Consider the following 57,099-nt stretch of genomic DNA (forward strand, 5'->3'; position numbering starts at 1 on the left):
AAATTAAGGGTACATCGTGCCGCTGAAAACAAACGATAATTTTAAAGGCAATTCTGATTAATGAGGGTACAGTGACAGCTCAACCACCGGCCAAGCCTAACGCAATAGTCGGAACATTCCGGGGCGGACAGGGCATCAAAGCGACACAGAGATTTGCAGGAGGGTTGCCCGCATGGCGACCGTGACAGGGAGGACAAAATCATGAACACAGGTCTCGAGATTCAGACCGGCGCAGAGCAGCAAAGGGCACGCAGCCAGCAGCTGGGCGATCTACTGCGGCGAAGCGCGGCCCGGTATCCAGACCGGCTCGCCCTCGCCTTCCGCGAGCACCGGGACACGTTCGCCGATCTGAACGACGTGGTGAACCGGACTGCGAATGCACTGATATCGCTTGGCATATCGAAGGGGGAAAGGGTTGCCATCCTGTCACGCAACAGCCGTGCGTTCGTCATCGTCCGCTTTGCGCTCGCAAAGATCGGGGCCATCGCAACGCCCGTCAACTTCATGCTGAACGCCGAGGATGTCGCCTACATTCTGGATCACTCTGGGGCCCGTGGCCTGATCTGCCAAGATACGCTCTGCCCGGTCGCGGAGGAGGCGCTGGACCGGATCGGGGGCGGCCCCGACATTCTGCTCTCTATCGCGCATGGGGGCGGAGCGGTGTCCGACCGGTGGAGCCCGGTCGAAGACCTTTTTGCCTGTGCCGATGCCTCCGAGCCTTGGACCGATGTCCAGCCCGACGACCCGATCCAGATGATGTACACCAGCGGCACCGAATCCCGGCCTAAGGGCGCTATGATGAGCACTTCCGCGCTGCTCGATCAGTACGTCACCGTCATCGTGGATGGAGAGATGCAGCCGGACACTGTCGAACTTCACTGCCTTCCGCTCTTTCATTGCGCCCAACTGGATTGCTTCCTGACCCCCGACCTCTACCTCGGCGCGACCAGCATCCTGCATGATGGGGCTGACCCGGCGGCCATGTTCGCCGCTATCGAGGCGGAAAAGGTGACCAAGCTTTTCTGTCCGCCCACGGTCTGGATCCTGCTGCTGCGCCATCCCGACTTTAACAAGCACGACCTGTCGAGCCTGCGTCAGGGCTATTACGGCGCCTCTATCATGCCGACCGCCATCATTGAGGAATTGTCGGCGCGACTGCCGAACATGCGACTCTACAATTTCTATGGCCAGACCGAAATGGCGCCCTGCGCGACAATCCTCAGACCGGAGGAACAGCTGACCAAACTGGGATCCGCGGGCCGTCCGGGCCTGAATGTCGAGACGCGTGTGGTCAACGATCAGGACGATGAGGTCCCGGTCGGGGAAGTTGGCGAGATCGTGCACAGAAGCCCCCACCTTACGCTTTGCTACTACAACGACCCCGATCAGACGGCAGAGGCGTTCCGCAACGGCTGGTTCCACAGTGGCGACCTCGGACGGTTCGACGAGGATGGGTATCTTTACGTCGTCGACCGCAAGAAGGACATGATCAAGACCGGCGGAGAGAACGTCGCGAGCCGCGAGGTCGAGGAGACCATATTTCGACATCCCAAGGCTGCAGAGGTTGCTGTCTTCGGCGTTCCGCATCCGAAGTGGATCGAAGCCGTCGTCGCCGTCGTGGTGCCAAAACCAGGGCAGGATGTGACCGCCGAAGAGGTTACCGATTACTGCCGCGGCGCGCTCAGCGTATTCAAGACACCCAAGCACATCGCCCTGCGGGACAGCCTTCCGAAGAATGCGAGCGGGAAGATCCTGAAGCGTGAGCTGCGAGAGGAGTTCGCCGTATTATTCGAAGGGTAGAGTAAACATAAACGCTGATTAATCAAAGAGATCAGCGTCGCGACTTTTCAGCTGTTCCGCTTTGGCAACGGCCCTGAAATCTTGTGTCTGACGTCCGGACCCGATCAGCAGTTGTGCATCGGCGCAATTTCGAAAAACGATTTGACCTTACGTAAATATGAACTTGACACTCATAAATTTAGCCATCTACGTTTATTGACAGGATGGCGGGACGAGAGGAGCTCTGCGCCATCTAAAACACAACCTGGAGGAGAACCATGTTTCGATTTTCATATCGGGCGGGGCAGAAGATGCTTTGCCTAGCGCTTGCGGCCAGCCTTGCAGCCCCTGTCTCGGCACAGGACAAAACCCCATTCCGCGAGCATAGTGGCGTTCTGCCCGACGGCACTTCCTGGCTCATCCGCGTCCCGGAGAACTGGAACGGCCGCCTGTTGCGCGATCTCGATTTCGCCAGCTTCATCCATGTCCCGGGCTACGCGCCCCGTTATGAAGACCTGCTGGCGCGCGGCTATGCCTTTGCCGGTCTGGCGCGCCATCCCCTCCGGCTCTGGCAATACGATCCGCAGCGCGAGATCCTGAACCTCCAGACCGTTCAGGACACCTTCACCCAGCTCGAAAGCGAGCCCGACATGGTGATGCAATACGGATGCTCCGGCGGCGGTCTGGACAGCCTCGCCTCGGCCGAAGATTACCCTGACAAGATTGACGGCTCGGTGGTGCTTGCGGCCCATACACCGGTCTGGATCATGAACAGCTTTCTGGACGGTTGGTTTGCGATGCGGGCGCTGCTGGCGGAAGATTTCGTGGCACAGGGCCTGGGCCAGGCCTCGGATCTGACGGTCGCCGGTCTGCCGAACGCAGGCGCGGGCGGCGATCGTAACCTTGACGCAATCCGAGCGTCGTGGAAAAGCGCTATCGAAAACGCGGGCAAGACGCCCGAAGGTCGCGCCCGTCTGGCGCTCGCCTTTGCCATTGGCCAGTGGTCGCCCTGGATGGTCGAGGGAACCGACCTCCCCGACACGTCCGATACCGCCGCGATGGCTGACATGGTGGTAAAATCGGCGATGCGTAATGCCGGCAATGTCGGCGGCACCGCGCGGCTGCTCTTCGAAAATGCGGCGTCGGGTCAGCAGTTGTCCGGAAACGAAGGCGTCGACTACGCCGCGTTCTACGCCAACGCCGCACCGGCGATGAAACAGCTGGTCGAGGCGCTATATGCCGAAGCCGGGCTGGACCTTCAGGCCGATCTTGCGACGATTGAGGCTGAACCCCGGATCGCGGCGTCGAACTATGCGCTCGACTTCTGGGCCGGGGACGGACGCACCACGACCGGAGAGCTCGAAGTTCCCGCCATCCGGATCCACATGCTGGGAGACTGGGCCATCCCCTATTCGCTGATGCAGGGGTACGAGGCGCTGGTCGAACAAACCGGCACCACCGACCTCTATCGGCAGGCCCTCGTTCAGGGGACCGGGCACTGCGAATTCATGGCCGCAGAAAGCAGCGTGATCGTTGAAATTCTGGCCGAACGGATCGAAACCGGCACCTGGCCGGAGGTCACGCCCGAGGCACTCAACACGGCCGCGGCCGCGCTGGAGACGGGATCCGATCCTCGCTTCGTCGAATTTGGCGACTGGCGCGTGGGGGCGTACAACCGTCCCTGGACGCCGAGCCAATGACCCCTCGCGGGGTCTGCCCACGTGGGTGGACCCCGCCCCTAGCCTGACAGGAGCTCGGCGTTGCGCGTCAGCAAGACTGACTACCGGATCCGCATCGCCAGCAGGAATACAGGCGACCGACAGACACATCGGATGACGACCGGCGCGAGACCTCCCCGCGCCGGCTTTTTCGTAATCTAAGGCACGCTTGGAATGCCTATCGTGTCATTATGTGGAGACGAAGGGATTGATCTCGAAATCGTAGGGCAAGCCGACGAGGTCCCAACCACGTTTGAGGTCCGCGACGTGCCGCGCCATCCAAAGCTCGGCCTCGTCCGGATCCTGCCGCTCGATGGCGTCGAAGATCTTTTCATGCGCTGCCATCTCGCGCGGCCGGGCCTGCTCGAGCACCGGTTTGAGGTGCCGCGAGGCCGGAAAAAGCAACTGCCCGATCGGGAAACGGGTCAGTAGAAGAGCGACATTGTTGCTCGCCTCCGCAATCAATGCGTGAAACGCGAGGTCGATCTCGTAATCCGCCCGTCCTGTTTCCATCGCATCCCGGAATTCGATCAGGTTTGCCCGCAGCGGAACCAATTGATCTTCTGTCCGGTGGATTGCCGCCAGTCTCGCCGAAAGCGGTTCGACCTCACGACACACCTCCCAGAGTTCGAGGAACGTAATGCGTGACAGGACCATGGCATCGGTGGCGCGCGGCGCGATCTGCGACGTGTCCGGGATCGACACGAAAAGTCGCCGGCGCCCCGAGCGCCGGACCAGCCCGTCGGCTTCGAGCTGACGGATCCCCTCGCGCACGGTCGACCTGTTGACCCCAAGTTTCTCGGCAAGACTGAGCTCCGACGGAAAGGGCTCACCCGGTTGGAGACTCCCCGACAGGATTAGTTTGCGGATCTCGCGCGACACGACCTGATAGGCCGGCGGCGCCGACAACGCCTCGATTTTTAGGTCTTGAACCATTGTGCTCCCATAGTTCCGCGCACCGCACCGACCTTGATCACCGCAAGGTGTCAGGCCGTCTTGATGTCCCGCAGCACGTTCTTCAAGACCTTGCCGTTCGCATTGCGCGGCAATGGCCCATCCAGAAAGGTCACGAGGTCGGGAACCTTATAGTCGGATAGTCGGGCAGAACAATAATTTTTGATCTCGTCCGCGTCCACCTGATTTCCATCCAGGAAAATGTAGGCTTGCACCCGCTCGCCCAACACGTCGTCAGGGACGCCCACCACTGCCGCTTCAACGACCAAGGAATGCGACGCCAGCACGTCCTCGACCTCGATACAGTAGACCTTGAAGCCCGCGCGGTTGATCATGTCCTTCTTGCGGTCGAAGACGCGGACGAAGCCATTCTCGTCTTTCGAACCGATGTCGCCCGACACCCAGTATCCGCCGGTGAACCCCTTGGCATTGCCTTCCGGGTTCTCCCAGTATCCCGGCACCACCATCGGTCCTCCGATCAGAAGCTCTCCGCTTTCGCCAGGGGCCACTTCACGACCGGCGTCGTCGACCACGATGATGTCAGCAAGGGGCAGCACCTGTCCCACAGTATCGGCATGTTCTGCGATCTGGCCGCCCGGCATGATGGTGACCGGCGATGTGGTTTCGGTCGACCCGTAGACATTGTGCAGCACCATGTTCGGCAGGTCCCTTGCCAGCGCCGCAATTGTGGATTGCGGCATAGGCGCGCCGCCGAAACCGGCCACCCTCCAGCAGTCCAGATCAAAGGAACGGAAATCGGGGTCGAGCAGGCACAGATTGTACATCGCGGGAACCATCAGCGAATAGTTGATCTGTTCCTTCGCGGCCATTTCAAGGAATCGGCGCGCCTTGAACTCGCGCACGATGACTGTCGTGCCGCCGACGTGAATAGCCGACAGAATGATGGCGATCAGGCCGGTAACATGACTCGCCGGGACTGAAAGGAAAGCCACGTCGCCCTCCTGCAATTTGAAGGCCCAGGCGTAGTGCATCACCGAATGGATGCTCGACACGTGGGTCAGCATTGCGCCCTTCGGCTTGCCCGTGGTGCCCGAAGTATAAAGTAGGCAGAGCGTATCCTCTTCCTTCACCTGAGGAAATTCAGTTCCCGCTTTCGCGGCTGCCGGAATGGCGGACAAAGGTTCGGACTCCGGATAGCCTCCGTCCTCGCCGACCAGATAGACAGCCCGCAACTGAGGCACATCTGACCTAGGCGGGATGTTCTCGGCATGTTTCGCGTCAGCAATGAGCGCCGAGGAGGTGTTCTGGTTCAACACGAACTCGATTTCCGGCATCCGCTGCCGGGTGTTGAGCGGGACCGAGATCAGCCCGGCCCGCGCAATGGCCAAGACCGCCACGACAAACTCCAGCTCGTTGCCCATCAGCAGAGCGATCCGTTCACCGGGTTGGAAGCCGAGTGCCATCAGGCCCGACGCCATCGCCTCGACCTGACGGTCGAGGTCCGCGTAGGTGACACGCCGCTCTTCGTCTATGACGGCGACGCGGTCGGCGAACTCGGCCACTGCCGTGCGAAACATCGCGTCGACGTTCCGCGGACGGTCGGCAAAGCATCGCACCACCCGATCTCCATATAGCACCTCGTGTCTGATCCGGGGCAGATCGTTCATGTCATCCTCCATCACGTCGTACTCTGTTCGGCCCGGCCAGCCGCGTCGCGGGCTACTTCCGGGGTGTCGTTTGGCTCCGCGGCAAAGCGGATTTCTCCGTTGTCGATTACGACGCGGCCACGGCTATGGGCGCGGAACGCGACCCCCCCGGGCTGGTCCCAGACTTCCAGCACTATCATGTCGCCAGGAAAGACCGGTGCGGTGAACCGACAGTCCATCGCCCGAATCGAAACTCCAGGGCGTTGCTCCATGATGGCCCGGCAAAGGTGGCCATAGCTGGACAGCCCGTGCAGGATCGGGCGGTCGAACCCGGCATCCCTGGCAAAAGCGGGATCCACATGCAGCGGATTGTCGTCACCCAGAAGCCGATAGATCAGCGCGGCATTCACTGCCGTGGGGACATGCAGCACTATATCGGCTGCGCGAGAGGGTAGAGGCGCGGGCGCGGGCGGGCGGCCGCCCGGGCCACCGACCCCACCATCACCACGGCACAGGGCGCGTTGCGTCACGGTCGCCAGATGCCGACCGGTGGCGGCATCGCGCACCTCGCGTTGACTGATCACCAGCGCCCCGCGCCCCTCGCCTTTATCGTGTATGGCGACGATGCGCGGCGTTGCGATGACATAACCCGCCACGGGCAGATCACCGAACAACTCGAAGCGCTCCGATCCGTGCACCGTGAACCGGTCGTCCAGATCGATCTCGGGGCGTGCGTACCAGTTTCCCGGATAGGCCGTCACGGTGGCCATCGACGCAATCGCCCGAAGGTCCCGCTCGTAGACGAGATCCAGGGCATCCGGGCCGGCGCCGACCCCGAGCGCGTACAATATGGTGTCGCGATGGTCGTAGCGATGCTCAACCGGCGCGAAATCATGGGACATCAGCCTGTCATAGCGCGACATGATCGGTCTCCTGTCTTACGGGAACGCCTTCGATCCATGTGCTCAGCACCTCCGGGACCGTACCGGCGCCAGGTCTTTTGTCGAGGATCGCGAAGTCGGCGTAGAACCCCGGCCGAAGCATTCCGCAAATATCGCCGACCCCTGCCCGCCGCGCCGCGTGGACTGTCAGCGCTGGCAGTCGGTCCGCAGACAGAGGCCTGGCACAAGCAGCACCGGAGACTGAGGTTTCTTGGTCCAGCGATTGTATCGCCGTGTCAAAGGATGTGTCTGTGGTAATCCGGCTGGCCAGTCGGATTCCTTCGCCCATGCGGTCTGCTTGATTGGCAAGAGTGTGGGGATCCATGCCTGAACCCGACGTAACGTCGTCCAGAACGACGGCCCAGCCTGCGCGATGCAGGCGCGCTGCTTCGGCTAGCGCCGCCTCAACCCCGCTGCCCGCTACGGATGGCAGAGGCACGCGCATGGTGTCGTACCGGATCAAATCGTGACCCATCCCCGGCGCCAGCGGCTCGCCTTGCCAGTCGGCCCGCAGCGCCGGCCCGATGCCGCCCCGCAGCCTGAGACGATGCCGCCGCAAAAGCAGCTCTGCCAAACGGTCATGATCCGCCCAGTCCGCGCCGAGGTCCAAGAGCTCCACGGTCGTGATCCCCTGACGGACCAGCCCTGAAATCCACAGATCAAGGCTCAGCGCATCTCGGTCGGGCGGCAGGCGCTGTCCCGTGGCGATGAGCCCGGGCACCACAACGCGCCCTTCCAGATCGGTGACGCGAGTCATACGTCCGCGCGCAGGGATCAGCTTGTCCGCCGCGCCGACATGCTGAATCACCCCTTCACGGATCGCGATGGCGCCGACCACCGGACGTAGCGGATCCATCGTCAGGATGGGTCCGCCATGAAGGATCAGGTCTGCCGGCAGATTCGCGCCCGGCGCCAGCCCCCCGCGACCAAGCTGGGGATCGTAGGGGACGGACGGCCCGAATGCGGCCTGCTCGCAAAAACGGCACATGACTGTCCCTGCCTTACTTCACCGCGAGAACGTTCAGCGGGGCGCCCGTTGCTTCTCGGACCTTCAGCGGAGAGGCCATAAAGAGGAAATCCCATTGTCCGTCGGCATGGCAGTCCTCGGCCAGCTTCTCGAAGTTGCAGATCTCGGTGAAGATTATCCCGAGGTTCCGCATCAAAGCGCAATGGAGCGGGATCTGCACGCCTACCTCGGGGTCCAGTTCCGTTTCGTTCGAGATGGTGTCCGTGGCAAAGCAGGGGATCTCCATCTCGTGGAACCAGTCGACCAGTTCGGGGGAATAGGTCAGCCCGGGCTCATTGAAATCAGCGTAGAACTTTTCGGGTCCCTGCTTGTAGAGCAGCTGGAGGAAACCGATCCGCAGGCACAGGATATCGTGCTTTTGGATTGTCACACCCTGTTTCTCGGCGCAGCCGAGGATGTCATCGAGCCCAAGGAAGTCCCCCTTGTCGAGAGCGAACTTACCCTTGTATGCGGCCAGGTCCAGCAGAACGCCGCGCCCGACGATCCCACGCTCGGCAATCGGCAGGATCGAGGCCTTGCGCATGCCGCCCACGGTCTCCTGCGCGGAAAAACCGTTCCAGATTTTGTCATCGTACCAGACGTGCCCAAGCGCATCGACCTGGGTCGAGCCCTGCAGGAACATCGAGATCTTGTCGTCTGCGAATTCGACGCCGCCAGGGAACGGTTCGACCTCGCCCTTATCGTAATTGCCTTTGTCGCGAACGTTTTCGCGCACCGTGGGAAGACGGCCGGGCCACATCGGATCGCCCTCGGGATTGCCGATCAGTTCGCCGCAGGTGATGACCTTGCCCTGCTTGGCCGCTGCGATACCGCGCAGGACCTGATCCGGTGTCAGGAAGTTCAGCGACCCGATTTCGTCATCATTGCCCCAACGGCCCCAGTTTGACGGCGCGTTTGCAAGCACCTGGCTCATCCGCAGATCCTGCGATTTCGAGAACCCTTTTTCCATTGTACTCCTCCTTCGATTTGGCGCGGCACGGCGGGTGGTCCGCCTGGGCCGCTGTGGTTGGTGGTCAGTGGCGTTCGCGCAGCGTCAGGATCGCAAAGATCACGACGAGCCCGAAGATGATGTCGCGGAAGGCGAACGGCAGGGTGGTCCCGGCCAGCAAGGTCTGCAATGCGGTCAGCAGGAGCGCTCCGCCCAGCATCCCCGCATAGTGACCCCGCCCGCCAGTGATCGCGGTGCCGCCGATGATGATGATCGCGATGGAGGGCAGCAGGTAGACATCGCCCATCCCGAGGCTGGCCTGACCGCCGAAACCTGTCAGCAGAAGGCCAACCAGTGCTGAACAGACGCCGGACAGCATGAAAACCAGCACTGTCACGTCTCCGGTGTTCACGCCGGACAGATAGGCCGCCCGCCGGTTGGTCCCGACCGCGACAACACGACGGCCGAACGTGGTGCGCCCCAGAAGCACAAGCGCCATAGCAACGAAAATTGTCATGAAAACCAGCATCGGTGCGACACCCCAAAGCTTACCCGTCATCAGCCAGCGCAGCGCGGGGGCCGTGGCGCCCGACGGCGTGCCGTCAGAATAGATAAGCGCGGCACCCTGCAGCAGTCCGTTCATCGCAAGGGTCATCACGATCGGCGGCAGGCCGATGGCAGCGACACCCAGGCCGTTCAGCAGCCCGATGCCCGCACCGACCGCGAGAACCATCGGGATCGCCCAGATCGCGGCCTCATTCGAGCCCTGCATCAGCCCCGCCCCCAGAACCCCGCAGAAGGCGATCGTCCATGGCACCGACAGGTCAAGCCCGCCGGACATGACCACCACGCCCTGACCAAGCGCCAGAATGGCGAGGAACGATACCAGAGGTGCCAGAGAGTTGTAGAAGCGCAGCGAAAAGATCGTGTTTCCGCCATAGACCAGCTGCGTTGCGATCAACACCAGCACAAGCACGATGTACGCCGGAAGGACGGTGGCCAGCGTTTCACGCCGGCGCGCGTTCAGCCACCGTGGCGGTGTGTCGTCTGTGGCCGGTGCAGAGCGGTTCGTTGGCTGCGGCGCCCCTGCGATACCGGCCCTCCGAACCGACAATCTGCGTCCGACCTGCGCGAAGGCCATACGTAGCGGCCCCCTCGCACCCATCAGGCCCGCCGCGGCGGCGATCAGCAGAGCGGCAGCTTCGACCACGGTCGAATAATAAGCCGACACGTCGAGCGCCAGAAGGATGTTGACCAGCAACATGAGCGTGTAGGCCCCGATCACCGTGCCGAGTGCGCCGCCCCTGCCGCCGGCAAGCGAGGTACCGCCAAGAACCACCGCGGCGAAGATTTGCAACAGCATCGGATCGCCGACCAAGGGGTCTGCCGCTCCGGTCTGGGCAGAGATAAAGACCCCTGCGGCCCCATAGAACATGCCGCCGATCACGAACGCGAGGAACCGCGTGCGCATAACCGGAAGACCGATTGATCGCGCGCTTTCCGGATCGCTGCCGACCGCATAAAGCGAAATGCCGAACCGGCTAGAGCGCAGCAGGTACCAGATCGCCAGTGCCGCCCCAATGACAAGCACCGACGACGGCAGGATCTCCGGGATCGCCGATCCGGTCAGGACCATCGACATCTCGAACCCGACGCTACCGCCAGGGTTGGGCATGATCAGCAGCGTGATGCCCCGGACCAGGAACATCGTCGCCAGCGTCACCACGATCGACTGCAACCGAAAGAAGGCGACAAAAAACCCGTTGAACGCCCCGATCGCCGCACCGATGCCGATCCCGACCGCCACGGCCGCGATCTGGCCGCCAACTGTCTCCTGCGGGATCGAGGCGACGACGACATTGACCAGACTGATTGCGGCACCGGCCGACAGGTCGAACCCGCGGGTCAGGATGATGATCGTCTGGCCGATGGCCGCCAACGCAAGTGTGGCGCCGCCATTGGCCATCGAGTTGAAGTCGAAATAGCTGAAACTTCCCGGCGAGATCACCTGCAGGAAGGTGAACAGCAGGACGAAGATGATCCCTATGGTCAGCGGACCGCCAAGGCGACTCCAGTTGATCGGATCGCGGGGTCTCAGGTCCGGAGTTCTGATCGTCTGGTCAGTCATGCCGCGCTCCCCAGGACCGGATGGCCGCCAAGGGCCAGATGCATGATCGTCTCTTCCGTCAGGTCCTCGGGGCCGACGTCGCCGGCGATGCGGTGGTCGTAGACAACCAGCGCCCGGTCACAGACGTTCACGATCTCGGGTATTTCCGAAGAGAACATCAGGACGGCACCGCCACGCCGCGCGAAGTCTCGGATCAGCGTATAGATCTCGTGCTTGGTGCCGACGTCGACGCCCCGTGTGGGATCGAGCAAGAGCAGGGTATGCGCATCGGTCAACAGCCACTTGGCAAGGACCATCTTCTGCTGGTTGCCTCCCGAGAAGCTGTCAGCCCGATCGGTTACCGCGCGGGTATGAAGCTGGATGTCGCGGAATGCCTGCCGGACACGGGCGGCTTCCTCGGTCGTCTGCATCAGACCGAAGCGGCTGACGGCACGAAGATTTGGAAGCGATGCGTTCTGCGTGCCGTCGAGGTCAAGAAAAAGCCCTTCGGTTTTTCTGTCCTCGGGCACCAGGCCGATGCCGCTTGCGATCGCGTCGGCCGGTCCGGCGAACGACACCGGCTGGCCCCGGACCTCAAGCGTTCCTTCGTCCACCGGCAGTGCGCCGAAGCAGGCCAGGAACAATTCGTTCTGGCCCATGCCCTGAAGGCCAGCAACCCCAAGGACTTCGCCCTGTGCCAATTGGAACGATGCATCGCGCATCCGATGACCCACGCGGAGCCCGCGTGCTTCCAGCGCCGGCGGCGCCGGTTCCCGCTTGTGGCTGACGCGCACCGGATAGGTCGCATCAAGCGACCGGCCGATGATCATACTGACGACTTCCGCATCGCTCAGGTCCGCAACGCGGGCAGTCCCGGCATTGCGACCATTTCGTAAAACCGTCATCGTTTCGCAAAATTCACGCACTTCCGGCAGATGGTGCGAGATGAAGATGATCGAAGTGCCCTGCGCCTTGCACCTTTCGACGATGCGTCCCAGCCATGTGATATCCGGACCCGACAGGGTCGAGGTCGGTTCGTCCAGTAGCAGCACACGCGGGGTGCGGAAGATTGCCCGCGCGATTTCGAGCTTCTGGCGCTGTGCAAGGTCCAGTGTCCGCATCTCCGCCCGCAGCGGAATGTCCGACAGACCGAGCGTCTCAAGATGAGCGGCAACCTTGTTCTCTCCGGAACGCCGCCGGATCTGGCCGAGAAACCCGAGGGGTTCGTTAAGTAGAAGCATGTTCTCGGCGACGGTCAGGTCGGGGATCTGGGTCATTTCCTGAAAGGCGGTCTGAATACCGTGCTTATGCGCGTCCCGCACCGATCCCAGCCGGACCTCCTCGCCATGGATTCGCAGCTCTCCCCGGTCCGGGCGGACCAGGCCGCTCAGCACCTTAACGAAAGTCGATTTGCCGGCGCCGTTTTCACCCAGAAGCGCATGGACCGTCCCCGCCCCGACCTCGACGCTCGCATCGTCGAGCGCCACGGTCGGACCGTATTCCTTGCGGATGGATCGCGCAGAAACCGCGGGAACGTCGGACATGGTAATCCCCTGGATCAAAGAATGTGCGGATGCCTTCGAATGCCCCGGCGGTCGTCGCGCCAGGGCATTGCTGGTCAGTCCGGGGTACCCGTCAGTGCGGCGTTGAAGCCAAGCTGCGGCAGTTCTGTCGAAAAGATCGACGCGAACCAGCCCGGGTTGGGAACGACTTCAGGGCTGAAGGCATTGCAGCCCGCGTTCATCTCTTCCCACGTGCCTTCGATGCAAAGCTGCACCTCGTCGTTGGTGATGGGATGCGGTGACAGCAGAGTCGTCTGCTCCACATCCTTTCCGTCCAGCGAATCCACGACCACTTTCAGCGCCATCGCGCCGGGATAGACCTGAGAGCTGGCCGAGATCGACGGCGTTCCCATGGGTCTGTAGGTCCCGTTCGCTCCGGCCACTTCGGTGTCTGCAGGCAGCATCTGGATTCGGTGCCCGTTCGACCCTTCGCCGGCGCAGGGAATAATGTCTGCGTCGGCAACCCCGGCTTCGGCCTGCATCGACGCAGCGGTGTAGCAGCCCACCTGCATCCACAGACCGTCGATGCTGTCCCACGTTTGGGTGGCGGTGATGCGGGAGAGTTCAGTACGCGCGACGGCCTGGCTCCACATCCCGTTGGCCTCGGCGATGACCTTGATGTCCGGATACTTCGAGAAGACCTCGCGCGCGGCTTCGTTGCGCAGCGTGTCCACCGAAGTGCCGGTCACCCCGGTGATCATCACCAGGTTTCCCTTGCCGCCCATCTCCTCGGCCAGCCATTCGGCGGTCACCCGCCCCCATTCAGCCTGGTCGATATGGACGTTATATGCGCAGGGCTCCTCAATGACGCCGTCATAGGCAATGACCTTGACGCCCTTGTTGCAGGCATTCCGTACGACCGAGTTCAGCGCCGTCGGAGAGATCGGATAGACGATGATCGCATCAGCACCAGCCTGAACCATGGCGTTGATCTGCTGTATCTGCTTTTGCGCGTTCGGCCCGGCGACCTGCACCTTGAGGTCAACCCTGTCGGCATAGTCCTCAGACGCCGCCAACGCCTTGATCATGTTGGCGGCTTCGGCCTGCCAATCATTCCCGATGTAGCTCATTGAAAGATAGATTTTGTAGGGGTCCGCAGTTGCTGCGGTTGCGGCAGCGCAGCCGAACGCGGCGCCAAGGGTCATCGCCCTCAGAATAGTCTTCATGATGTCCTCCCGATGGTGCCTGGGCACCTTTTTCAAGTCAGGCAAGCTGACAGTTATGGACCAAATGCCTCCCATTATGTCCATATGTCCGACAGTCCATCATACCGGCAATCAGGCTGTCAAAGGAAAATATTGGCGACCGATGAAAAAGCTGCGGTACGCAACTTAACACACTGATAAATATTGGAATAATTTTTCGATACGCGGCCGGATGACCAAATGGGGCGTTCGCAATACTTTTGTATCCGGCCCCCTGAAGGTCAGAGGCCGGACCATGTCTTTCCCAATCTCCCCGGATGCCCGGCATCCGCAGGTGTCCCGAACGAAGCGCGTCAGGCAGTCCGTGTCAGAGAGCCACGAGCACCTTTCCCAGCACCCCGCGGCCGGACAGAGAAGAGATAGCAGCGCCCCCCTGCGCTAGCGGATAGGCCGCATGGATGCGTGGCTGGAGCTTACCAGCGACGCAGAGGTCGAGAAGTCGCGCCATCGCCCGCCGGTTCGCCTCGGGATCTCGCTGAATCGCCGCCCCCCAGAAGACGCCACGGATGTCGCAGGATTTCAGCAACGGCAGGTTTGCCGGGATGCGCGCGATTCCTGCTGGGAACCCGATGATCAGAAAGCGCCCACCCCATGCACAGCAGCGGAGCGCAGGCTCGGTGTAATCGCCGCCCACGATGTCCAGCACGATATCCGCTCCGTTCTCGCCCAGTTTCTCGCGGAACGCCCCACTCAACGCCTTCTGCGCGGCCCGGTCCAGCGGCCCGCCGGGATAGACGACACCGTCATCGGCCCCATGTGCCCGGGCAATCTCCACCTTTTCCGCAGTGCTGGCGGCCGCCACCACACGCGCACCCATGACCTTGGCTAATTCGACTGCCGCAAGGCCGACTCCCCCGGCAGCGCCAAGGACAAGGACCGTATCGCCCGGCGTGATCGCGCCCCGCTCCTCAAGAGCATAGAGAGCCGTTCCATAAGTCATCTGAAGTGATGCTGCGTCCTCGTCGCTGACCGGGTCGGGGACAAGATGGCACTGTTCGGCCGGAACACAGACTTTCTCGGCCATAGCACCCCACATCGGAAGGGCCATGACCCGGTCTCCGGCTACGAGGTCCTTAACGCCTTCCCCAACCGCCTCGACAACACCCGACAGTTCCGCACCGGGGGCAAACGGCCGGTCCGGCTTGAATTGATAGCGATCCTCGATGATCAGCGTGTCGGGATAGTTCACACCAACACAACGCACGGCGATCAGTACCTCGCCCCTGCCCGGCACGGGATCCGGAACGTCCTTCAGGGTCAGGCTGTCGGGTCCGCCCGCCATTTCGCTCAGTAGTATCTTCATATACCTTTTCCGTTCTCGAGATGGCATGGGGCCGACCTACAACCCCTGCAAAATGTCAGTGAGGTGTCACGAAATGCGCCGCATTCTGGCCGCGCGTCGTCTTGGAGCGTTTCAGTTCTTCACGCGCAATGACCCGCATGTGCACCTCGTCCGGACCATCGAGGAACCGCATCGCCCGGCCCCAGGTCCACAGATAGGACAGCGGCGTGTCCGGGGTCATGCCCGCGGCCCCAAAGACCTGCATCGCCCGGTCGACCACTTGTGTCTGCAAGCGCGCGGCCGTTACCTTGATCATCGACACGTCGACCTGCGCGCTCTTGGCTCCCTCACGGTCCATTTTCCACGCGGTCTTAAGCATCAGCAGGCGGGCCGCGTCGATCTCTATTCTGGACTGTGCGATCCAGTCTTGGATGTTGGCGTTGTCGGCAAGCATTTTGCCGTAAGTCTTCCGCTCAATCGCCCGTTCGCAAAGAAGTTCCAAAGCAAGTTCGCATTGGCCGATGGTGCGCATGCAGTGGTGAATGCGCCCGGGCCCCAAACGCGCCTGCGCTAGCATGAATCCGTCGCCGGGCTGTCCCAGGATCGCATCACGGGGCACGCGGACGTCACGATAGACGATCTCGCAATGTCCCTCGGGCGCGTGATGATGCATGATCGGCACGTCCCGCACGACCTCAACCCCCGGCGTGTCCATGGGCACGAGTACAAAGGAATGTTTCCGGTGCGGGTCCGCTTCCTCGCGCGGGTCCGAGACGCCAAAGACGATCGAGAGCTTCGCGTTCGGATGTCTCCCCCCGGTCGAGAACCACTTGCGGCCGTTGATGACAAAATGGTCTCCGTCCTCGCGGATAGAGGTCTGCAGGTTGGTCAGGTCCGAGGACGCGGTGTCAGGCTCGGTCAGTCCGACGATTGACCGGATCTCGCCAAGCATCAGCGGATCAAGCCAGCGCTCCTTCTGCTCGGGGGTGGCAAACCGCTTGAGGATCTCCATGTTCCCCGTATCCGGCGCCGAACAGTTGAAGACCTCCGAGCTCCAGGGCACACGCCCCATGACCTCGGCCATCGGCGCATATTCTAGGTTGCTCATCCGGGTGCCGGGGTCCTCCTCCTCCAGCTCGGGCATGAACAGGTTCCAGAGCCCGTCGCTGAAGGCCTTCGATTTGAGCGGTTCTAACACCTCGAGCGGATACCGTCCCGTGCTGGCGATCTCATGGAAACTCTGGTTGGCCGGCAAGACATGCGACGTCATGAACTCCGTTAGCCGCCCCACATAGTCCCGTGTCCGGGCCGAATACTCAAAATCCATCACTGTCTCCTCCTCTGGCCGGCCGGCGTGGAGGCGGATCCCCGGCCGGAACGGCGAATGTAAACTCAGGCGATCCTCCTGGGGTGGCGTGATCCGGCCGCTGAGACCCGCGCCTCAATGTCCGGCCCAGACCGGCGCACGCTTCTCCGCGAAGGACCGGGCCCCCTCAAGCGCGTCGTCGGACGCGAATATGTCCGCGAAAAGCGCATCGTTCCGCACCCATGCCCGTCCCTCATCGTCAAGTTCGGTGTAGCGTGACAACGCAAGACCCGCCGCGACCGAGCGCGGGGCGCTTTCAACGATGTCGTCGGCCAATACCATCGCGGCGTCGAAAGCACCGCCGTCCTCGGTGATGCGATTCAACAAGCCGAGGCGGTCCGCCTCCTCGGCGAGAAATGTCCTGCCGGTCAGGGCCAGCTCTCGCGCTTTAACCACAGGGATACGCGCGGCGAGGCGAACGACGCCCCCTGCCCCGGCCAGCAATCCCAGTTTCGCTTCGGGCAGCCCGAATTTGGTCGATCGGTCGGCAATGACCATGTCGCAAGCCAGCATGATCTCGAGGCCGCCGGCCAGCGCTGCACCATGGACGGCCGCAATCACCGGTTTGGTGCGGTCGAGACGCACGAAGCCGGCGAACCCGCCTTCCCCGTCCAGCACGCCTTCGATCTCACGACTGGCAAAAGCCTTGAGATCCATGCCCGCGCAAAAAACCCGCCCTGCCCCGCGCAGGACCGTAACCCGCAGCGCAGGGTCGACTTCGACTGCCTTAACAGCCGCGCGGAGGGCGTCCGAGAGTGCGCGGTTCACGCTGTTGCGCTGTTCGGGCCGGTTCAGGGTGATGACGCCGATGGCGCCCCGCCGTTCAAGCGTTACGACATCTTGCATCTGCGGCTGGTCGGTCATGTCAAAACTCCTGTCTCCGGATTTCCTGGACGGCATCCCGGTCTCGCCGACGAACCGGATGATCTTCGTGTCCAGCTTGCGCGCGGTCCTTTTCGCGCTGCTTGCTGATCTCAGCGATCCGTCCCCCGGCGACCTTCATAGCGCCGGAACCGCCCTGTCGGACGAAAGGATGCGGTGCGCATGCGCCGCACAGATTGGCGCCAATGACCCGACAGCGGCCGCGTCCTCGCTCACCGCCTGTCCAGATCTGGCACGCGCCGCGATGCCGGCGAAGATCACAGCCATCCGGTAATGAGCGAAAGCCAGGTGGAACGGCCTGAGCGGTTGGGTGCAGCCGCCCGCCGCGCGGTAGACATCGAGAAAGGCGGTCGGCTCCGGGATGCCCAGCTGCCTTAGGTCGAGTCCTGCCAGCCCGCCAAGCTGATCTGGGGCGAGGTCGTAAAACAACATCCAGTGCGACAGGTCCGCCAGCGGATCGCCAAGCGTCGAAAGCTCCCAGTCGAGGACCGCCGCAATCTTGTCGCTGTCGGCGTCGTGGATCAGGTTGCCGACGCGGAAGTCACCATGCACGATGGTGGTAGGCGAGGCTGCGGGGATGTTCGCGGCAAACCAGCTCTGAAGCTCATCGATCATCGGGTCCGACCCGACGCCGGCGTCTTCCCACTGCCGCGTCCACCGGCGCACCTGACGCTCGTAATAATCGCCGACCCGTCCATAGCCACCCAGACCGCAGGCAGCCCAATCAATGCGGTGAAGGGCCGCCATTACCTGTGCGGCGGCGGCGTAGAAACTGCCCCGCGACACGGGCGCAAGGTCAGGCATAGCGCACTGGTCATGCACCTGTCCGGCGACCATCTCCATCAGATAGAACGGCGTGCCGATAACTTCAGGATCCTCCTCGAGAAGGATCATACGCGGCACAGGAACGTCGCTGCCATGAAGCGCCTCCATGATCTGGTATTCCCGTTCGATCGCATGAGCGGCGGACAGGGTCTGGCCCGCAGGTTTTTTGCGCAACACCATTCGCTCATCGCCGCGGGTCACGAACCATGTCGGGTTGGACTGACCAGAGGCGACGGGCGCCAAAGCAAGTGGCCCGCCGATCGCCGCCTCTAGCCGGTCGAGGTCGAAATCGAGGTCTCTGCTCATCCCGCAACCCCCGCTGGATCACGCACCATTGCCACTCCTCCCGAATCTAACTTGTCCCATTGTCGGACAATCAGGCTAAACTGAACGCACCACTGTCGCAAGCCCTCACGAAGCGACGTTGGTGGTGGTCTTCGTTTCAGTCAGACAAATTCGCGGGTGCGCCAAGAAGACGGACACCTTGCATTTGGCGTGGCAAATCCCGTGTTGAGCGTCCGGAGGGGCATCGTCAGGTTGTTTGCACCAGCGGGTGAGGCCGGGGGCGTGCGTCGGTCTCACGCGGTCAACTTGCGTGTATATCCGGTCAGCATTGCCAACTTGCCGTGTCCAGCGGTGGAGTTCAGGCGGTCGTTTTGAAGAAACCAGCTAAGATGCTCTGCCTGAAAGGTTACAGATTCCCGCGCGAGGCATAACCGTGCGCCGGGAGACCGTTCGGGAATGGGTGAACCGGTTCAGCCCGCATGTCTCACATTGCATTAGGCGTGAACGGGCAGCTACAGCAGGTAAATGGCACCTCGATGAAGCTGATTTGCCAATCAACGGTGCGAATGTGTGGCTGTGTTGGTTTTCTGAGTCTCGTTGATAAGAACAGCGATCAAATCAAGGATCTGATCGCTGTTCTGTTCGAGCATCATCATGTGCCCATTTCCGGTGATGTCATGTTCGGGTAAGTATACAAAGCGGCTGATCATCCCTTGTTCCGTCAGGAAGTCGCCGATAGCGGAGTCCGCAGCGGGGGGATGATCGGGGTCGCTGTCGCCGGTGACAATCAAAACCCGGGTCCCGGCCAGTGCATTTGGGGTCGACATCCGCAATTGCTGACCTTCGAAATTGATGCGCTCCAGAAAAAGTTGTCGAGGGACTGCCTGTAGTCCGGCAAGGTAGCTTTCGGTATGTTGACGGGGAAACTGCGTGCTCGAGCCGATGAGTTTGGCGCGGGCTGCCTCATGGCTGAGCACAACCGGTGCGTTCGGGTGTACATCAAGTGGAACGCCGGCTAATTCCAAGGTCAATCGATCTGGGCCTTGAGACAGCAGTTTGGCGGTTGGCTGGATGTTACCAGGCGGGCCAGGCGCGATCGCGATTAAATGGCTGAGCCGGTCGGCCAGCAATTCGGCAATCCGCCATCCTATGGCGCCGCCCATCGAATGGGTCCAGAGGATGATTTCGCCTTCGAGAGTTTCTACCGCCGCGGCTATCTGGTCGGCGACAAGTTGTCCCGTCAACTTTTCGGGCGGGACATAGCCACTGCGGCCGCACCCCGGCCAATCGACGCATATGACGCGATCACCGCCGCGAGCGAGCCGTATCGCCCAACCTTCCCGGTTATCCGGCGTCCGCAACCAGCAGACGCCAGAATGCATGCCGCCGTGTACCATAACGTGGGTTTTAGCGAAATCAGTGTCAGACGGGGCAATGATGTCAGCGTAAACGCCATCCCGCCCAAAAGGGCCGGATGTTTTGGACAGGCATGCGGTCTCAATCATCGGATGCCATTGCCTTCGAACAACCGAAAGCCGGACCCTCCAACGTTCAAATCGGTGGGACGCATCAGAGGACCCCGTCGATGGCGTCGGCCAATTCGCGGGGGCGTGTCATCATCGCCTGATGGCTTCCGGGACTTTCGGCGGTTTTGGGATTGTCCAGGCGGGACGCCATATTGCGATAGACCTCAGGAGGCATCGCCATATCATCTTTGAGGAAGACGTAGGCAGATGGGTGATTTTTCGCCCAGAAGTTGTTGAGGCGGATCGGTTGATCGAGCCATCCCATCGGACAGGATATCAACCGCTGCGCAAACAGGTCCAAGCTTTCCGCGTTGGCGTCCTGCATGAAAGCATTGTCCCACAACTCCCGGGTCATGGGGACCGTGTTGTCAGGAGATGCACTCGCCATCGCGGTCAGCCCTCCCACAAGTTCGGCAGGCAGCACATCATTTATGCATTCGCCATCGTGCAGGACCCAGGCGTCCACGAAGGTAATGTTTTTTACTGCATCCGGCATAGCGTCGGCCACCAATTGCGCCAACGGGCCGCCGCCGCTATGCCCGACTATTGCGAACTCTTTCCAGCCTTGGTCTTTGATCCTTGCAACGAGGTCGTCGGCCATTTTGGAAAGTGTCACCCCGGCCCTGTCGTCGTCCTTCTCGTGGCCCAACATTGTGGGGTGGAAGGTCTCATGGCCTTTCTCCTCAAGCGCTGAGGCGACGTCGTCCCACGCCCAGCCGCCTTGCCATCCTCCATGCACCAATACGATTTTCATGATTCCCCCCATAGCGTTATGCTGTTATTCAGCGTACACACGTTAGGATTTATTCGTTCCACATGCAACTATAATAAGTACCAATTGCAACTATGAAGTCCGGTGAAAGCAGAGATCAGATGGATGTGCGTTTGCAGGGCCGTGATGCGATCCTGAACGGCACTGAAATACCGTTCGCCTACAAAGCCTCCTACATCCTCAACTTCTATCGAGAGCCTTTGTTCAGGGTTATTGAGAATGAGCTTGGCCTAAAGCGATCCGAGGCGATCTTGCTGCTTTTTTTGTCGTTTCGCGACGGCGTGGCGGCCCAGGAAATGTGCGATCTGACCGGTCATTCCAAGACCAATGTAAGCCGCGCGGTCAACTCTCTGAACACAAAAGGCATGATCACAAGAGATGTCGATCCGGGTGATAACCGCCGCCAATTGCTCTACTTGACCGATCTTGGACGGCGCGCGTACGGTGCATTCATTCCCGAACTCATGGCGAGGGAGACGTCCATGCTGGCGCCCCTTACAAAGGCGGAGAGGCGGCAGTATATGTCGCTATTGACGAAGATCGCTGGCGGCGTTCCAGATTGGACCGGAAAAAGCGACGATCTGGATGCTAGCGCCCGGCGCATGCGTCATAGATTCGTCGATTAACCCGAAGCGTTAGACGGGCATTTCTATTGCGTGTGCGGTGGGTAGCTATTCCCCATCTATTGGACAGGGTCTGGCCTCATTTAAGCTACTCGTTGCACTTGCTGATCGGGTCGGCTGATATCTTTTCCCTGCCAGCAGACCAGTGCCGATGGCCTGCCGCCGAGGGCTGAATGAGGTCGCTGATGGTTGTACGGGTCATCCATCTTCGTGTGGTCGCCTCCGTCTCCGATCCTGTCTCCTGCAAAGGCCCCCTGAAAGTGGTCCACCGACTGGGATAGATTTGTCCCGCAAATGTGGGATCAGTTAAGGACGGAAAACGAGAGAAGCTGGACTTGCCCGGAAAAAGTAGAGAGCACCAACTAAGGAACCAAGAGGTGTTCCATGGGAAACGGAGGCAGACCGACGCCGGAGTTTCGGCGGGAAGCGGTTAGGCTGGCGCTGACGAGCGGCCGGACACGGCGCGAGATTGCAGAAGATCTGGGCATTGGCCTATCGACGTTGACGCAATGGCTTGGTCGTGAACGGGATGCCGGTGAGACGACCGAAACCGGCGGGGCCTGTCAGCCCCGCCGGTCAAGTTCATGTCGATACGCCTTGCGGCGAATTGATCGCGTTACTCTGCGTTGCTGACGGTGCCCAGTGTCCCACCTTGTTTTTTAAGCAGGACGGCATAGCGGACCAGCATGGCAAGGATCAGCACGATGCCCGCGATGGACACCTGAGTCATAGGCGTGATCGCCGCCACAGCCCCCAGCATCAACAGAATCCGCTCGATCCCGGTCACGCGCGCACCATATGTCGCCTCGACCGAAATCGCGATCGCGACAGTGCCAAGGATGCCGCCCGACACTGCCAGGACGTTTGCAAGCGGATCACCCAGCAACAGAATGGCCGGGTTCCAGACAAAGGCGAACGGAAGCAGAAATCCGACCACCGCCAGGCGTACCGCCGTAAAGGCGATCTTGAACGGGTCTTCATCTGCAATCGCAGCCGCCGCCAACGCAGCCACCGCGATGGGCGGCGTCAGTGCGGACAACACGGCGTAGTACAGCAGGAACAGGTGGCTTTGAAGGACCGGATACCCCAGCTTGGCCAGCGCAGGACCGACAAGCACCGCAGCCAGAATATAGGCGCTTGGCGTCGGCATGCCGAGACCAAGGATGATCGTGACGATCGCCGCAATCACCAGGGTCAGGATCGCGTTCTCATTGCTGAGCACCAGGATCACGTTTGCCGCTTTCATGCCAAGTCCAGTCATGGACAGGCCGCCGATCACAAGGCCCGCGGCCGCGCAGGCACCCGCCACGGGCAGAATGCGCAAGGTCGTTTCGCCCAAGCCTTCCACGATCTTCCACAACGACAATCTGGTCCGCTTCATCAGCATGGCGGCGATCAGCATGGTCAGAACGCCAAAGCCAGCCGTGAAAGTCGGGGAATACCCGGACAACAGCGCCGTCACGATCCCGATGATGGGGATCAGGAAGACCCAGCCTGTCTTGAAGGTCTGTCCGACCGACGGAATTTCGCTGTCGGACGGGCGCAGATCGTATTTGACCGCGCGCAGGTGAACCTGACCGAAGACACCAAAGTAATACAGCATCGCAGGTACGATGGCCGCCACCACGACGTCATTATACGCCACACCGGTATATTCAGCGAGGATGAACGCAGCCGACCCCATGACGGGTGGCATGGCGCTACCGCCGGTGGAGGCCGCAACCTCAACCCCGCCTGCAAAGCGTGGGCTGTAGCCAAGACGCTTCATCACGGGAATTGTGATAGAGCCGGTCGCCACAACGTCGGATGTGGGGCTGCCGGACATCGTGCCATACAGACCCGAAGAGATCACGGCGATCTTGGCCGGTCCGCCACGGGTCCGTCCGGTCAGCAAAGCGGCGAGGTTGAAAAAGAATTCCCCACCCCCCGACATCGACAGGAATGTCCCGAACATGACGAACAGGAAGACATAGCTTGCCACCACCTGGATCGGCACACCGAAGATGCCATCGGTCGTAAAGACAAGGATATCCAGCAGATAGCTGAAGTCACTGACCCCATGGCCGAACGGCGGCGGCAGCAGGTAGCCGAACCAGTTGTAGGCAAGGAACAGGACGACCACACCCGTCAGACCAAGTCCGGTCGTGCGGCGTGTCGCTTCCAACGTCAGCAACATCAGGGCAGTGCCGAAAAAGAATTGTGCGGGCGTAAACGGCTCTAGCAGGCTGATGCGATCAGCGATGGCCGTGGCGTTCACGAAGAAGAAGATGCCGCAGGCGATACTCATGGCCGACAGTGCCAGATCGTACAAAGGCACCCGGTCCGGCGCGCGCGGCGTGGCACCAATCGCGACGAACATGATCGCATAGATGCCCGACACAAATAGGATGCCCAGAACCAGGGGATCCGAAATAGTGAAGAGGTTAGCGTAGATTACCCAAGCGGAGAATATGGCTGCAGCCACAATAGTGGCGCGCCACTGCCCGGCCGCAAGCTTGCGCCTGCGACCGGTGGAGACCAGTGATCCAATCACTTTGCGTAACCCGCTTCCGTGTAGGCTTTGATCGCGCCGGGGTGGAATTCAACCACGCTTGGCGTTGTCAAAAGCTCGGGCGTCAGGGCCTGCATGGATTTGTGAACGGCACGAACTTCGTCGATGTTCTTCACCAGAGACGACGCAAGGGAATACGCCGTGGCTTCGTCCATCTGCTCGGTCGCGACCAGCAGCGCACCCAGAGAAACGGTGCTGATGTCCGCGCCCTGGTTTTTATAGCTGCCCGACGGGATGACCATGGTGCCGGTGCCGAACTCTTCGTTGGTTGCGTCGATCACTTCCTGAGGGATGCTCAGCAGAACCACATCCACATTCTCGTCCACAGCGCGGAACGACGAATGCTGGATGAAGATACCGTTGGTGATCATGTCGAGCCGACCGTCCTGGATCAGTTCGCCCTGTTCATTGGCGCCCGCGCGGACCAGCTGACCGCCGTTGTCCGACAGCATGTCTTCGGTGATGCCGGCCTCTTCCAGCATCTTCAGCGCGACGTTCGACGTGATGTTGCCCGAACGGTTGATGCCGATACGGATCGGCGCGCCGCTGGTGGCGATGTCGTCAAGGCTGTCGATGTTGTATTCGTCGGCCATGTCCTTCGTCAGGAAGAAATGCATGGGCGCCCAGTTATACATGTAGCCAATCGCGCGCATGTTTTCGATCGGGGCCTTGAACGGCTCACCGCCGGACAGTGCGATATTGGCTTCGGCGTCATGCACAAGACCAAGGTCGGTCCGGTTCGCGCCCAGCAGACCGATGTTTGCAAAGCCGCCACCGGTTGCCTGATAGGTGATCACCGAATCGCCGTCGTCCACTTTCGCGGCGCGGTCGATGCCTGCACCCAGAAGCGACCACAACCCGCCGGGGTTCCCGCCGGACAGGTTAAGATTGATCGGCTCGGCCTGTGCAGCTGTTGCCACGGCAACACCTACGACCGCAGCCAGAAACGTTTTTTTCATGGTATTCCTCCCTATGCGAACGCCCCTGGTTTCTCTTCGTTGCCGCCGTTTGAAAGCAGCTTTCAATGTCTTAAAAGGGGCATGTCTTAGACATCTATTTTTATAGGCGGGCAGAATCGAAAGTCAACAACGTAGATATCTTAGAAACTAAGATTTCGCGGATTGCCAAAAACCCATGTAGGTTCTTAGCTGACTGATTCTAAATGTTATTCTGGGGTCGCGTTGGCGGAACGCGCTGTCCGCGCCGGGCCGCATCCGCTTCGTCACGTTCAAGATTTCGAATCATTGTGGTCAGGGCCTTGCGCAGAACGTGCTGTTCATCCTCGCTCAGACCATCGACGGCCAATTCGTTCGCCTCGATCGCCAACGGCTCAAGTTTGTCGCGCAGATGCCAGCCTTGCTCGGTCAGGAAAGCATGCTGACGGCGGCGATTGCCTTGCGTGTTTCGGCGCGTGATCAATCCCAGTTCTTCCATGCGAAGCAGCGCAGTGTGCGCGGTCGGCTCTGTCAGATGCGCCCGCGCGCTCAGCTCACGTTGCGAAAGGCCATCTTCGCGCCAGAGGATCCGCAGAAAAATCCATTGACCGAAGGTGACGCCCTCGGTCGACAGCCGCAGCGTGAGTGATCTGTTAAAGGCGCGCGCGGCCAGCCGGATAAGGCGGGCCAGACGTTCTTCCTGAAACGGCGGCTGCTGTTCCCCGGTCTCGGTCGAAGACTTATCGTTCATGATATTCTGATCCGTCGCATAGACGGACAGAATAATCAGCTTTTGCCGCGCGTTAAAAGGCGCATTCAACAAATCACGCTATGCGTTTACTCTTGGGTCATCCCCTCAGCCATGGCTTCGGAATAGCCGCGCATGACCCGCACGTCGACAACAACAGTCTGGCCGGATTTCACGGCTGCTATTGCCTCGACCAGTGTTTCGCTCAGGTCCTGGCGATTGCTGACCGGCCCAAAGCCGATCGCGCCCTGCGCCTTGGCCAAGGCCGCGATATCAATATCGGGATTGTCGATCGCCTGCCCCACATGTTTGTTCGCGACAAGGCGGCTGCGGTCTTTCGCAACCCGTTCCTGATGGATTTCATCGTTAAAGTAGGACCGGTTATTCGCCACCACGATCAGCAACGGCAGTTCATGATGCGTTGCGGTCCAAAGCGCGGTCGCCCCCATGATGAAATCCCCGTCGCCCAGAACCGCCACGGGCAACCGCCCTGTTCCGTTCAGAGCAAGTGCAGAGCCAACGGCCATCCCCGGACCCGATCCGATGCCCGCGCCACCGTCGTAGCCAAGGTAATCAAGCGGCCCGCGGAAATCGCACTTGGACCCATCCCAGCCTAATGGCAGACGCAGATAGGTCGCGGTCTCACCCTCCAGCGCGTCGGCAAGCAGGTCCGACAGCTCGTTGACCAAGAGCGGCCGGTCGGCATCGCCTGCAACTTCTGTCCGTACGATAGGCGTCGCAACCGTGCCCGTTTCCGGGGCCCCGATGCCGGCCTGATCGCACATCGCCCGTATCGCCTGATCTGGCGCGGCCAGAAGTGAAAGGTCGGACGGGGCAAAGGCTTGGTGATCCAGCGACCAGCCATTTTGCAACAAGGGTTCCAGCGTGATGTTCACGATGCGCGTCGCCGCCTGCACCCCCGCCTGAGAAAGGGTGCCCGCCGGATCGACCCAGTCAAAGCACACGACCAGATCCGCCGCGGCGATGGTCTCACCCGCGTCGGCCGAGATGAAGTACCCCGGCGCGCCTACGTGCAGGGGGTGGCGGGTCGGGAATGCGGCAGCCGTCTTGATGTCCGTCACGACCTTTGCGCCATAGCGTTCGGCCAGCGCGATCCGGCGGTCCCAGTCGTCGTCGCTGCGGGACACGCGCCCCATCAGGAAAACGGGCGCCTTGGCCGCGTCCAGCATCTCAAGAACCGGGCGGATATCGTCGGCCCCGACCGTCGGCAATTTCGGCTGGGCATGACGGTCAAGCGACGGCAGCTCAGGCAAGGCCTCAATCGGCTGCTCCTGAACGGTCACATCGAAACAGACATAGGTCGGGGCCATGGGGGCGGTCGCCGTCAGCCGTGCGGCGCGGATCATGGAGCTTAGCGACGCGTCCAGCGATGCGGGCTGATCGTCCCATTTGATATAGGGTCGCACCACGGCAGCCTGATCCCGTGACGTGTGCAGCCAATCAATCCAGGGGCGCCGCTTGGCCGCGTCCACAGGTCCGGTCGCGCCGAACACCAGCATGGGAACACGATCACACCACGCGTTGTATAGCGCCATCGCCGCATGCATCAGGCCAACATTCGCATGAAGTATGACGGCAAGCGGCGTTTCGCGAACCTTGGCCCAGCCATGCGCGATGGCGACGGCATGTTCTTCGTGCAGACACAGCAACATCTGGGGATCACGGTTTCCAAGGTAGTTCACAAGGCTGTCGTGCAGCCCCCGGAAACTCGATCCCGGATTCAGCGCCACATAAGGCACCCCCAGCTCTCGCAGCATCAGGGCAATCGCGTCACTTCCATACAGGGTTGAGACGTCCGAAGGCTCTGGCCGGTCGATGTCGGTCGGGGGTGTTTTGGTGTCTGTATTGGTGGTCATGCCTGCCCCGCCAGATTGATATGAATGTTCTTTTCATGGGTGAAGGAAATCAGCTCTCCGATCCCCTCTTCGCGGCCGATGCCGGATTGCTTCACGCCGCCGAACGGCGCGCCGAGGAAATGCAGACCGACCTCGTTGATCCAGACGAACCCTGCCTCTGCGCGGGATGCGGCCCGGTGCGCGGTGGCCAGATCCTTGCTCCAGATCGAGCAGGTCAGACCAAAGGGCAGGCCGTTCACCTCTGCCATCATATCGGCTTCGTCGGACCATTTGCGCACGGCGAGGACGGGGCCAAAGATCTCTTCCCGTGCGATCCGCATGTCAGCCGTCACATCCGCAAAGATCGTCGGCGCGATAAAGCAGCCCTCGGCCAGCGCGCCATCGGTGACGGCATGGCCACCGGTCACCGTCCGGGCACCTTCGCTTTTGGCGCTGTCGATGAAATCCATGACGTTCTTGAAATGCGCGCGGCTGACCAGCGCACCCATCGTCGTATCCGGATCCGTCGGGATCCCTGGGGTGTAGCGTTCCACGCGTTCGGCCACCCGATCCAGCACGGCATCATGCAGATCTTCGTGCAGGAACGCCCGGCTGGTCGACCCGCAGGACTGGCCGCACCAGCCAAAGTTCATTCCGCGCACGATGGCATCGGCGATCCGATCCGGGTCGCTGTCGGGAAAGGCGATCAGGGCGTTCTTGCCACCAAGCTCCAGCAGCACCGGCTTGAGCGTAGTGCTGGCGCCCCGCATCACGGCCTTGCCCGCCGCGACGGATCCGATCAACGTGACTTTGGCCACGTCGGGATGTTCGGCCAGCGCCGCCCCAGCTTCGGTTCCGCCGGGCAGCACGCTGAAGGCACCCGCGGGCATCAGGCCATCGACAAGTTCGGCCAGCCGAAGGGCCGACAGCGGCGCCTGCGCCGGGGGCTTGATGATAACGGCGTTCCCGGCCGCCAGCGGCGCGGCCATCTTGCCGCCGCAGAACATGAACGGATGGTTGAACGCAAGAATCCGGGCGACCACGCCAATCGGCTCTCTGACCGTCATGTTGATGCGTTCGGGGCCCATGGGGATCGTGTCGCCCTTCATTTCGGTCACCAGACCGGCGAAGAACTCCATCTGCGCGGCCGCAATGGTCGCGTCGCCCTTCATCTCGGTGTAGGGGTTGCCGCAGTTGGCTGCATCAATCAGCGCCAGCTCGTCCCCATGCTTGCGCAGAAGGGCTGCGATTTCTTTCAGTATCCGGGCGCGCTCCAGCGGTTTGACATCACGCCATTCCGCAAACCCCTTTTGCGCCGCCTTCACGGCCGCATCCACATCCGCCGCGCCGGCATCAGCGACACTTGCCAGAACCTCTCCGGTTGCGGGGTTCAGGGTGTCCACGTAACGGCCTGCACCGGGTTTTGACCACGTACCTCCGTAGTGAAGGTCTAGGTTGGACGGCAATACCGCGCGGTAATCCGCGCCTACATGGTCAGTCATCGGTTTCCTCCCTTTCCTGCGACATCGCACAGAGTCATTTCCGTAAACATAGACATCTAAGATATATCTCGCAATCGCATTTCCATGCCCCCTCGGACCGAATGATGTCAGCCAAGGGCGATCACGGTCGTCCCGAGCAGCGCAAGCAGCGAGGCAAAGGCAAAAACCCGCCCCGGCTTCTTCTCTGATTTCAACAAAACGGCCGACAACCACGCGGCGATGAACATTTCGACCGACCCGATAATTGCCACGGCCGTTACGGTGGTGTGGCTCAGGGCGAAGAACTGGAAGATCTGCCCAAGCGACACAGATATCGCCGCAATCGCCTGCCACAGCGCGGGCCGTCGGAAAAGCGATGCGATATCCGCCCTGCCCCGTCGTGAAAACGGCGCGATCAGGCCACCGCACACCAGACCCGTGATCGCGCCGATGAACGTCCCGAGCAACGGATCGGGCAGCCCGTCCAATGCGAATTTCCGGCTGACATATGCGCCACCATAGCTGGCGGATGACACGGTTCCCAGAATACGACCACGGCGCAGATCCTCGGCGCGGCGGGTGACAATTCGCGGGGCATCCGGCGGCGCGGCACCAGCCGATAGGCGCGATTTGCGATTGCCGGCCAGCACCACAAAAATGCCAGAGAACACAAGCGCGAACCCAACCGCGATGGACCACGTTATTCTTTCATCCAGAAACACGATGGCCAGCAGAGCTGCGAAAACAGGGATCAGCCGCCGCAACAACCCGATTTCAATCGCACCGACCAGTTCGACCGCGCGAAACATGAAGACCCGTCCCGACACATTCGCCAGAATACCGGCCAGTGCAAAATAGGCCACACCGACAAAAACCAACCGGTCTGCATCGGGCAGCGGATTGCCAAGGACAAGCCAGAGGCCACCGGCAATAAGGCCGGTCATCACGACCGACAGATAGGCACCGTTATCGGCCTGCCCGTTCTCGGAATTCTTGTTTATGGCGACGGCACTGAAGCCGTAGAAGAAAGCCGAAACAAGCGCGAACATCTCGCCAAGAAAAGGCATCGGCTTTCACCTGAGCTGTGGGTTGGATTTCAAAGCTGCTGAAGCAACTCTTGAAAACGTTCGGCCGAGGTGATTTCGCGCAGGGGCATTGCGTTCTGCTCTTCGTTCGGCTCGACCTCATAGCTCAGGCCGCGCCCGTCCCAGAACCACCAGTAGACGATGTTGCCCTGCTTGTCCCTGATGGGCATCCGAAAGGTCGGAAAAGTATGCGCGATGTCCGAGATGTCGATCGTCTTCACCACCTCGTGCTGAAGGCCAAGTTTCCGCAAGGCCCCCTGCAGCGGGATCATCACGGTAAAGGCCGCGGCCCCCTTGCCCAGGGCGGCAAGGTCACCGGGCCGGGTTTCGTAGGCGCCCTCGATCGCCCGAACAACGGTGGGATAGCTGGCATGGTCATGCGTCACAAGGACATAGACAAGCTGCTGATCAATCTGAATTTCGACGAGATCGCCGGGGCTGAATTCCTGCATATCCGGCTCCTTACAAGCTGTAGGCTTCTAGGGTCGAGGGGTGGAACAATTCGGATATCTCAACCCGGCGCGGCGAAAGCCCTTGCGCCGCGTGATAATCCAGAAACTTGTTCAGCGTATGCGCATTCGCCGCGACACCATAGGTCCATGGATCGGTCCCCATCAGGGCCTGCGCACGGTTCAGCGTGTCCTCGACAAAGGGCATCGTGACCTTTGTGGCCGACGTGTCCTGCAACGCGTCCTGCGCGATCTTCTTGGATTGAGCAAAGGCTTTCATCAGCGCCGCTGGCAGCCACGGGTGCTGGTCGGCAAGCGATCTGCGAACACCCAGCACATGCATCACCGGAAAGATGCTGGTGCGGCGATAATAATCCTCTGCGGCCGAAACACTGTCGCGGAACAGGCGGCCGACATGCGGATGACCTTCGGCAAAACAGCGGGGCCAGCGCGGCCCGATAAAGCCGTCGATCTCTCCGTCCATCAGCATCTGGTTCAGCGTCGCACCCTCGGGGGCCGATTCGACGACGACATCTTCGGGCAGGTCGACCTTGATCTTCTCAGGCCGGCCCGGCGTGTCCATGCCACCCCGAACCCAGGTGATGTCGGACGGTTTCACGCCGTGATCTTCTTCCAGAATACCGCGGACCCAGACGTTGGCGGACAACTGATATTCCGCGATACCGATCCGGCGCCCCTTGAGGTCTTCCGGCGTGTCGATGCCCCGGTCTGTCCGGATGTAGACCGACGTGTGCCGGAACGCACGGCTAAGAAACACGGGGATCGCCACATAATGCGCATCACCACGCGCAACGGATATCGAATAGGAGGATAGCGAAAGCTCTGAAATATCGAACGCCTGATGCCGGAACGCGCGAAAGAACATCTCTTCCGGCGACAACAGCATCGGGATCGGATCCACGCCGTCGATCTTGACCCGCCCATCAACGATGGCGCGTGTCCTGTCATAATCGCCCATGGCAAGCGACAGATTTAAATTGGTCACGATCAATCTCCTCTTAAGTCGGTCCGCATTGCCGGGTCAGCGCCACGGGGGTGCCGCTTTCGGCGGATGTCAGTATGGCGTGGCACACTTCGAGGCTGGCAAGCCCCCAGGCGCCGGTTTGTGCAGGGGCCCGATCCAGTCGGACCGCGTCGAACAGGGCATCGACGACCTCTTTCCTTGGAACAGGGCCAACCGGGGCTTCGACAAAGCGACGTTCGGTATCCCCGAAGACTTCGACGCCGCCCGGGGTCAACCGCAGATCGGCCCGGTCGCACAATGCGATGACGGGGCCAAAGTGTTCGTGCCGGGTCGCATGCGCCGGCAGGGCACCTTGACCGAACGTCCGGGTTGTTTTCAGCCGGGCCTCGGAGTCCGCATCCAGTCCAACCAGTGCCGCACGGGCCCTGCCGTAATCTGCAGCGTTTTTCGCGGCACCAAGTTCGCCGATGTTATCCATCCAGATATCACTGTCGAAATGGGCGTAACCGGAATAGGTCAGCGTGGCGAAGGCCCCGCCCTCAAAGTTCACAAGTGCCGAATAGGCGCCTTCCGTGGGGCGCTCCGGGTCCCAGGCGCCGGTCATGGCAAAGACCTGACTGGCCTGCCCGCCGCACAGCAGTCGCACCATATCGATCTGGTGGATGCCCTGACTGAATAGCACGCCCCCGCCCTCTTCGGTCCGCAACTCTTCGGGACGCCGGGGGCGATACAGGAAATCGGTGTAATTGAAAGCCTGCACCATGCGCAGATTGCCGAATTCACCGCTCTCGATCATCTGCCGCGCCAAAGCAACCGGCGCGTCAAAGCTGTGACTGGGGCCGACAATCAGGTGGCACCCTGTCTTTCGGGACGCCGCGACCATGCGGTCTGCGTCCTCGATCGACACGGAGATGGGCTTGTCGACCAGAACATGCTTGCCCCCTTCCAGCGACGCGATAACATGATCGGCGTGCATCTGGTGAGGTGTGGCGACGTATATCGCCTCGACCTGCGGATCGGCGGCAAGCGCTTCGACAGTGGCATGACCTGTGCCGCCGAATTCGGCCTCGAATGCGGTACGGCTTTCTTCGCGCGGCGCAGCTGCGGCCACCAGACGAACCCGTGGGTCCGCCTGAAACGCCGGCAGCGTCAGCATGAACGCGCGCCCAAGCCCGGCAACGCCCAGACGGACCGGATCAGAGGTCAAGGACCAGCTTCCCGCTTTTGGCACGCGACACGCAGATCATGATGTGATCCGGTTTTTCGTGATCCATCAGAACCATATCGCGATGGTCGACCTCTCCTTCGATCAGCTTGGTCTTGCAGGTGCCGCAGGTGCCGCTTTCGCAGGAGCTGACGGTCTCATGACCCGCATCGCGCAGAGCCTCCAGAATGGACCGGTCCGCCGGAACGGTCAGCGATGCGCCGGATTTCGACAATTCGACCTCAAAGGCCTCATCATCCGCGCGCACGACCTCGACCGGTTTGAAATCCTCGAAATGGACCCGGCCTTCGGGCCAGTGGCCCGAGATGGCCTTGATCTCTTCCATCAATGGCTGGGGCCCGCAGCAAAAGACATGCGTCGTCTGCGGCTCTGCGAAATGGTCCCAGAAATCGTAAACCTTGTCCGGATCTCCGTCATCATGATGGATCAGCAGACGGTCTCCGAAGGCCTCGGTCATTTCGTCCAGATAGGCGGTCTCGTCCTTGTTGCGCGTGCAGTAGATGATGTTGAAGCGTTTGTTCTGACGCTCCAGTTCCTGCGCCATGGCGTAAATCGGTGTGACCCCGATCCCCCCGGCGATCAGCAGGTATTCGTTCGCCTCTGTCAGCGGAAAATCATTCTCAGGCGGCTCGACCTCGATCTCGGTCCCTTCATTTGCTTCGTCATGCATCGACGCGGATCCGCCACGCGACTCCGCCTCTCTTTTGACGGCGATCACGTATTCCTTGGGGTCCTCTGTCCCACCGACCAGCGAATAGCGCCGCATCGCACCTGAGGGCGTCCGCACTGTCACGTGCGCGCCCGGCGTAAAGGATGGAAGACTTGTGCCATCGACGGGAACCAGAGCGAATTCGGCAATCTGTTCCGTCAATGAGCGCTTACGCGCGATCCTCATTTTGATGGGGTCCATGGTTCCTCGCACAATTCAGGTTTAAGGTATGACTTAGATACCTAATATTATGCTGTCAAGCGTCTAGGTTCTGATCCCAGATACGTGACCGTATGCGCGAAATTTATCGCCGCGCCAGCCAGGGGCCCAACCTGCGCGTCAGGTACGGGACGATATAAGCAGTTGTGATTCCGGTCAGAATCGTTGCCACAACCAACAGACCAAGCGCTACCGGAACCTGACTGGTCAATGGCTGCAACGCGAAGAACAGCACAACCAGCGCAGGATAAACCGCCAGCATGCTGACGGCCCACCGCTTCCAGAACAGCGGCGGTGGCGGCGTACTGGACAAAGAGCTGATCGGCTCAAACCATATGTTGCCCCCCGCCGCCTGCTGACGCGCGACGTCCTCGATTGCCAGGGATTCGATCTCATCCAGCATGGCCCTGCGTTCGGGAGAGGTTTTCCATGCCTCAAGCGATTCCAGCGTGTCGAATCTGGCCAGGACGAAGAAATCGACGCCAAGCCCGCCTTCACGCCGGATCACATCCAGCCCACGAAACCCTTGGGCCCGATCAATACGGCGGCTCATCTCGGACAGCTTTGCCGCACATGTCTCTGCGTCCGCAAAAGCCACACGCAAAGCCACGAGCATGCGGCTTTCCAATCCATCCAGCATGTTGACGTTGCTCATGTGCGAAACTGCTCCTGGAAAATTCTGCCGGACTTTGATCGACCGGGATCATCCCGATCGACACACGGCACGGTTGTCAAAAAAAGTTAGAGGCCTAATGTCTTATGTAGCAAGGGTTTGCAACGGATTGTCGCAATTTAGTGAAGGGTCACACAAAATCCCTGTTGAATGATATTAGATACCTAAGTATTAAAGATACCATTCAAAACAATCCAGTGCTGCCCGCCCGGAGGAGAACAGCAATGCTTACGCCAGAAGAAAATGATGTCCTGACCCTCGTTTCCGGTGACGCGCCGATGTCCCAGCTGATGAAACAGCATTGGACGCCGGTGTGCCTGATCGAAGAGGTCGCCGACCCGGATTGCAAACCGCTGCGTGTCGAGGTGCTGGGCGAAAGCTACGTCGCCTTCCGCGACAGCAAAGGCCGGCTTGGTATGTTGGACGAACTGTGCCCCCACCGCAAAGCATCCCTGGTCTATGGCCGGAATGAAGATTGCGGCCTGCGCTGCCTGTACCACGGCTGGAAAATGGACGTGGACGGGAACGTCGTCGCCATGTCGTCTGAACCCGAAGGCAGCCCGCTGATGGACAAGGTCAAGGCGCGGTCTTACCCCGTCCGGGAATGGGGCGGTTTCGTCTGGGCCTGGCTGGGCGAAAAGGACGATATGCCGGAATTCCAGCCCCCCGCCTTCGCACCGACCGAAGACACGCCCGTCGCGATCCTGAAGATCCGCGTTCCCGCGAACTGGGCGCAAATCCACGAAGGTCAGATCGACAGCGCACATTCCTCGTCGCTTCATTCATCGACCATGAAACCCGCGCGGGTCGAAGGCGCCGCAGCCGACGACAAGTCCTGGTATCGCCCGTCGACCGACAAATCGCCGCGTATGCAGACGGAAACCACCAGCTACGGCTTCCACTATGCCGCGATCCGGAAACCGATCAAGAACGCTCAGACCCATCATTATCTGCGGATCACGGAATTCGTGGCGCCCTACTATTCGCTGATTCCGCCGAACAACAATTACAAGGTCGCCAGTGTGATCGTCCCGATCAACGATGATGAGACGGCGTTCCACTTCCTGGCCTTCGGTGGCCCCAATGTCCCCTCGACCGAGGAATGGCGCGCCTTCAACCACGCCGTTCCGGGCAAAGACCTGGATCACAAGTGGCGGACCAAACGCACGTTGGAAAATGACTTCATGCAGGACCGCGAACTGATGAAGGAAGGCCACTTTACCGGTGTGCCGGGCATCCCCAACGAAGACATCATCATGTGGGTGTCGATGGGCAGCCGGGTGCAACGCCACACCGATGTTCTGGGTGCGTCTGACCTGGCCATCGTTGAATTCCGCCGCCTGATGACGGATGCGGCCCGCAAGGTTGCCGAAGGCGGGCGCGCGATCGGGACGGACGCCGCGATCCCACAGGCCAAAATCGCCTCGCACGAGGGGGTTTATCCCAAGGATGTCGATTGGCGCACGCTGGTGAACCCGGAAGCGGATACGCAGGCGGCTGAATAGCCGCCCGGATCGGCCTGGACCCGTCTTGGCGCGGTTCGGGCCTGCAATCGTGACTGACACAGACCTGCCCCATGACTGGAAACGTCGGGGGCAGGTCTTTTTCTGTTGCCCGAGTCCCTGCGACAGTGCAAAGCGCGTCGTCATGTGGGGCTCAGGCCGCATCATCGCCGCGCAGACAGTCTGTGTCAGAATTGGCTGGCACCGATATCACCAAGCGCTATGCCTATCAGCTCCGCATAGACACGCATTTTCAGATACTTATGCCCGACATACGGCGCCAAACGTCCATGCCCACAACATATTCCCCAGCCTACAAAAATTCGCGGCTCAAGAAACCATTTGCGCGACTCACAGATCTCCCGCTATAGAAACGATAAAAATGAGCATGGCGCTATGAAGCGTTACTGAGGGCGAGAGCGGCAGATAAGCCCCCTGCCCCGGGACAGGTGAAGTATGAGCGAAACGAAGATCCTCATCAACGAGCGTATCCGCTTTAACGCGGAAAACATCGCAGCGGCGTTGGAAAACCACATGACCACAGCCTTCGCGCCCGATGCGCGCAAGGAATTGCGATTGTTTTCGGCCGGTGAAGCGGCGGATCTGCTGGGAATCTCGGCCTCTTTCCTGCGCAAGCTGCATTTTGAAAACAAGATCGCCGACGTGCATACCACCCCCGGCGGCCGCCGCCACTACAGCGCCGCCGATCTGGCCGCCATTCGCGCCCATCTGGACAGCGCCGCCAAAACGCCCGGCACGTACCTGCGGGGGCGCAGGCCCGGCGACAAGGTGCAGGTCCTGTCGTTTCTGAACTTCAAAGGCGGCTCGGGCAAGACGACCAGCACAATCCACACGGCGCAGCGTCTGGCGCTCAAAGGCTATCGCATCCTTTGTGTCGATATCGACCCGCAAGCGTCTCTAACCACGCTGTTCGGCTATCGTCCCGAGGTCGATTTCCTTGAAACCGGAACGATCTACGACGCGATTTCCTATGATGATCCGGTGCCCATGTCGTCGATCATCACCAAGACGTTTTTCCAGGGCATTGACCTGGCCCCTGCAGGCCTGATCCTGCAGGAATTCGAACATGAAACGCCCCGCGCGCTGATGGAGAACATTCAGCCGCCGTTCTTTGCCCGGATGGCAACCGCCCTGGCCGAGGTCGAGGCGAATTACGACCTGATCCTGTTCGATTGCCCGCCGCAACTTGGCTATCTGACGATGGCGGCGCTTTGTGCCTCGACCGGGTTGTTCATCACGATCGTGCCCAACATGCTGGACGTCGCGTCGATGTCGCAGTTCCTGCAGATGAGCGCGGACCTGCTGGACGTCGTCAGCAATGCCGGCGCGACGATGGATTACGATTTCCTGCGCTTTCTCATCAACCGGTTAGAGCCGAACGACGGCCCCCAGCAACAGGTCGTCGCCTTCCTGCGCAACCTCTTCGGCAAAGAGGTCATGACCAACGCCATGCTGAAATCCACCGCGATTTCGGACGCCGGCCTGACGCATCAGACGATATACGAGGTCGAGCGGAACCAGTTCAACCGCAACACCTACGATCGCGCGGTCGATTCACTCAACGGTGTGAATGATGAAGTTGAATCCCTGATCCAATCAGCATGGGGACGTTAATATGGCACGCAAGGGTATCCTGACCTCGAACATCACACCAAAATCCGACGCCGCCCCCCGGCAGCGCATGATTCCGCAGGGCGCGGTCGGGGCGCTGCAAAGCAGCCTGACGAAACTGCAGGAAAATGCTGTGCAGGACATTGATCCGTCGCTGATTGACATGGCGGGGATGGAAGACCGGCTGGGATTTGACTCGGACGGGCAGAAAAAGCTGATCGAGAGCCTGAAGACCTACGGTCAGCAGGTGCCCGTTCTGCTGCGTCCCCATCCCACGACCAGGGGCCGGTATGAAATCGTCTATGGCCGCCGTCGTCTGGCCGCCCTGCGCGAGTTGGGGATGCCCGTCCGGGCAATGGTGCGCCAGCTGGACGACCACGCGCTGGTGATGGCGCAGGGGCAGGAAAACAACACCCGCACTGATCTGAGCTTTATCGAAAAGGCCAGCTTTGCCGCGCAGCTGGATACGGCCGGATATGACCGGCAGACAATCGCGGCCGCCCTGGCGATGGATATGCCCATGGTCAGCCGGATGCTGAAGGTCGGCACCGCCTTTGACCTGCCCTTCCTGCGTCAGATCGGGCGGGCCCCGTCCGTCGGGCGCGACCGCTGGATGAAGCTGGTTGATCTGTTCAACGACCCTGCCGCGCGCAATCGGGCCGCCGCCTTCATGAACCGTCCCGAATTCGTCCAGCTGGATACCGACGCGCGTTTCGACGCCGTCCTGCTGGCCGCACAGAACAAACACCGCGCCAAGCCCCCTGCCCCGCGCCCCGAGACGCGCAGGGCCACGATCACGTCCCCCGAAGGCCAGCCGCTGGCCACGGTCAACGCATCGGACAAGGGGATCAGCCTGTCGGTCAGAACCGCCGGGTTCGACCGCTGGATCGAAGAGAATGCCGAAGATCTGCTGAACGAATGGTTTGCCCGCTGGCAATCCCGGCAGTCTGAGGATGAGCAAGACTAACCAACCCCAAGGAGGCACAAATCAGGACCCCGAAATAAGAAAAGCCCCCCAAGCGATATGGAAGGCCTTTCTCGTCGTTAGCACCTACGGGATACCTCTCTTCCACGACTCCGTCAACTCTGTCGCGTGACAGGGGCTGGATTTTTGTGTCCTGCGTGAGAGCAGATGACCCATATCACCACCCGATTCCGCGGGCGGCCTGTAACGGCTGCGCCCGACGATACCGTGATCCCGCACGACAAATGGGCCCTGGTCGATGACCTGACCCTTGCCGCAGCGGATTACCAGCTGTCCCACAGGTCCATCGCCGTGTTGCGCATGATGCTGACCTTTCTTCCCGAACGAACGCTGACCCCCCTGCCCGGCCGCGCCATCGTCTTTGCATCCAACGCCACCCTTGGCGCGCGCATGGGCGGGATGCCGGAAAGCACCCTGCGGCGTCACCTTGCCGCGCTGGTGAATGCCGGTGTCATCACCCGATGCGACAGTCCGAACCGCAAACGCTTTGCCCGGCGTCTGGGGGATGGTTTCGGATGTGCCTACGGCTTTGATCTTGGACGGCTGGCAATGATGGCGCATGAGATCAGCGAACGCGCCCGTCAGGCGGAACACCGGGCGCAGGAACATGCCGCGCTGCGCTGCGCGGTTCTGGAGGCGCGCCAGAACCTGCTGGAACAGATGGATGACGCAGGCATTGATCCCGACACGTCCTCCCCTGTCTCAGCCCTTCTGGGTCTGGCCCGGCTGATGCTGCGCCGGAAGGACAACAATGACAACCTCCGGCAGCTTCTGACCCGGTTGAAAACCGCGCTGAACACATCGGAAATAAGCGTCAGTGACAGCGAAAATGAGCGGCACCAACATAAGGGAACCAAAAAAGATTCTGAGGCGTCTGGGCAGGATGTGGATATCTCAGCCTCTCAGAAGGCAACACCTGATCTGGATTGCTTCAGAGAATATCAGCTTTTGTTTCCTAATACCGCGCGCTCATGGTCAGAGCTGTCGGCCCATGCACGGCAACTTATTCCGATGATGGGGATCGACGTCTCGGTCTATGAAGAGGCCACGAGAACGATGGGAGAGCAGATCGCCGCGATCACCGCCCTGCATATCTTGGAGCGGTTCGACGTGCTGCGAAATCCGGGTGGCTTTCTGCGGCATCTGACCCAGAAGGCCCGGCTTGGCAGGTTGGATCCGCAAAGGCTTTTGACCGGCTCGGATCAAAAATTGTCAGCTGACAATTTTGGGGATGGCACCGGGATGGGGCAGGGGACCTATGTGTGACGTCGCCGGTCAGACACCCCGGTCCAAGGTTCCCGCGGGGCAAAAATTGTCAGCTGACAATTTTCAGTATCGCGCGTCATCCATGGAAATCTTGATTTATAGCGCCCGGTCCTATAAATCAAATTCATTTCGAAATCTGAGCTATTGCGGAGGAACCTATAGCTCATGACCTGGAACTGGACGCTCCCTGACTGGCCCGAATTTCGCTACGATGCGACCCTAATTGAGGGATTAGAGCAGCAATTCCTGCTGTCGTCGGGGGAAATCCTTGGGGCGGTGCGCCATATCGGCGCCTCTGATCAGGACCAGCTTCGGATCGACCTGCTAAGCGACGAAGCGATGAAGACCAGCGCCATCGAAGGCGAGGTGCTGGACAGGCAAAGCGTGCAATCGTCGTTGCGCCGACACTTTGGCCTGACGGCTGACAATATCACCGCGAAACCCCGCGAACAGGGCGTGGCCGAAATGATGGTGGACGTCTATTCGACCTACGCCACGCCACTGACTCACGAGGCGCTGTTCAGGTGGCATGGGATGCTTTTGTCCCATGACCGTCGGTTGGACCGGGTCGGGGCCTATCGTCAGCACGAAGACGCGATGCAGATCGTTTCGGGCCGCGTGGATCGGCCTGTTGTTCATTTCCAGGCCCCGCCATCAGCGCAGGTCGCCGCGGAGATGGAACGGTTCGTGCACTGGTTCAACAACACCGGTCCCGATGGGGCAGGGGGGATGACCCCGCTGACCCGCGCGGCCCTGGGCCATCTCTATTTCGAAAGCATCCACCCGTTCGAGGATGGCAACGGTCGTCTGGGCCGCGCCTTGGCGGAAAAGTCGCTGGCGCAGAATATCGGCCAGCCCAGCCTGATCGCGCTGGCCTTCACGATCGAGAAGACCCGCAAGGCCTATTACGACCAGCTGGAGCGCGCGCAGAAGACCCTAGATGTCACGCCCTGGGTCGTGTGGTTCAGCGAAACGGTTCTGGCCGCCCAACAGGTCACGCTGGACAGGGTCCGCTTCTTCATCGCCAAGGCGCGGTTTTACGACCGGCACCGCGCGCAGTTGAACGACCGACAAGCCAAGGTTGTCGAACGCATGTTCCGCGAAGGCCCCGAGGGGTTCAGCGGCGGCCTGAGCGCGGACAAGTATCTGTCGATCACCGGCACCTCGCGCGCGACGGCGACGCGTGATCTGCAGCAGCTGGTCGAGCAGGGCGCGATGACCCGAACGGGGGAACTGCGGTACACGCGTTACTGGCTGAAACTGGACGGGTAGGGCGGCCCCTTCCCATTCAGATCGACCGGGTATATAGACAGGTATGTCTATTGTGCTGCACCCCTCCCTTTCCGCGCGTGACCGGCTGATTGAAACCGCCCGCGTTCTGTTCCTGCGGCACGGTGTTCCCCACATCGGCATCAACCGCGTGATAGACGAGGCGAACGTGGCGCGGATGACGCTTTACAACCACTTCCCGTCCAAAGACGCCCTTGTCGCCGCGGTGTATGAGCAGGAGGCCGAGCTGCGTCGGCAAAGCATCCTCACGGCGCAGGCCGCGCACGACACCCCGGTGGCTAAGGTGTCCGCGCTGTTCGACATCGCGCTGGAGCTTGCCCGTGAAAAGGGGTTTCGCGGCTGCGCCTTCGTCAATCTGGCGATCGAAACGGCGGCGGCTGATGGCAGTCTTCATGCGCTGGCGAAGGCCCACAAGGAATGGATCCGCGCCAACGTCCTGGATTGTCTGCCGTCCGAAATGTTCGCAGACCCGGCAACCCTGGCCCGGCAGGTCGTCGTGTTATGGGACGGCGGTATCGTCGGGGCCTATGTCACGCAATCTGTAACCCCGATCAAAGCCGCGCGGGACGCGGCGCAGGCGCTGATGCGGGCGGCCGCGTCATGATCGCGCGGCCCTGGCTGATCGCTTTGGGTCTGGCCCTTGGGGTCGCCGTGTCGAACGGGTTTGCGCGTTTTGCCTACGGTCTGATCCTGCCTGCGATGCGGGACGACCTAAGCTGGTCCTATGCAGAGGCGGGATGGATCAACACCGCAAACGCCCTTGGATACCTTGGCGGGGCGCTGCTGACCCTTGCGCTGATCAAGCGATTTCCGCCCACGCGCCTTTTCGTGTTTGGCATGGTCGGCACCAGTGCAAGCCTGCTGTTCTCGGGCCTGACCGAAGACTTCGCCCTGCTGACAATGTGGCGGATCACCGCCGGGGTTGCAGGGGCGCCGGTGTTTATCGCAGGCGGCGTCCTGGCGGGGCAATTGTTTCCCGACCCAAAGCGCGCGGCGTTGGCCATCGCACTTTATTTCGGCGGCGGGGGTCTGGGAATGTTGCTGACCGGCGCGACGCTTCCTGCGCTTTTTGCGGTTGGGGGGGCAGGGTCCTGGCCTATGTCATGGATTGCCCTGGGCCTTGTCAGCGGGGCCTTCACCCTTTTGTCCGCCCGGGCGGTGAAACAGATCGGGCGTGCGGGACAGGTTGCCCAAGCTCAAAAGCCGGCCACACGGGCTGCGGGCCTTCCGATCCGGGACATGGGGCCGGCGCTGGTGGGGTATGGTTTCTTTGCCATGGGCTACATCGTCTATGTCACCTTCGTCGCCGCGTGGATGCGCGACATCGCGGCGGGGCCGGGCCTTATCTCTGCGGTGTGGTCGGTTATTGGGCTGGGTATCGTTGTCTCGCCATTCATCTGGCGGGGGATACTGGCGCGGTTCTCAAACGGTGTGCCGCTGGCGCTTGCGGCCGGGGTCACCGCCCTCGGGACTGTGTTGCCGCTGGTCGTGACGGGACCTGTCGCGCTGATCATCTCGGCCACGCTGTTCGGGGTGGCGGTTTTCATCGGACCCGCCGCGATCACGGCATTTGCGAAACGGAACCTTCCGGTCACTGTGCAGGGCAGCGCGATTGCGCTTTTCACCACCGTTTTCGCGGTCGGTCAGGCGATCGGGCCCGTGGCGGCGGGTTTTATCGGCGATGCCACAGGATCAATCGACGGGGGATTGCTGGCGGCTGGCGGGGTGCTGGCCCTCGGGGCCGCTGTGGCCGTCTGGCAAAAAACCCTAGATTGCCCGGGCCGGTCAGATCGCGTTCTTTGACTGAAACGGCAGATCTGATGGGAACAGGCGCGCCTTTCAGCTCAGCAAGCCCGTCAGACCTGGGACGACACCCGCAGGGCAGCAGGTCCTGGATCCGAACCATGAAGCAGGTGAATGGTCATTGACGACGGCGCATCCCCCGCAAGCGGCGTGATCCGAACACCGGGGGGCAGGTGCGGTGTCAAAGCCTGCTGTATGATCGCGTGGCACAGGCCCAGCCCGACAAAGGTCAAGGCAGACAAAGGATCTTCGGCCCGAAACCGGATATCGTGCTGAAACCCGGCGGTCTGTCCGATCGCACGAATCCAGTCGTCTGATCCATGCGGGGCGCAGAACGGAACGACCCCTTCCAGCCGGTCCGCCTTTTCCGGGCTGGCCAGCATGAACGGTTCGCAATGCACCAGGCGATGCGTCAGACCGGGTTGTGCCGAGGCGCGATAGCTCAGGCCCAGGTCGATCTCTCCGGCCAGAAGGGCCTGTTCCTGCTGCGATGATCGCATCTGGCGCACCTCGACGCCGATATCGCTTATTCCCCTCAGCGCCCGATGAAGAACGCCTGCGTAAAGCGCGCCGGGCACCACACCGATCCGCACCGCCCCCGTCTTGCCCTCGGAAAGCGACTGGGCGGCGGTCAGAAGACTTTCGTTGGCTGCCAACAACCGCCGCGCTTCTGGCAAGAGCCGTTCGGCCTCGGGCGTCAGCTGAAGCCCGCGCCCCTCGTTCCTGAAAAGGGTCAGGCCAAGATTGCGCTCCAGTTCGCGAAGCCGCCGGCTCATCGGGGATTGGGTTGTGTTCAGCCTTTCCGCCGCCGCCGTGACGGTGCCCGTTTCGGCGAAGGTGACGAAAGCGCGAATAGACAGGATATCCGAATTCAGACCCATGCGGTCTCCTATCATGCGGAATTGGTGTTGGATTGGACTGATTTATCCGGTCAGGGTGCCCGCATCAAGTTAGGAGACAGCCATGCCCTTGACCCATTTCGGCTTTATCGCGACAGGCCCCGGAATGCGCCCGGATATCCACAGGTCGGACATATCGGTGCCCGGTTACCGAATGACCGTGGTCTGCGTCCCCACCGTCGACGAGGCCCCGCAGGTCGCCAAGGCGATGGCGCTGGACGGCGTTGAACTGATTGAGCTTTGTGGCGCATTCGGCCCTGCGGCGACTGCCGCCGTAGCAACGGCGATCGGACCCAAGGTTGCACTTGGCGTCGTCACCTATCCCGGGGCCTCTGCAACGGCCATGCACCGCATTTTCAGCCCGGACCCGCCAGCAGAGGCGCGTGCAGGGTCCTAGGCCCCTGATCCCGGGCGGGGCGCAGGTCGCGCAGGTATTGCGAAGATCACCAGATTGCCAAGCAGCGCCAGGGCGACCCCGGCGAAGGCCGTGCCGCTCCATGCGTAGCCTTCGAATAGGGTCGACACCAGAAGGGCGACGATTGGAAAGATGACGGTGGCATAACCCGCCTGGGCGGAACCGATCTGCGAAACAAGCATCAGGTAGGTCGTGAACCCGATCACCGAGGCGAAGACCGCCAGATAGAGCAGGGCGGCCAGGTAGGTCGGGTCCACCGGCGCCACCAATGGCTGACCGGTTGCGATGGCGAGGGCCAGCAACACCACCGCGCCGATCCCCATGCCCCAGGCATTTGCGATGATCGGCGTCGTGCCGGTCGCGCTGTTTTGCCGGGATGCCATATTGCCCAGGGAAAAGATCATGGTGCCCAGCACCGCCCAGCCCACGCCGCTCAGGGTGTCGGGATGGGCCGCGACGCCGAGGCTGTCCCAGAACAGCAAAACCAGCCCGGACACCCCAAGACCGCCCGCCAGAACAACCCTTGGCGTGATCCTTTCGCCGAAAAAAACGCGCGCATTCAATGCGTTGAAAATCGAGGCGAGGGAGAACACCACCGAAAGCAGCCCTGAGGGGATCAAGGCGGCCGCTTTGTAAAGCGCGACAAAGTTCAGGCTGAACAGGCAAAGCGCCTGAACGACCACTAACCGCCATTGCGCCGGCCGCCTGAGACGCCGCGTCAGGGCAAGGGCCGCCAGCAGGATCATGGCGGCGAGCGTCATCCGGTAGAACACAGAAAGGCTGACCGGCACCGGGCCGATCTGCAAGGCGATGGCGATCCAGCTTGTGCCCCAGATCACGACCGTGACGATAAACAAGATGGCGCTGTTCAAGATCGGCCCCTCCGTTCGCGGGGGATATCGGTGCGTCCGGCTGTCGGGCTTGCACGATCTTGCGGTTTTCGCCGTCCTGTCGGTTCTGGGTGCTTTGGCGGGATCATGAAAGCGGGTACAAAGGCGCATGATCTCGACGGCATCAGATTATTTGGCGCGGTCCCCGACCGCGCAGGCGCAGGCCCGGCTGGACCTGGGGGCCGGGCGCAGTGTGACCATCTGGGAAAATCAAAGCGACCGGATTTTCTATGACACGCCTAAGGATCACACCTTCAGCTTTTATTTGAAGGGGGGCACCGGGACGCGTCGGCTGGATGCTGGCGGCGTGTCGGGCTGGCCCGGCGCGGTCTGCGTGCTGCCTGAAGGACATTCCTCTGACTGGGAAATTACCGCGGCCTTCCGGTTCCTGCATCTGGTCCTGCCGGATGACACCCTGCGGGCGTGGTTTTCGCGGATCCATGATCGCGATGCCAGATATGCCGATGTGCCCGAGATCGTGTATCAGGCGGCCCCCGCGCTGACGGCCCCCCTGGCGCAATTGGCGCAGGCTGCCGTGACCTGTGATCCCCTGCAGGCGGATGCGGCGGTGGCCGAGCTGATCTATCGCCTGCCGCAGCGCCCGAAGGCTCTGCAAGGGGGGCTGACAGCGCATCAATTGCAGCGCACAGACGATTGGATCGACGCGAATCTGGGCGGGGCCATCCGGCTTTGCGATCTTGCCGCCGTGGCGGGGCTGTCGGAGTTTCACTTTCACCGCATGTTCAAGGCGTCCCGTGGGACATCACCGCACAAATGGGTGCTGATGCGCAGGATCGACGCCGCGAAAACCGGGCTGCAGGGTCGCGCAAGTATCGCCGACATTGCGGCGGCCTGCGGGTTTTCGTGCCAAAGCCATCTGACCCGCACCTTCAGGGCGCAGACCGGCATGACCCCCGCGATGTATCGTCAACGGCTGGCGGACTGGGGATGACCGCGTATCTGCCCGAGCTTGCGCTTGCCTGGTCGATCCAGCTGATGGGGGTTCTGTCGCCGGGGCCGGGCATCATGCTGATCCTGAGTGTCGCAATGGGGCAGGGCCGGTGGCCGTCGCTGATCACCGCATTTGGCATCGCCTGCGCGTCGATCATTCTGTCGACGGCCACGGTTCTGGGACTGGCCGTAATCTTTGCCGAGATGGCCCATGTCGTGACGGTCGTGCGGTATCTGGGGGCCGCCTATCTGTTCTGGCTTGCATTGAAGGCGTTTCGGACCGCGGCTACGAAACCCAAGTTGAACACCTTGGACGCCGAACCGCGAAGCGCCTGGCGGACGGGGCTGACGGGATTTGTGCTTCAGCTGTCGAACCCGAAAGCGATATTCTTCTGGCTGGCCGTTGCCAGCGTCGGTGGTGTCGGGGCTGCGCCCGCCTCTGCCACGATGCTGTTTATTGCGGGGGCGTTTGTGATTTCATTTGCCGGACATGGCGGCTACGCTCTGTTTCTGTCGTCCGGACCGCTTCGCCGGGGGTACCTGCGGTTTCGCGCTTGGGTCGAGGCGACGCTTGGCTGTTTCTTCCTCTATGCCGGGATCAAACTCGCCCTGTCGGAGCCGCGCTGACCTAAGCCGGGGTGAGTGTCTTTCCCGTCGCAAAGGCGACAAGCCCAAGGATCATCACCGCGATGCCGGTGATGGACAGACCGGTCAGCGTTTGGCCCATCAGCTACCAGCCCGTAGGGCCGTCTTTGCGGGCACGACCGACCCGGACAAGGCGGTGGCTGTCGGGCCCAAATGGGCGCGCGGCTTCGCGTGAACGCCCAGGGGCTCGAACTGGCCGAGCAGAGGGCGTCCCGGCCGCGAAGAACCGTTCAACAGTTCTGGGATTGGCTGGTCCAAGAGGGCCGATTAGAAAGGCACCGCCGTATTCCCTAGACCTTCGGTGCCCCGCAACTGGGGCGAAGTGATGTGCCAGACGGGGCCGTCACGTTACGACTTGGCAGTGCCGCGCTTGCTTCCCGTCCTGCGCTGCGCAATCACCTCGCTGGCGCGGCTTCGGGCCTGGGCCAGTTCAGCTTTCAGTAATTCCTCGCCCCGATCGTCGGCGTAGCCGATCAGATCGTCAAGCACGTCCAAAACCCATTTAAGACCGCTGACGCTTCCGTCGGGGAAAGATCGTTCCCATCGTCGATTGTTTCGGTCCCCACGCTGAGTGTGGGTTTCGTTGTCGCCACCGCATCCGTTATCTGCCCGCATCATGTATCCTTTCAAGGCTCTGGGGCCATAAGACGGGTTCTGAGCCGCGCGAAAAGTGTTGGGGGGGTTACGAAGTGTTTCGCCCGCGTATGTAACAAGAGTCACGGTGCAAAATTGGCGATTATGCGGTGCCCGCCGGAATGAGCGATTGTTGCAACAACGTTAATGCGATAGGTGTAGCGGCCAGACACTGACCCTCCGTCACGCTGAAAGGTCCGACCGGGCATGAGACGTCGAAGATCAGCACCATCCGATGACCTGTCCGGGGAAGTCTCACGGATTTTGTCCAGCGAAGGCTTTGCCAAGTCCGCGGCGCTGTCCCAGCTTCTTGGCTTTTTGTCCGAACAGAACGCCAAGCCATCGGGCGGCCCGACCAGCGAATATGCGATTGCCCAAGACCTTTTGGGACGGGGCGCGGATTTCGACCCCAAAGCGGACCCGATTGTTCGTGTCCAGGCCCGGCGTCTGAGAGAGGCGCTGGACAGCTATTACGAAGAAAATCCCGGCCCCCTGCGGCTGAGGCTTCCCCCCCGCAGCTATGATCTGGAGCTGATCCGGGCGAATACCGGTCCGCGATGGCCGCGGTGGGTCAGACGGATCGGCCCGCCGGTTGGGGCCCTGATCGCGACCGTGATGATCGGCGCGGCGGGATATGCGACGTTCTTCCGGCAGGTGAACGATGCCTATCCGGTGATCAAGATCCTGTCGGTTCAGAACCTGACCGGCGACGACAGCCTTGGTCTTTTTGAGCAGGGGTTGCAGCGGCAGCTGGCCTCGGACCTTCAGAAATTCGGCCGGTTTCGCGTCTTGATTGCGTCGCAGAGCAGCCCGGCGATCCAGGAAGACTATACGCTTCGAAGCAGCCTGCTGGAACTGGATCAGGAATTGGACCTTGCCGTGCGGCTGGAGACGGGGGACGACGACGAGCTGGTCTATGGCGATCGTTTCCGCGGGCCGGTTCTGGGCCAAGACTATTACGAGACGATCCGCGCGATTTCCCGGACGATCTCGGGTCAGATCGCGGGGCAGGGCGGGCCGCTGGTTCGAAGAGAAGACGCATCGACCTCAGAGGTCGTCGTGCAGGAGGCATCGGTCATTCCGCGCATGGGCGTCGGGCGCGAGGTGTTTCGGTGTGTCGTCCTCAAGGACCGCTTTTTCGACAATTACGAGCCGGAAGAATTCGTCCGTGCCTATCGCTGTTTCGAGCGTGTGTTGTCCGACATCGGCAACGACCCTGTCGCGCTGACCAGCTGGGGCACCTTGATCGCCCACGCCGTGCCCGCGTTCAAACTGATGCAGACCGCCAAACTGCCCCCGGACATCCTGTGGGAAGAAGAGGCGGTCACCGAAACGGCACGTTCCATCGTCGAGCGGTTTCCCAATTCAGCCGACGCCTTCCTGCTGCTCGGGTCTGTTCAGAACGCTCAGGGCCGGCTGCGTGAGGCAGAGATATCCCTGCGGCAATCGGTAGAGCTGAACCCGGGCAACAGCACCGGACATGCGGTGTTGTCCTACCTCTACCTCTCTCAGGAACGGTTCACTGCGTCCATTGGGTCTGCCGAAGAAGCCATCAAGCTAAGCGCGGATCCGCAGAGCTTCATGTTCCTTCCCATTTTGGTCGCCTCCATCGCCCTGGGGGATGAGCGAAAGGCCATTGATGCGGGCAGGTCTTACACCCAGAAACGTACCGGCGATGTCGCGACGGTTGTGGAGTTGATCGTGGCCAGGCTGGAAAACGACCGTTCGGCGACCGACAGGCTGTCATCCCTGGTGCGTGAGATGTCCGATCCGGCCATGCATTTTGCCGTTTTTCTGAAGGGCGAACAAACCAAAGAGGCGCTTCAGCAGGTGTTGCCGGAAGTGGATTTCGACGCGATCTGACGATCACCCCCGGGGCGCGCGGTCACGCCGCTGTGTCAACCCCGGCGAACGGCGATCAGAACGCTGGCTTGCGACAAAAGTCTGAGGCTAAGAATTCAGTCGGCGTGTGACAATGCGGATTGTGCCGCCGCCATGACGTGATCATGGCTTAGCCGCTCGGCAGTGTCGGCGTCGCGGTTGCACATCGCTTCGACCAGTGCGGCCAGCTCGGCCAGGGACGCCTTGCGGCGTTCCTGACCGGCCAGCGACATCACCCGCAGCTGTGACACCCGAATGTGGATGCTGCGCAGCATCCGGACCGCTTCGGGATTGTCGCAGCCTTCCATGATCACGTCATAAAAGACGGTCTTCGCCTCGATCGCGCGGCGACCGTCGCCGGTTTCATAGGCGCGTGTGACGGCCTTGAAGGCGTCCTTGAGCCGACGAATATGATCGTCCGAGGCGGAACTGCAGAAGAGTTTGCAAATCAGGGCCTCTAGCGCGGCCCGCAGATCGAAGATGTTCTTTGCGGTCTTCGGTTCCAGCGGTGAAATGATAAGCCCGCGGTTCGGGATGCTGGTGACCAGCCCTTCGTTCTCAAGTTCGCGCAGGGCTTCGCGCAGCGAGGTGCGGGAAACGCCGATCCGTTCGCAAAGCACGCGTTCGACCAAACGTTCCCCCGGTTCCAGATCGCCATAAGCGATGGCCGTCCGGAGCGTGTCTGCGACCTGTTTCCACAGCGTCGGCGGTACCTGAACCCTCAAATCTCTCAAACCTGTGCACCTCTGACTGGCTTTTCACTCATCTCAACCTGCGCCCTTCGTTCAGTGCCCCGCGCCCGCGATGGGGCGGGGAACATACGCGGCGTCGATCCGCGCGATATCTTCTTTCGACAGCGCAAGGTCCAGCGAGGCGACCGCCTCGTCCAGTTGTTCGACGCTGGTGGCGCCAAAGATCGGGGCGGTCATGCCGGGGCGGGACAGGGTCCAGGCGATGGCCACCTGCGAAGCGCTGACGCCCATGTCCTGCGCGATGGTCGCGATCTGGGCCTGAACGGCAAAGTCGCCGTCTCTGTAATAGTATTTCTGCGTGTAGTCATCCGTTTCGGTGCGGGTGCTGTTCGTCCCGGCCGTTCGGCGATCGGCCGACAGAAAGCCCCGCGCCATCGGGCTGAACGGAATAAAGGCAATGCCTTCGTGGCGGCAGTAGGGCAGCAGCTCCCGTTCGCATTCCCGGTGCGCGGGATTGTATTCGCATTGCATGGAAATGAAGGCGGCCGAATGTCTGGCGTCCGCCCGCGCCCGGCACAGGGCCAGGGTCCAGGCGGGCAGGGTGGTCACGCCGACATAGCGCGCCTTGCCCGCTGCCACGATGTCGCCCATTGCGTCGACCAGTTCGTCCAGCTCACAGCTTGGATCCCAGATGTGGGTCTGAAACAGGTCGACGTGGTCGGTCTTGAGCCGGGTCAGGGAGTCGTCGATGGCCCGGAACAGATGCTTGCGCGAATAGCCCCGGCCATTCGGATGGGACGACATCGGGTTGCCGGCCTTGGTGGCCAGAACGAAACTGTCACGTGGCTGCCGCGCGACAAGCTCTTCGCCCAGAATGCGTTCGCTTTCGCCCCCAGAATAGAAATCGCAGGTGTCGAAAAAGTTGATGCCATGTTCGATGGCCCGGTCGATCACGGGCCGCGCGGCGGCCTGATCCAGCACCCAGCCCCGCCAGCTTTTCGAGCCAAAGCCCATTGCGCCAAGGCAAAGGCGGGACACCTTCAGGTTGCTTCGTCCAAGTTTCACATAGTCCATCAGTCTTTCAGTCCTTTTCAACGTCCGCTTCGGCGGTCATGGAGCCCAGCACGGTAATCGCAAATTCCGCCGAGCGTTCGACATAGGCGCGGATCAGGCTTTCCGCGCGGTCGGCGTCACGCTCTTCAAAGGCGCGCCGGATGTCGTCCAGTCGCCGCAGCGATTCCTGACGCCTGTCTGCCGGGGCGACCTTTGATGTGATCGTCCGCAGGTAGGTCACGCGCGTCCTAAGCAGACCGGCCATCTGCCGGGCGATGGAATTCTCGCCACCGCGTGTGATGATGTCGAAAACCTCGTCCAGGGCCTGGGCATGGGCGCGGGCCATGTCGGGTGTGTCCGAATTGCGCGCCCTTTTCACGGCTTCGATCAGATCATCAAGATCGTCCTGCGTCGCGCGTTCGACAAAAAGCCGCGCCATCGCTGATTCGAGGACCGCGCGGACCTCGTATATTTCGCGGGCTTCCGCGATCGTCAGCTTTGCGACATGCATTCCCTTGCCCGGTACGCGGGTCACCAGCTTTTCGGCTTCCAGCTGGGACAGCGCTTCGCGGATGCTGGTGCGGCTTACGCCGGTCTGGTCGGCAAGGCTGCGTTCAACCAGCTTCGTGCCGGGGGCGAAGACCTCGGTCAGGATCGCTTCGCGCAATATGTGAACCGTTTGATCGCGCAGGGTCGGCTTGTCTTCGATCAGCCAGTCCACCGGGTCTTGCCTGGTCTGCATGGGCTCTCCTCTTTCGTCATCAGACCGGCAGGTCGGTCGGATTGGACCATACCTGTTTCGGTTCCTGTGTGGAAAATTACGCAATTTCACGGCGGTTGACCAGTAGATTGTCTGTTGGTATACCAAGATTCAGAAAAGCAGCGCGAGGTTTGGCAGATGCGGACCGAAGATGGGACAATTTCTTTCGAAATTAGCGGGCAGGGCGTCCCGCTTGTCCTTGTCCACGGGGTCGGCGCCAACCTGCAAAGCTGGGACGGTGTCTGCGATGAGCTGAAGGATGACTTCACTCTGATTCGTTCGGATCTGCGGGGTCACGGCAATTCGGCGCAGATCGAGCCCCCCTATTCCGTCGACCGGTTCGCAGAGGACATCATCAAGGTCATGGATGCGGCCGGGGTGGAGCGCGCGCATCTTGCCGGTTTCTCGCTTGGTGGATTGATTGCGCAAAAGCTCGCCACCGCGTTTCCCGACAGATTTGACCGGATCGCGATCCTTGCAGCCGTCGCCGGACGCACCGAGGAAGAGCGCGCCAAGGTCGTCGCGCGCCTGAAGATGATTGAGGATGGCGGCATGCCTGCGATCACCGGTGCCGCGACTGACCGCTGGTTCACCGAGGACTTCGCGCGGCGCCACCCCGAGGTGATCAAGCGCCGCGTTGCCGAATTGGAGGCTGTTCACCTGCCGTCCTACATGGAGGCCTATCGCGTCTTCGGGACGACGGAGCTTATTGATACCTTGCACCGGATCGACCGTCCGACGCTGGTGCTGACCGGAGAGTTCGACCAGGGCTCGAACCCGAGGATGGCCCGCGACATGCATCAGCGCATCGCGGGGTCAGAGCTGGTGATCCTGCCGGGGCTGAAACACAGCATCCTTGTCGAAGCCTCCGACATCGTCGCCAGCCACCTGCGCGACTTCTTCACCCGGAATATGGATAATTGATGGAAAGACGAGATGGACGAAAATCTCTTTAACAAGGGGCTTGAGCGGCGCAAGGCGACGCTTGGGGCCGAGTACGTCGAAAACTCGCTTAGCCGGGCGACGGAGTTCTCCAAGGATTTTCAGGGTGTCGTCACCGAATATTGCTGGGGCCTTGGCTGGGGAGACGAAACGCTCGATCCCAAGACGCGCAGTATGCTCAACATCGTTATGCTGGCGGCCCTGAACCGTATGCATGAATGGGAGCTTCATTTGCGCGGTGCCGTGCGGAACGGTGTGAGCCGGGCAGAGCTGAAGGCGCTGATCACGCATCTGACAATTTATTGCGGTATCCCGGCCGGGGTGGAGTGCCACCGGATCGCCAACCGCGTCTTTGCCGAGCTTGATGCCGAAGGGGGCGCGTCTTGAACGATCCTGTCATCCGCAAGGTCGTCGATTACATCGAGGACACGATGGTCGAGGGCGGCCGCCCGGCGGCTACCCCGCTGCGAATGGGGGCCTGCGCCGCGGTGATCGTGAATCCCTGGGCCGGGCAGGGCTATGTCGAAGACCTCCAGCCCCAGATCTTTGCCCATGCCAAGGCCCTGGGCGATGTCCTGGTCCCGCGGCTTGTCGATCAGATGGGCGGGCCGGACAAAATCGAAGCCTTCGGCAAATGCGCCGTCACCGGAACCGCAGGTGAGGTCGAACATGCCGCCGGACTGATCCACACGCTGCATTTCGGGAATGTCTTCCGCATTGCCGCCGGGGGGAATTCCTTCCTGCCGTTCACCAACAAAAGGGCAGGGGCCGGGACGGCGCTGACCCTTCCGCTGACGCATAAGGACGAGGCCAAGAAAGGCACCCGTTCACATTTCCTGACGCTGGAATTTTCGATCCCGGATGCCCCGGCCGCTGACGAAATCGTCGTGGTGCTGGGCGCGGCCAGCGGGGGACGCCCGCACGCCCGCATCGGCGACCGGTTCAGCGATATGAAACTTATGGGAGTTGATCAGGCCGGACGCCCGCTGAGCGTCTGAAGAAATTGCCGGGCGGACCCCTCCGCCGGGCCAACAAGGGCAGAAAACTGCCAGCGAACCGAAACCTTTTTCAACAGGGAAATAACCATGAACAGAAGGCAATTGATGTCCGCAGTCAGCGGATTTGTCCTGGCCGCCGGCGTTGCGACCGGCGCCCTTGCCCAGAGCGATACACCCGCTCAGGGCGGCACCCTAAACGTCGGATTCATCAGCGATCTCAAAACGATGAACCCGCTGCAATCCACCCAGTGGACCGAACGGCAGATCCTGTTCCTTGTGTTCGACAAACTTGTCGAACTGAACCCGGATTTTTCGCTCAAGCCCGGTCTGGCCAAAAGCTGGGATTTTGAAAACGACGGCAAGCGCGTGGTGCTCCATCTGGAAACCGGCGTGACCTTCCATGATGGCACCCCGTTCAACGCAGAGGCCGTAAAGTGGAACCTGGAAACCCGTCTGAACCCCGATGCGGGCTCGTCTCAGCGGCGTCAGCTTGAAGGCGTGATCGAAAGCGTCGAGGTTGTGGATGACGCCACCGTCGCGATCAATCTGGTCAATCCTTATCCGCCGCTGCTGTCGCTGTTTGCAGACCGGGCCGGCCTGATGGCATCGCCCGCCGCCGCCGAGAAGTATGGCGAGGACGTGGGCTCCTACCCCGTGGGCACCGGGCCTTTCAAGATGGACGAATGGACCCGCGGCGCGACCCTGTCGCTAAGCCGGAACGAAGATTTCTGGCGGGATGGGCAGCCTTACCTCGACACGGTGACCTTCCATGACATCCCGTCGAATGTCGTTGGTATCCAGCGCATGATGATCGGAGAGCTGGACTACATCGGTCATATCACGCCGCTCGATTCCAAGCTCGCCCAGGCGAGCCCCGACATCGAACTGGTGCCGTCTGCGGGCGGGCAGTGGTATTCGCTGCAGTGGAAATGGGATGCAGAGCCGTTCAACAACCCTGACCTGCGCCGCGCCATCGCCCATGCGATCAACCGCGACCGCATCAACGAGATCATGTGGGAAGGCAATGGTGAGATTTCCGACGGCTTCACGCCCGCAGGCCTGTGGTGGACCCCCGGGGAGCTGGAGCATTACGAATACGATCCGGAGAAGTCCAAGCAGATCCTTGCGGATGCGGGCCTGTCGGGCGCCAGCCTTCAACTGGCCGCGCCCAGTGGTGACGCGCTGCGCCGTATTGCCGAACTGGCCCACGAAGATCTTCAGGCCGTTGGTCTGAACGTCGAACTGGCCCCGGTGCCGCAGAGCGAATACTACTCCAAGACCGTATCCGGCGAGATCCGGTTTACCCCGATGCGCTGGACTCAGCGGTCGGACCCGGATGGTCTGATCCAGTACCTCTTTGCATCGGACGGCACGGCCAACAGCACGAAATACGCGAATGCCGAGGTCGACAAGCTGATCTATGAGGCCCGCGTGATGACCGATCAGGCCGGACGCAAGGCGCTTTATGATCAGGCGCAGATGCAGATCTCCAAGGATCTGCCCTACATGCCGATCGGCTTTGCGAGCGAGTTCAGCGCCATGCGCACGGATGTCGAAGGCTATACGCCGATGCCCGACCTGATCCCGCGTTTCCGGACCTTCTGGAAAGACGCGGAATAAACCGGCTGGGGCCGCCCACGGGCGGCCCCTTGCCCGACAGGTACGCGGCCCGCCTGAATTAAGGAATCCAGCACGATCATGACCACCAGCTATCAGATGTACATCGCAGGCAAGTTCTGCGAGGCCGGGGACGGCCAGAGGTTCACTTCTGTTAATCCCGCAACCGAACAGGACTGGGCGAGTTTTCCCGAAGCGACCGCCGAAGATGTCGACCGGGCCGTAAAGGCGGCACATGCGGCTTTCACCACGGGTCCATGGTCGCGGATGAGTGCAAGAGAGCGGGGCAAGGTGCTTGGCCGCATCGCCCGAGAGCTTGAACTGGCCGGGCCGGACCTGTCATGGGCTGAAACGACGGATACTGGCAAATTGCTGCGAGAAACGCGCTGGCAGGCCGGGAACCTTGCTGAGATCTACGACTACTACGGCGGCCTCGCGGATAAGATCGAAGGCCAGCTTCCCCCCGTCGGACCGGCAGAACCCCTGTCGATGATCGTCCGGGAACCGCTTGGCGTCGTGGCGGCCATCGTTCCATGGAATTCGCAACTGCACCTGGCGGCCTTCAAGATCGCGCCCGCGCTGGCCGCGGGGAATACCATTGTTCTCAAACCCTCGGAAGAAGCCTCGGCGGCGGTTGTGGAATTCGCGCGGGTGATGGCGCGGGCCGGGCTTCCTGACGGTGTCTTTAACGTGGTCACCGGTGGCGCAAGACCCTGCGCCGAAACGCTGGTGTCGCACCCGCTGGTCCGGCGCGTTAGTTTCACCGGCGGGGTCGAGACGGCGCGCAAAGTCATCGCCGCCTCTGCCCGGAACATCGCGATGCTGTCGCTTGAGCTGGGGGGCAAATCCCCGGTGGTGGTTTATGATGACGCCGATATGGACAGCGTGACCAACGGCGTGACCTCGGCAATCTTTGCGGCCAGCGGTCAAAGCTGCGCGGCGGGATCGCGTCTGCTGGTGCAGGAAGGCGTTTACGACGAGGTCGTCGAACGGCTTGCGAGGCGGGCCAGCGAAATCGTCATCGGCGATCCGATGGACAAAGACACCCATATGGGACCACTGGCAACCGCCCGTCAGCGCGACCGGATCGAGGACCTTCTGGCGCAATCCGTCGGGGCCGGCGCAAAGATCGTCACCGGCGGCGGGCGTGCCGGACGGGATACGGGATATTTCTTTGAACCGACAATCGTCACCTGCGGCGATCAGGACTTACCCGTCGTGCGGAACGAATTGTTCGGCCCGGTCTTAAGCGTGCTCAGGTTCCGCGATGAGGAAGACGCGATCCGGCTGGCCCGGGACAGCGACTATGCCTTTGCGGGCGGTGTCTTCAGCCGTGATTTCGGCCGCGCCTACCGGACGGCACGGGCGATCCCGGCAGGGCGGTTCTGGATCAACACCTACAGGGTTACCAACTATGCGATGCCCTTTGGCGGATCGGGCAACAGCGGCTATGGCCGCGAAGGCGGCATCGACGCGATCCACGATTACACCCAGACCAAGGCGATTTTCGCGGACCTTTCCGGTGTGCCGGCCGCCGATCCCTTTGTAATGCGCTGAGGGTGCCATGATCCTGCTTGTCCTGTCTCGCATCGCCATCATGATCCCCAACCTGATCATTCTGACGCTGCTGCTTTTTGCGGCGACGACCTCGTTCCTTGGAACTCCGGCCGCCATCATGCTGGGCGAGGATGCCTCGCCCGAAACCATCGCCGAACTGAATGCCCGTCTCGGCTTTGATCAGCCGTTGATGGTGCGGTACTGGACCTGGATGACCGACGCGCTTGGCGGGGATTTCGGGCGCAGCTATTCGACCCAGCAGCAGGTGTCGGAAATGATCGCGGATGCGCTGCCCCTGACATTGGAGCTGGCGCTTTGGGCGATCTTCATCGCCTTTGTCGGGGCCGCGCTGGTCAATTCGGTGACGGTGTTCAAGGGCGTGG

Annotated in this window: 53 protein-coding genes (1 of these 53 only partly in view); 22 read left to right on the top strand and 31 right to left on the bottom strand. The window is 61.4% G+C overall.

The annotated features are described in order from the left end of the window. Nucleotides 1–201: 201 nt before the first annotated feature. Both ACI3GR_RS18690 and ACI3GR_RS18695 read left to right on the top strand, forming a co-directional pair. A complete protein-coding gene (locus tag ACI3GR_RS18690) occupies nt 202–1,800 on the top strand; it encodes a fatty acyl-CoA synthetase (protein WP_407496616.1) in 1,599 nt (532 codons plus the stop codon). A 257-nt stretch (nt 1,801–2,057) separates the two neighbouring features. After that, a complete protein-coding gene (locus tag ACI3GR_RS18695; RefSeq protein ID WP_235917316.1) occupies nt 2,058–3,479 on the top strand; it encodes a hypothetical protein in 1,422 nt (473 codons plus the stop codon). A 207-nt stretch (nt 3,480–3,686) separates the two neighbouring features. On the opposite strand, the gene ACI3GR_RS18700 is transcribed toward ACI3GR_RS18695, so the two are convergent. The 14 genes from ACI3GR_RS18700 to ACI3GR_RS18765 all read right to left on the bottom strand — a co-directional run bounded on the left by ACI3GR_RS18700 (nt 3,687) and on the right by ACI3GR_RS18765 (nt 20,748). Next, nucleotides 3,687–4,433 carry a FadR/GntR family transcriptional regulator gene (locus ACI3GR_RS18700; RefSeq protein ID WP_407496618.1) on the bottom strand — a complete coding sequence of 249 codons (747 nt, stop codon included), beginning with the start codon at nt 4,431–4,433 and terminating at the stop codon, nt 3,687–3,689. A 50-nt stretch (nt 4,434–4,483) separates the two neighbouring features. Further along, nucleotides 4,484–6,079, bottom strand: a complete 1,596-nt coding sequence (locus tag ACI3GR_RS18705) for a class I adenylate-forming enzyme family protein (protein ID WP_407496620.1) — start codon at nt 6,077–6,079, stop codon at nt 4,484–4,486. 11 nt (nt 6,080–6,090) lie between these two features. Next, a complete protein-coding gene (locus ACI3GR_RS18710; RefSeq protein WP_407496622.1) occupies nt 6,091–6,981 on the bottom strand; it encodes a MaoC/PaaZ C-terminal domain-containing protein in 891 nt (296 codons plus the stop codon). Continuing rightward, on the bottom strand, nt 6,968–7,987 hold the full coding sequence (locus ACI3GR_RS18715) for a hypothetical protein (RefSeq protein ID WP_407496624.1): 1,020 nt from the start codon (nt 7,985–7,987) through the stop codon (nt 6,968–6,970). The genes ACI3GR_RS18710 and ACI3GR_RS18715 overlap by 14 nt, the downstream gene beginning before the upstream one ends. A gap of 13 nt (nt 7,988–8,000) precedes the next feature. After that, complete coding sequence (locus ACI3GR_RS18720; protein ID WP_287437843.1) at nt 8,001–8,975, bottom strand: cyclase family protein; 975 nt, start codon at nt 8,973–8,975, stop codon at nt 8,001–8,003. A 64-nt stretch (nt 8,976–9,039) separates the two neighbouring features. Next, nucleotides 9,040–11,082, bottom strand: coding sequence for an ABC transporter permease (locus ACI3GR_RS18725; RefSeq protein ID WP_287437841.1), 2,043 nt, complete (start codon nt 11,080–11,082; stop codon nt 9,040–9,042). After that, the gene (locus ACI3GR_RS18730) at nt 11,079–12,605 is read right to left on the bottom strand and encodes a sugar ABC transporter ATP-binding protein (RefSeq protein ID WP_407496626.1); all 1,527 of its coding nucleotides are present in this window, start codon (nt 12,603–12,605) and stop codon (nt 11,079–11,081) included. Before ACI3GR_RS18730 ends, ACI3GR_RS18725 begins: the two co-directional genes overlap by 4 nt. Nucleotides 12,606–12,679: 74 nt before the next feature. Then, nucleotides 12,680–13,789, bottom strand: coding sequence for a sugar ABC transporter substrate-binding protein (locus ACI3GR_RS18735; protein WP_407496627.1), 1,110 nt, complete (start codon nt 13,787–13,789; stop codon nt 12,680–12,682). Nucleotides 13,790–14,135: 346 nt separating this feature from the next. After that, on the bottom strand, nt 14,136–15,131 hold the full coding sequence (locus ACI3GR_RS18740; protein ID WP_407496629.1) for an NADPH:quinone oxidoreductase family protein: 996 nt from the start codon (nt 15,129–15,131) through the stop codon (nt 14,136–14,138). Between the two features lie 55 nt (nt 15,132–15,186). After that, a complete protein-coding gene (locus ACI3GR_RS18745; protein WP_407496631.1) occupies nt 15,187–16,437 on the bottom strand; it encodes an acyl-CoA dehydrogenase family protein in 1,251 nt (416 codons plus the stop codon). 114 nt (nt 16,438–16,551) lie between these two features. Beyond that, a complete protein-coding gene (locus ACI3GR_RS18750; protein ID WP_407496633.1) occupies nt 16,552–17,340 on the bottom strand; it encodes an enoyl-CoA hydratase-related protein in 789 nt (262 codons plus the stop codon). 135 nt (nt 17,341–17,475) lie between these two features. Next, nucleotides 17,476–18,489 carry a phosphotransferase family protein gene (locus tag ACI3GR_RS18755; RefSeq protein WP_407496635.1) on the bottom strand — a complete coding sequence of 338 codons (1,014 nt, stop codon included), beginning with the start codon at nt 18,487–18,489 and terminating at the stop codon, nt 17,476–17,478. Nucleotides 18,490–19,022: 533 nt separating this feature from the next. After that, nucleotides 19,023–19,973 carry an alpha/beta fold hydrolase gene (locus ACI3GR_RS18760; protein ID WP_407496637.1) on the bottom strand — a complete coding sequence of 317 codons (951 nt, stop codon included), beginning with the start codon at nt 19,971–19,973 and terminating at the stop codon, nt 19,023–19,025. Between the two features lie 64 nt (nt 19,974–20,037). Next, nucleotides 20,038–20,748, bottom strand: a complete 711-nt coding sequence (locus ACI3GR_RS18765) for an alpha/beta fold hydrolase (protein ID WP_407496639.1) — start codon at nt 20,746–20,748, stop codon at nt 20,038–20,040. Nucleotides 20,749–20,867: 119 nt separating this feature from the next. Here ACI3GR_RS18765 and ACI3GR_RS18770 point away from each other — a divergent pair, with 119 nt between their 5' ends. Both ACI3GR_RS18770 and ACI3GR_RS20155 read left to right on the top strand, forming a co-directional pair. Continuing rightward, on the top strand, nt 20,868–21,392 hold the full coding sequence (locus ACI3GR_RS18770; protein ID WP_407496641.1) for a MarR family winged helix-turn-helix transcriptional regulator: 525 nt from the start codon (nt 20,868–20,870) through the stop codon (nt 21,390–21,392). A 381-nt stretch (nt 21,393–21,773) separates the two neighbouring features. Then, entirely contained in the window at nt 21,774–22,022 is a 249-nt protein-coding gene (locus tag ACI3GR_RS20155; RefSeq protein ID WP_497204832.1) for a transposase, read from the top strand. On the opposite strand, the gene ACI3GR_RS18780 is transcribed toward ACI3GR_RS20155, so the two are convergent. From ACI3GR_RS18780 to ACI3GR_RS18830, 11 genes are all read right to left on the bottom strand, one after another. Then, nucleotides 22,006–23,922 carry a TRAP transporter permease gene (locus tag ACI3GR_RS18780; protein WP_407496643.1) on the bottom strand — a complete coding sequence of 639 codons (1,917 nt, stop codon included), beginning with the start codon at nt 23,920–23,922 and terminating at the stop codon, nt 22,006–22,008. The two genes, ACI3GR_RS20155 and ACI3GR_RS18780, sit on opposite strands and share 17 nt — an antisense overlap. Next, complete coding sequence (locus ACI3GR_RS18785; protein ID WP_407496645.1) at nt 23,919–24,899, bottom strand: TAXI family TRAP transporter solute-binding subunit; 981 nt, start codon at nt 24,897–24,899, stop codon at nt 23,919–23,921. Before ACI3GR_RS18785 ends, ACI3GR_RS18780 begins: the two co-directional genes overlap by 4 nt. A gap of 199 nt (nt 24,900–25,098) precedes the next feature. Further along, the gene (locus ACI3GR_RS18790; RefSeq protein WP_407496647.1) at nt 25,099–25,626 is read right to left on the bottom strand and encodes a MarR family winged helix-turn-helix transcriptional regulator; all 528 of its coding nucleotides are present in this window, start codon (nt 25,624–25,626) and stop codon (nt 25,099–25,101) included. Between the two features lie 86 nt (nt 25,627–25,712). Next, on the bottom strand, nt 25,713–27,500 hold the full coding sequence (locus tag ACI3GR_RS18795) for a thiamine pyrophosphate-binding protein (RefSeq protein WP_407496648.1): 1,788 nt from the start codon (nt 27,498–27,500) through the stop codon (nt 25,713–25,715). Next, nucleotides 27,497–28,981 carry an aldehyde dehydrogenase family protein gene (locus ACI3GR_RS18800; protein WP_407496649.1) on the bottom strand — a complete coding sequence of 495 codons (1,485 nt, stop codon included), beginning with the start codon at nt 28,979–28,981 and terminating at the stop codon, nt 27,497–27,499. Before ACI3GR_RS18800 ends, ACI3GR_RS18795 begins: the two co-directional genes overlap by 4 nt. Before the next feature lie 107 nt (nt 28,982–29,088). Further along, the gene (locus ACI3GR_RS18805) at nt 29,089–30,027 is read right to left on the bottom strand and encodes an EamA family transporter (protein WP_407496651.1); all 939 of its coding nucleotides are present in this window, start codon (nt 30,025–30,027) and stop codon (nt 29,089–29,091) included. A 29-nt stretch (nt 30,028–30,056) separates the two neighbouring features. After that, the gene (locus ACI3GR_RS18810; RefSeq protein ID WP_407496652.1) at nt 30,057–30,497 is read right to left on the bottom strand and encodes a hypothetical protein; all 441 of its coding nucleotides are present in this window, start codon (nt 30,495–30,497) and stop codon (nt 30,057–30,059) included. 10 nt (nt 30,498–30,507) lie between these two features. After that, on the bottom strand, nt 30,508–31,500 hold the full coding sequence (locus ACI3GR_RS18815) for an ABC transporter substrate-binding protein (RefSeq protein WP_407496653.1): 993 nt from the start codon (nt 31,498–31,500) through the stop codon (nt 30,508–30,510). Nucleotides 31,501–31,513: 13 nt separating this feature from the next. Then, entirely contained in the window at nt 31,514–32,686 is a 1,173-nt protein-coding gene (locus ACI3GR_RS18820) for a Gfo/Idh/MocA family oxidoreductase (protein ID WP_407496655.1), read from the bottom strand. Beyond that, entirely contained in the window at nt 32,676–33,614 is a 939-nt protein-coding gene (locus ACI3GR_RS18825) for a PDR/VanB family oxidoreductase (protein ID WP_407496657.1), read from the bottom strand. The genes ACI3GR_RS18820 and ACI3GR_RS18825 overlap by 11 nt, the downstream gene beginning before the upstream one ends. A 103-nt stretch (nt 33,615–33,717) precedes the next feature. Then, nucleotides 33,718–34,287, bottom strand: coding sequence for a putative antibiotic biosynthesis monooxygenase (locus ACI3GR_RS18830; RefSeq protein ID WP_407496659.1), 570 nt, complete (start codon nt 34,285–34,287; stop codon nt 33,718–33,720). A gap of 242 nt (nt 34,288–34,529) precedes the next feature. On the opposite strand from ACI3GR_RS18830, the gene ACI3GR_RS18835 reads away from it, so the two are divergent. From ACI3GR_RS18835 to ACI3GR_RS18865, 7 genes are all read left to right on the top strand, one after another. Continuing rightward, the gene (locus ACI3GR_RS18835) at nt 34,530–35,810 is read left to right on the top strand and encodes a Rieske 2Fe-2S domain-containing protein (protein WP_407496661.1); all 1,281 of its coding nucleotides are present in this window, start codon (nt 34,530–34,532) and stop codon (nt 35,808–35,810) included. 453 nt (nt 35,811–36,263) lie between these two features. Continuing rightward, entirely contained in the window at nt 36,264–37,442 is a 1,179-nt protein-coding gene (gene repA, locus ACI3GR_RS18840) for a plasmid partitioning protein RepA (RefSeq protein ID WP_407496663.1), read from the top strand. A 1-nt stretch (nt 37,443) separates the two neighbouring features. Beyond that, nucleotides 37,444–38,406 carry a plasmid partitioning protein RepB gene (gene repB / locus ACI3GR_RS18845; RefSeq protein ID WP_407496665.1) on the top strand — a complete coding sequence of 321 codons (963 nt, stop codon included), beginning with the start codon at nt 37,444–37,446 and terminating at the stop codon, nt 38,404–38,406. A 165-nt stretch (nt 38,407–38,571) separates the two neighbouring features. Beyond that, the gene (gene repC, locus ACI3GR_RS18850; protein ID WP_407496667.1) at nt 38,572–39,690 is read left to right on the top strand and encodes a plasmid replication protein RepC; all 1,119 of its coding nucleotides are present in this window, start codon (nt 38,572–38,574) and stop codon (nt 39,688–39,690) included. A gap of 165 nt (nt 39,691–39,855) precedes the next feature. Continuing rightward, nucleotides 39,856–40,962: a Fic family protein gene (locus tag ACI3GR_RS18855; protein WP_407496669.1), complete on the top strand. Its 1,107-nt coding sequence runs from the start codon at nt 39,856–39,858 to the stop codon at nt 40,960–40,962. 43 nt (nt 40,963–41,005) lie between these two features. After that, nucleotides 41,006–41,584, top strand: coding sequence for a TetR/AcrR family transcriptional regulator (locus ACI3GR_RS18860; protein ID WP_407496671.1), 579 nt, complete (start codon nt 41,006–41,008; stop codon nt 41,582–41,584). Beyond that, nucleotides 41,581–42,783, top strand: a complete 1,203-nt coding sequence (locus ACI3GR_RS18865) for a YbfB/YjiJ family MFS transporter (protein WP_407496673.1) — start codon at nt 41,581–41,583, stop codon at nt 42,781–42,783. The genes ACI3GR_RS18860 and ACI3GR_RS18865 overlap by 4 nt, the downstream gene beginning before the upstream one ends. A gap of 53 nt (nt 42,784–42,836) precedes the next feature. On the opposite strand, the gene ACI3GR_RS18870 is transcribed toward ACI3GR_RS18865, so the two are convergent. Further along, a complete protein-coding gene (locus ACI3GR_RS18870) occupies nt 42,837–43,664 on the bottom strand; it encodes a LysR family transcriptional regulator (RefSeq protein WP_407496675.1) in 828 nt (275 codons plus the stop codon). Between the two features lie 82 nt (nt 43,665–43,746). Here ACI3GR_RS18870 and ACI3GR_RS18875 point away from each other — a divergent pair, with 82 nt between their 5' ends. Continuing rightward, nucleotides 43,747–44,079 carry a DUF6506 family protein gene (locus ACI3GR_RS18875; protein ID WP_407496676.1) on the top strand — a complete coding sequence of 111 codons (333 nt, stop codon included), beginning with the start codon at nt 43,747–43,749 and terminating at the stop codon, nt 44,077–44,079. Here ACI3GR_RS18875 and ACI3GR_RS18880 read toward each other — a convergent pair. Then, complete coding sequence (locus tag ACI3GR_RS18880) at nt 44,076–44,903, bottom strand: DMT family transporter (RefSeq protein ID WP_407496678.1); 828 nt, start codon at nt 44,901–44,903, stop codon at nt 44,076–44,078. The two genes, ACI3GR_RS18875 and ACI3GR_RS18880, sit on opposite strands and share 4 nt — an antisense overlap. Nucleotides 44,904–44,907: 4 nt before the next feature. On the opposite strand from ACI3GR_RS18880, the gene ACI3GR_RS18885 reads away from it, so the two are divergent. Genes ACI3GR_RS18885 through ACI3GR_RS18895 form a run of 3 tightly spaced genes read left to right on the top strand, consistent with a single transcriptional unit; the run spans nt 44,908 to nt 46,565 of the window. Next, nucleotides 44,908–45,078 (top strand): hypothetical protein, encoded by a 171-nt coding sequence (locus tag ACI3GR_RS18885; RefSeq protein WP_407496680.1) that lies wholly within the window; start codon nt 44,908–44,910, stop codon nt 45,076–45,078. A gap of 18 nt (nt 45,079–45,096) precedes the next feature. Continuing rightward, nucleotides 45,097–45,939, top strand: a complete 843-nt coding sequence (locus tag ACI3GR_RS18890; RefSeq protein WP_407496682.1) for a helix-turn-helix domain-containing protein — start codon at nt 45,097–45,099, stop codon at nt 45,937–45,939. After that, a complete protein-coding gene (locus ACI3GR_RS18895) occupies nt 45,936–46,565 on the top strand; it encodes a LysE family translocator (RefSeq protein ID WP_407496684.1) in 630 nt (209 codons plus the stop codon). Before ACI3GR_RS18890 ends, ACI3GR_RS18895 begins: the two co-directional genes overlap by 4 nt. Before the next feature lie 366 nt (nt 46,566–46,931). Here ACI3GR_RS18895 and ACI3GR_RS18900 read toward each other — a convergent pair whose 3' ends face one another. Continuing rightward, complete coding sequence (locus ACI3GR_RS18900) at nt 46,932–47,072, bottom strand: hypothetical protein (protein ID WP_407496686.1); 141 nt, start codon at nt 47,070–47,072, stop codon at nt 46,932–46,934. Nucleotides 47,073–47,423: 351 nt separating this feature from the next. Between ACI3GR_RS18900 and ACI3GR_RS18905 the strand changes: the two genes are divergently transcribed. Beyond that, on the top strand, nt 47,424–49,079 hold the full coding sequence (locus ACI3GR_RS18905) for a tetratricopeptide repeat protein (RefSeq protein WP_407496688.1): 1,656 nt from the start codon (nt 47,424–47,426) through the stop codon (nt 49,077–49,079). A gap of 95 nt (nt 49,080–49,174) precedes the next feature. Here the strand turns inward: ACI3GR_RS18905 and ACI3GR_RS18910 are convergent, their stop codons facing one another. The 3 genes from ACI3GR_RS18910 to ACI3GR_RS18920 are packed head-to-tail and all read right to left on the bottom strand — an operon-like array spanning nt 49,175 to nt 51,584. Further along, nucleotides 49,175–49,831, bottom strand: coding sequence for a GntR family transcriptional regulator (locus ACI3GR_RS18910; protein WP_407496689.1), 657 nt, complete (start codon nt 49,829–49,831; stop codon nt 49,175–49,177). A gap of 51 nt (nt 49,832–49,882) precedes the next feature. Continuing rightward, on the bottom strand, nt 49,883–50,863 hold the full coding sequence (locus ACI3GR_RS18915) for an aldo/keto reductase (protein WP_407496691.1): 981 nt from the start codon (nt 50,861–50,863) through the stop codon (nt 49,883–49,885). 7 nt (nt 50,864–50,870) lie between these two features. After that, entirely contained in the window at nt 50,871–51,584 is a 714-nt protein-coding gene (locus ACI3GR_RS18920) for a GntR family transcriptional regulator (RefSeq protein WP_407496693.1), read from the bottom strand. A gap of 156 nt (nt 51,585–51,740) precedes the next feature. On the opposite strand from ACI3GR_RS18920, the gene ACI3GR_RS18925 reads away from it, so the two are divergent. The 6 genes from ACI3GR_RS18925 to ACI3GR_RS18950 form a co-directional block, all read left to right on the top strand. Further along, nucleotides 51,741–52,526, top strand: a complete 786-nt coding sequence (locus ACI3GR_RS18925) for an alpha/beta fold hydrolase (protein ID WP_407496695.1) — start codon at nt 51,741–51,743, stop codon at nt 52,524–52,526. Between the two features lie 12 nt (nt 52,527–52,538). Then, a complete protein-coding gene (locus ACI3GR_RS18930; protein ID WP_407496696.1) occupies nt 52,539–52,931 on the top strand; it encodes a carboxymuconolactone decarboxylase family protein in 393 nt (130 codons plus the stop codon). Continuing rightward, nucleotides 52,928–53,542, top strand: a complete 615-nt coding sequence (locus tag ACI3GR_RS18935) for an amino acid synthesis family protein (RefSeq protein ID WP_407496698.1) — start codon at nt 52,928–52,930, stop codon at nt 53,540–53,542. The genes ACI3GR_RS18930 and ACI3GR_RS18935 overlap by 4 nt, the downstream gene beginning before the upstream one ends. A gap of 105 nt (nt 53,543–53,647) precedes the next feature. Then, complete coding sequence (locus tag ACI3GR_RS18940) at nt 53,648–55,162, top strand: ABC transporter substrate-binding protein (protein WP_407496699.1); 1,515 nt, start codon at nt 53,648–53,650, stop codon at nt 55,160–55,162. A 78-nt stretch (nt 55,163–55,240) separates the two neighbouring features. Next, a complete protein-coding gene (locus tag ACI3GR_RS18945) occupies nt 55,241–56,716 on the top strand; it encodes an aldehyde dehydrogenase (RefSeq protein ID WP_407496700.1) in 1,476 nt (491 codons plus the stop codon). 7 nt (nt 56,717–56,723) lie between these two features. Then, a protein-coding gene (locus ACI3GR_RS18950; protein WP_407496701.1) for an ABC transporter permease crosses the window boundary here: on the top strand, nt 56,724–57,099 show its 5' portion. 566 nt of this gene lie beyond the right edge of the window; 376 of the gene's 942 nt are visible here — the first part of the coding sequence; its start codon is at nt 56,724–56,726; its stop codon lies beyond the right edge, outside the window.

Origin of the sequence: Pseudooceanicola aestuariicola (genome assembly GCF_045763785.1) — a bacterium.
Taxonomy (GTDB): domain Bacteria; phylum Pseudomonadota; class Alphaproteobacteria; order Rhodobacterales; family Rhodobacteraceae; genus Pseudooceanicola.

What these genes read in the sequence shown, in the direction of transcription:
- ACI3GR_RS18765 (WP_407496639.1), bottom strand. Translation starts at nt 20,748, where the DNA reads ATGAAAATCGTATTGGTGCATGGAGGATGGCAAGGCGGCTGGGCGTGG.
- ACI3GR_RS18690 (WP_407496616.1), top strand. Translation starts at nt 202, where the DNA reads ATGAACACAGGTCTCGAGATTCAGACCGGCGCAGAGCAGCAAAGGGCA.
- ACI3GR_RS18885 (WP_407496680.1), top strand. Translation starts at nt 44,908, where the DNA reads ATGGCGATCCAGCTTGTGCCCCAGATCACGACCGTGACGATAAACAAG.
- ACI3GR_RS18905 (WP_407496688.1), top strand. Translation starts at nt 47,424, where the DNA reads ATGAGACGTCGAAGATCAGCACCATCCGATGACCTGTCCGGGGAAGTC.
- ACI3GR_RS18860 (WP_407496671.1), top strand. Translation starts at nt 41,006, where the DNA reads ATGTCTATTGTGCTGCACCCCTCCCTTTCCGCGCGTGACCGGCTGATT.
- ACI3GR_RS18930 (WP_407496696.1), top strand. Translation starts at nt 52,539, where the DNA reads ATGGACGAAAATCTCTTTAACAAGGGGCTTGAGCGGCGCAAGGCGACG.
- ACI3GR_RS18745 (WP_407496631.1), bottom strand. Translation starts at nt 16,437, where the DNA reads ATGGATTTTGAGTATTCGGCCCGGACACGGGACTATGTGGGGCGGCTA.
- ACI3GR_RS18805 (WP_407496651.1), bottom strand. Translation starts at nt 30,027, where the DNA reads ATGCCTTTTCTTGGCGAGATGTTCGCGCTTGTTTCGGCTTTCTTCTAC.
- ACI3GR_RS18870 (WP_407496675.1), bottom strand. Translation starts at nt 43,664, where the DNA reads ATGGGTCTGAATTCGGATATCCTGTCTATTCGCGCTTTCGTCACCTTC.
- ACI3GR_RS18715 (WP_407496624.1), bottom strand. Translation starts at nt 7,987, where the DNA reads ATGTGCCGTTTTTGCGAGCAGGCCGCATTCGGGCCGTCCGTCCCCTAC.
- ACI3GR_RS18720 (WP_287437843.1), bottom strand. Translation starts at nt 8,975, where the DNA reads ATGGAAAAAGGGTTCTCGAAATCGCAGGATCTGCGGATGAGCCAGGTG.
- ACI3GR_RS18750 (WP_407496633.1), bottom strand. Translation starts at nt 17,340, where the DNA reads ATGACCGACCAGCCGCAGATGCAAGATGTCGTAACGCTTGAACGGCGG.
- ACI3GR_RS18835 (WP_407496661.1), top strand. Translation starts at nt 34,530, where the DNA reads ATGCTTACGCCAGAAGAAAATGATGTCCTGACCCTCGTTTCCGGTGAC.
- ACI3GR_RS18830 (WP_407496659.1), bottom strand. Translation starts at nt 34,287, where the DNA reads ATGAGCAACGTCAACATGCTGGATGGATTGGAAAGCCGCATGCTCGTG.
- ACI3GR_RS18770 (WP_407496641.1), top strand. Translation starts at nt 20,868, where the DNA reads ATGGATGTGCGTTTGCAGGGCCGTGATGCGATCCTGAACGGCACTGAA.
- ACI3GR_RS18945 (WP_407496700.1), top strand. Translation starts at nt 55,241, where the DNA reads ATGACCACCAGCTATCAGATGTACATCGCAGGCAAGTTCTGCGAGGCC.
- ACI3GR_RS18695 (WP_235917316.1), top strand. Translation starts at nt 2,058, where the DNA reads ATGTTTCGATTTTCATATCGGGCGGGGCAGAAGATGCTTTGCCTAGCG.
- ACI3GR_RS18800 (WP_407496649.1), bottom strand. Translation starts at nt 28,981, where the DNA reads ATGACTGACCATGTAGGCGCGGATTACCGCGCGGTATTGCCGTCCAAC.
- ACI3GR_RS18825 (WP_407496657.1), bottom strand. Translation starts at nt 33,614, where the DNA reads ATGGACCCCATCAAAATGAGGATCGCGCGTAAGCGCTCATTGACGGAA.
- ACI3GR_RS20155 (WP_497204832.1), top strand. Translation starts at nt 21,774, where the DNA reads ATGGGAAACGGAGGCAGACCGACGCCGGAGTTTCGGCGGGAAGCGGTT.
- ACI3GR_RS18795 (WP_407496648.1), bottom strand. Translation starts at nt 27,500, where the DNA reads ATGACCACCAATACAGACACCAAAACACCCCCGACCGACATCGACCGG.
- ACI3GR_RS18915 (WP_407496691.1), bottom strand. Translation starts at nt 50,863, where the DNA reads ATGGACTATGTGAAACTTGGACGAAGCAACCTGAAGGTGTCCCGCCTT.
- ACI3GR_RS18740 (WP_407496629.1), bottom strand. Translation starts at nt 15,131, where the DNA reads ATGAAGATACTACTGAGCGAAATGGCGGGCGGACCCGACAGCCTGACC.
- ACI3GR_RS18785 (WP_407496645.1), bottom strand. Translation starts at nt 24,899, where the DNA reads ATGAAAAAAACGTTTCTGGCTGCGGTCGTAGGTGTTGCCGTGGCAACA.
- ACI3GR_RS18735 (WP_407496627.1), bottom strand. Translation starts at nt 13,789, where the DNA reads ATGAAGACTATTCTGAGGGCGATGACCCTTGGCGCCGCGTTCGGCTGC.
- ACI3GR_RS18710 (WP_407496622.1), bottom strand. Translation starts at nt 6,981, where the DNA reads ATGTCGCGCTATGACAGGCTGATGTCCCATGATTTCGCGCCGGTTGAG.
- ACI3GR_RS18755 (WP_407496635.1), bottom strand. Translation starts at nt 18,489, where the DNA reads ATGAGCAGAGACCTCGATTTCGACCTCGACCGGCTAGAGGCGGCGATC.
- ACI3GR_RS18865 (WP_407496673.1), top strand. Translation starts at nt 41,581, where the DNA reads ATGATCGCGCGGCCCTGGCTGATCGCTTTGGGTCTGGCCCTTGGGGTC.
- ACI3GR_RS18700 (WP_407496618.1), bottom strand. Translation starts at nt 4,433, where the DNA reads ATGGTTCAAGACCTAAAAATCGAGGCGTTGTCGGCGCCGCCGGCCTAT.
- ACI3GR_RS18920 (WP_407496693.1), bottom strand. Translation starts at nt 51,584, where the DNA reads ATGCAGACCAGGCAAGACCCGGTGGACTGGCTGATCGAAGACAAGCCG.
- repC (WP_407496667.1), top strand. Translation starts at nt 38,572, where the DNA reads ATGACCCATATCACCACCCGATTCCGCGGGCGGCCTGTAACGGCTGCG.
- ACI3GR_RS18810 (WP_407496652.1), bottom strand. Translation starts at nt 30,497, where the DNA reads ATGCAGGAATTCAGCCCCGGCGATCTCGTCGAAATTCAGATTGATCAG.
- ACI3GR_RS18855 (WP_407496669.1), top strand. Translation starts at nt 39,856, where the DNA reads ATGACCTGGAACTGGACGCTCCCTGACTGGCCCGAATTTCGCTACGAT.
- ACI3GR_RS18875 (WP_407496676.1), top strand. Translation starts at nt 43,747, where the DNA reads ATGCCCTTGACCCATTTCGGCTTTATCGCGACAGGCCCCGGAATGCGC.
- ACI3GR_RS18895 (WP_407496684.1), top strand. Translation starts at nt 45,936, where the DNA reads ATGACCGCGTATCTGCCCGAGCTTGCGCTTGCCTGGTCGATCCAGCTG.
- ACI3GR_RS18725 (WP_287437841.1), bottom strand. Translation starts at nt 11,082, where the DNA reads ATGACTGACCAGACGATCAGAACTCCGGACCTGAGACCCCGCGATCCG.
- ACI3GR_RS18760 (WP_407496637.1), bottom strand. Translation starts at nt 19,973, where the DNA reads ATGATTGAGACCGCATGCCTGTCCAAAACATCCGGCCCTTTTGGGCGG.
- repA (WP_407496663.1), top strand. Translation starts at nt 36,264, where the DNA reads ATGAGCGAAACGAAGATCCTCATCAACGAGCGTATCCGCTTTAACGCG.
- ACI3GR_RS18940 (WP_407496699.1), top strand. Translation starts at nt 53,648, where the DNA reads ATGTCCGCAGTCAGCGGATTTGTCCTGGCCGCCGGCGTTGCGACCGGC.
- ACI3GR_RS18925 (WP_407496695.1), top strand. Translation starts at nt 51,741, where the DNA reads ATGCGGACCGAAGATGGGACAATTTCTTTCGAAATTAGCGGGCAGGGC.
- ACI3GR_RS18730 (WP_407496626.1), bottom strand. Translation starts at nt 12,605, where the DNA reads ATGTCCGACGTTCCCGCGGTTTCTGCGCGATCCATCCGCAAGGAATAC.
- ACI3GR_RS18890 (WP_407496682.1), top strand. Translation starts at nt 45,097, where the DNA reads ATGATCTCGACGGCATCAGATTATTTGGCGCGGTCCCCGACCGCGCAG.
- repB (WP_407496665.1), top strand. Translation starts at nt 37,444, where the DNA reads ATGGCACGCAAGGGTATCCTGACCTCGAACATCACACCAAAATCCGAC.
- ACI3GR_RS18705 (WP_407496620.1), bottom strand. Translation starts at nt 6,079, where the DNA reads ATGAACGATCTGCCCCGGATCAGACACGAGGTGCTATATGGAGATCGG.
- ACI3GR_RS18790 (WP_407496647.1), bottom strand. Translation starts at nt 25,626, where the DNA reads ATGAACGATAAGTCTTCGACCGAGACCGGGGAACAGCAGCCGCCGTTT.